At 55.0% G+C, this 55029-nt stretch carries 58 protein-coding genes, 1 pseudogene and 1 other annotated feature (1 of these 60 only partly in view); of the genes and pseudogenes, 36 read left to right on the top strand and 23 right to left on the bottom strand.

Features of this window, described 5'->3' with window-relative positions; translation table 11 throughout:
• Positions 1-429 precede the first annotated feature (429 nt).
• Positions 430-1611 (top strand): site-specific integrase, encoded by a 1182-nt coding sequence (locus SERAS12_RS13590; protein WP_013813198.1) that lies wholly within the window; start codon positions 430-432, stop codon positions 1609-1611.
• Between the two features lie 204 nt (positions 1612-1815).
• Here the strand turns inward: SERAS12_RS13590 and SERAS12_RS13580 are convergent, their stop codons facing one another.
• Entirely contained in the window at positions 1816-3210 is a 1395-nt protein-coding gene (locus tag SERAS12_RS13580) for a DEAD/DEAH box helicase (RefSeq protein WP_013813196.1), read from the bottom strand.
• Between the two features lie 30 nt (positions 3211-3240).
• Between SERAS12_RS13580 and SERAS12_RS13575 the strand changes: the two genes are divergently transcribed.
• Positions 3241-4041 carry a hypothetical protein gene (locus tag SERAS12_RS13575; RefSeq protein WP_013813195.1) on the top strand — a complete coding sequence of 267 codons (801 nt, stop codon included), beginning with the start codon at positions 3241-3243 and terminating at the stop codon, positions 4039-4041.
• Positions 4042-4168: 127 nt separating this feature from the next.
• On the opposite strand, the gene SERAS12_RS13570 is transcribed toward SERAS12_RS13575, so the two are convergent.
• Positions 4169-4438: a VRR-NUC domain-containing protein gene (locus SERAS12_RS13570; protein ID WP_013813194.1), complete on the bottom strand. Its 270-nt coding sequence runs from the start codon at positions 4436-4438 to the stop codon at positions 4169-4171.
• Between the two features lie 104 nt (positions 4439-4542).
• On the opposite strand from SERAS12_RS13570, the gene SERAS12_RS13565 reads away from it, so the two are divergent.
• A complete protein-coding gene (locus SERAS12_RS13565; RefSeq protein ID WP_013813193.1) occupies positions 4543-5367 on the top strand; it encodes a hypothetical protein in 825 nt (274 codons plus the stop codon).
• A 26-nt stretch (positions 5368-5393) separates the two neighbouring features.
• Here SERAS12_RS13565 and SERAS12_RS13560 read toward each other — a convergent pair whose 3' ends face one another.
• Positions 5394-7505, bottom strand: a complete 2112-nt coding sequence (locus SERAS12_RS13560; protein WP_013813192.1) for a DNA polymerase — start codon at positions 7503-7505, stop codon at positions 5394-5396.
• A 22-nt stretch (positions 7506-7527) separates the two neighbouring features.
• Here SERAS12_RS13560 and SERAS12_RS13555 point away from each other — a divergent pair, with 22 nt between their 5' ends.
• On the top strand, positions 7528-8292 hold the full coding sequence (locus tag SERAS12_RS13555; protein ID WP_013813191.1) for a hypothetical protein: 765 nt from the start codon (positions 7528-7530) through the stop codon (positions 8290-8292).
• Here the strand turns inward: SERAS12_RS13555 and SERAS12_RS13550 are convergent.
• The 4 genes from SERAS12_RS13550 to SERAS12_RS13535 are packed head-to-tail and all read right to left on the bottom strand — an operon-like array spanning position 8289 to position 11972.
• Positions 8289-8834, bottom strand: a complete 546-nt coding sequence (locus SERAS12_RS13550; protein WP_013813190.1) for a DUF2815 family protein — start codon at positions 8832-8834, stop codon at positions 8289-8291. The genes SERAS12_RS13555 and SERAS12_RS13550 overlap by 4 nt on opposite strands.
• 12 nt (positions 8835-8846) lie before the next feature.
• Positions 8847-10160: a DUF2800 domain-containing protein gene (locus SERAS12_RS13545; protein ID WP_013813189.1), complete on the bottom strand. Its 1314-nt coding sequence runs from the start codon at positions 10158-10160 to the stop codon at positions 8847-8849.
• A gap of 3 nt (positions 10161-10163) precedes the next feature.
• Positions 10164-11099, bottom strand: a complete 936-nt coding sequence (locus SERAS12_RS13540) for a hypothetical protein (protein WP_013813188.1) — start codon at positions 11097-11099, stop codon at positions 10164-10166.
• 3 nt (positions 11100-11102) lie between these two features.
• Positions 11103-11972, bottom strand: a complete 870-nt coding sequence (locus tag SERAS12_RS13535) for a hypothetical protein (RefSeq protein ID WP_239440931.1) — start codon at positions 11970-11972, stop codon at positions 11103-11105.
• On the opposite strand from SERAS12_RS13535, the gene SERAS12_RS26625 reads away from it, so the two are divergent.
• Positions 11967-12269 (top strand): hypothetical protein, encoded by a 303-nt coding sequence (locus tag SERAS12_RS26625; protein WP_239440930.1) that lies wholly within the window; start codon positions 11967-11969, stop codon positions 12267-12269. The genes SERAS12_RS13535 and SERAS12_RS26625 overlap by 6 nt on opposite strands.
• Before the next feature lie 268 nt (positions 12270-12537).
• On the opposite strand, the gene SERAS12_RS26460 is transcribed toward SERAS12_RS26625, so the two are convergent.
• Together SERAS12_RS26460 and SERAS12_RS13530 are read right to left on the bottom strand one after the other, a co-directional pair.
• The gene (locus SERAS12_RS26460; RefSeq protein ID WP_013813185.1) at positions 12538-12708 is read right to left on the bottom strand and encodes a hypothetical protein; all 171 of its coding nucleotides are present in this window, start codon (positions 12706-12708) and stop codon (positions 12538-12540) included.
• A gap of 13 nt (positions 12709-12721) precedes the next feature.
• Positions 12722-12904 (bottom strand): hypothetical protein, encoded by a 183-nt coding sequence (locus tag SERAS12_RS13530; RefSeq protein WP_013813184.1) that lies wholly within the window; start codon positions 12902-12904, stop codon positions 12722-12724.
• Between the two features lie 117 nt (positions 12905-13021).
• On the opposite strand from SERAS12_RS13530, the gene SERAS12_RS13525 reads away from it, so the two are divergent.
• Positions 13022-13951, top strand: coding sequence for a hypothetical protein (locus SERAS12_RS13525; RefSeq protein ID WP_013813183.1), 930 nt, complete (start codon positions 13022-13024; stop codon positions 13949-13951).
• Here SERAS12_RS13525 and SERAS12_RS25620 read toward each other — a convergent pair.
• Both SERAS12_RS25620 and SERAS12_RS13520 read right to left on the bottom strand, forming a co-directional pair.
• The gene (locus SERAS12_RS25620; protein WP_013813182.1) at positions 13932-14171 is read right to left on the bottom strand and encodes a hypothetical protein; all 240 of its coding nucleotides are present in this window, start codon (positions 14169-14171) and stop codon (positions 13932-13934) included. The genes SERAS12_RS13525 and SERAS12_RS25620 overlap by 20 nt on opposite strands.
• Before the next feature lie 265 nt (positions 14172-14436).
• Positions 14437-15102, bottom strand: coding sequence for a S24 family peptidase (locus SERAS12_RS13520; protein ID WP_013813181.1), 666 nt, complete (start codon positions 15100-15102; stop codon positions 14437-14439).
• Between the two features lie 129 nt (positions 15103-15231).
• On the opposite strand from SERAS12_RS13520, the gene SERAS12_RS13515 reads away from it, so the two are divergent.
• From SERAS12_RS13515 to SERAS12_RS13400, 24 genes are all read left to right on the top strand, one after another.
• Positions 15232-15441: a helix-turn-helix transcriptional regulator gene (locus SERAS12_RS13515; RefSeq protein WP_013813180.1), complete on the top strand. Its 210-nt coding sequence runs from the start codon at positions 15232-15234 to the stop codon at positions 15439-15441.
• A gap of 3 nt (positions 15442-15444) precedes the next feature.
• Entirely contained in the window at positions 15445-17622 is a 2178-nt protein-coding gene (locus SERAS12_RS13510; protein ID WP_013813179.1) for a VapE domain-containing protein, read from the top strand.
• A 299-nt stretch (positions 17623-17921) separates the two neighbouring features.
• On the top strand, positions 17922-18332 hold the full coding sequence (locus SERAS12_RS13505; RefSeq protein WP_239440929.1) for an antiterminator Q family protein: 411 nt from the start codon (positions 17922-17924) through the stop codon (positions 18330-18332).
• 476 nt (positions 18333-18808) lie between these two features.
• The gene (locus SERAS12_RS13500; protein ID WP_013813177.1) at positions 18809-19153 is read left to right on the top strand and encodes a phage holin, lambda family; all 345 of its coding nucleotides are present in this window, start codon (positions 18809-18811) and stop codon (positions 19151-19153) included.
• Between the two features lie 5 nt (positions 19154-19158).
• Complete coding sequence (locus tag SERAS12_RS13495; protein ID WP_013813176.1) at positions 19159-19770, top strand: glycoside hydrolase family 19 protein; 612 nt, start codon at positions 19159-19161, stop codon at positions 19768-19770.
• The gene (locus SERAS12_RS13490) at positions 19767-20213 is read left to right on the top strand and encodes a lysis protein (RefSeq protein ID WP_013813175.1); all 447 of its coding nucleotides are present in this window, start codon (positions 19767-19769) and stop codon (positions 20211-20213) included. The genes SERAS12_RS13495 and SERAS12_RS13490 overlap by 4 nt, the downstream gene beginning before the upstream one ends.
• A gap of 7 nt (positions 20214-20220) precedes the next feature.
• The gene (locus SERAS12_RS13485; protein WP_013813174.1) at positions 20221-20508 is read left to right on the top strand and encodes a hypothetical protein; all 288 of its coding nucleotides are present in this window, start codon (positions 20221-20223) and stop codon (positions 20506-20508) included.
• 30 nt (positions 20509-20538) lie between these two features.
• Positions 20539-20799: a hypothetical protein gene (locus SERAS12_RS13480; protein WP_013813173.1), complete on the top strand. Its 261-nt coding sequence runs from the start codon at positions 20539-20541 to the stop codon at positions 20797-20799.
• Between the two features lie 68 nt (positions 20800-20867).
• Positions 20868-21092 carry a DUF2560 family protein gene (locus SERAS12_RS13475; RefSeq protein WP_013813172.1) on the top strand — a complete coding sequence of 75 codons (225 nt, stop codon included), beginning with the start codon at positions 20868-20870 and terminating at the stop codon, positions 21090-21092.
• Between the two features lie 8 nt (positions 21093-21100).
• Positions 21101-21634, top strand: coding sequence for a hypothetical protein (locus SERAS12_RS13470; RefSeq protein WP_013813171.1), 534 nt, complete (start codon positions 21101-21103; stop codon positions 21632-21634).
• Positions 21635-21665: 31 nt separating this feature from the next.
• On the top strand, positions 21666-22226 hold the full coding sequence (locus SERAS12_RS13465; RefSeq protein WP_013813170.1) for a terminase small subunit: 561 nt from the start codon (positions 21666-21668) through the stop codon (positions 22224-22226).
• Entirely contained in the window at positions 22207-23712 is a 1506-nt protein-coding gene (locus SERAS12_RS13460) for a terminase large subunit domain-containing protein (RefSeq protein ID WP_013813169.1), read from the top strand. The genes SERAS12_RS13465 and SERAS12_RS13460 overlap by 20 nt, the downstream gene beginning before the upstream one ends.
• A 3-nt stretch (positions 23713-23715) precedes the next feature.
• The gene (locus SERAS12_RS13455; protein ID WP_013813168.1) at positions 23716-25893 is read left to right on the top strand and encodes a portal protein; all 2178 of its coding nucleotides are present in this window, start codon (positions 23716-23718) and stop codon (positions 25891-25893) included.
• 14 nt (positions 25894-25907) lie between these two features.
• Positions 25908-26819 (top strand): scaffold protein, encoded by a 912-nt coding sequence (locus tag SERAS12_RS13450; RefSeq protein ID WP_013813167.1) that lies wholly within the window; start codon positions 25908-25910, stop codon positions 26817-26819.
• A complete protein-coding gene (locus SERAS12_RS13445; RefSeq protein WP_013813166.1) occupies positions 26819-28108 on the top strand; it encodes a P22 phage major capsid protein family protein in 1290 nt (429 codons plus the stop codon). The genes SERAS12_RS13450 and SERAS12_RS13445 overlap by 1 nt, the downstream gene beginning before the upstream one ends.
• Positions 28109-28156: 48 nt before the next feature.
• The gene (locus SERAS12_RS26510; RefSeq protein WP_013813165.1) at positions 28157-28426 is read left to right on the top strand and encodes a hypothetical protein; all 270 of its coding nucleotides are present in this window, start codon (positions 28157-28159) and stop codon (positions 28424-28426) included.
• A gap of 19 nt (positions 28427-28445) precedes the next feature.
• A complete protein-coding gene (locus SERAS12_RS13435; RefSeq protein WP_013813164.1) occupies positions 28446-28949 on the top strand; it encodes a packaged DNA stabilization gp4 family protein in 504 nt (167 codons plus the stop codon).
• Positions 28921-30348: a packaged DNA stabilization protein gene (locus tag SERAS12_RS13430; RefSeq protein ID WP_041416147.1), complete on the top strand. Its 1428-nt coding sequence runs from the start codon at positions 28921-28923 to the stop codon at positions 30346-30348. Before SERAS12_RS13435 ends, SERAS12_RS13430 begins: the two co-directional genes overlap by 29 nt.
• Positions 30348-31175 (top strand): hypothetical protein, encoded by an 828-nt coding sequence (locus tag SERAS12_RS13425; RefSeq protein WP_041416145.1) that lies wholly within the window; start codon positions 30348-30350, stop codon positions 31173-31175. The genes SERAS12_RS13430 and SERAS12_RS13425 overlap by 1 nt, the downstream gene beginning before the upstream one ends.
• A complete protein-coding gene (locus tag SERAS12_RS13420; protein ID WP_013813161.1) occupies positions 31175-31636 on the top strand; it encodes a DUF2824 family protein in 462 nt (153 codons plus the stop codon). Before SERAS12_RS13425 ends, SERAS12_RS13420 begins: the two co-directional genes overlap by 1 nt.
• Positions 31630-32280: a hypothetical protein gene (locus SERAS12_RS13415; protein ID WP_013813160.1), complete on the top strand. Its 651-nt coding sequence runs from the start codon at positions 31630-31632 to the stop codon at positions 32278-32280. Before SERAS12_RS13420 ends, SERAS12_RS13415 begins: the two co-directional genes overlap by 7 nt.
• 9 nt (positions 32281-32289) lie before the next feature.
• Complete coding sequence (locus SERAS12_RS13410) at positions 32290-33672, top strand: phage DNA ejection protein (RefSeq protein ID WP_013813159.1); 1383 nt, start codon at positions 32290-32292, stop codon at positions 33670-33672.
• On the top strand, positions 33657-36359 hold the full coding sequence (locus tag SERAS12_RS13405; protein ID WP_239440928.1) for a lytic transglycosylase domain-containing protein: 2703 nt from the start codon (positions 33657-33659) through the stop codon (positions 36357-36359). Before SERAS12_RS13410 ends, SERAS12_RS13405 begins: the two co-directional genes overlap by 16 nt.
• Positions 36360-36431: 72 nt before the next feature.
• Complete coding sequence (locus tag SERAS12_RS13400) at positions 36432-36719, top strand: hypothetical protein (protein ID WP_013813157.1); 288 nt, start codon at positions 36432-36434, stop codon at positions 36717-36719.
• Positions 36720-36740: 21 nt separating this feature from the next.
• Here the strand turns inward: SERAS12_RS13400 and SERAS12_RS13395 are convergent, their stop codons facing one another.
• Positions 36741-36989 (bottom strand): Arc family DNA-binding protein, encoded by a 249-nt coding sequence (locus SERAS12_RS13395; protein WP_013813156.1) that lies wholly within the window; start codon positions 36987-36989, stop codon positions 36741-36743.
• Between the two features lie 141 nt (positions 36990-37130).
• Here SERAS12_RS13395 and SERAS12_RS13390 point away from each other — a divergent pair, with 141 nt between their 5' ends.
• Positions 37131-39092: a phage head-binding domain-containing protein gene (locus SERAS12_RS13390; RefSeq protein ID WP_013813155.1), complete on the top strand. Its 1962-nt coding sequence runs from the start codon at positions 37131-37133 to the stop codon at positions 39090-39092.
• Positions 39093-39500: 408 nt separating this feature from the next.
• Here SERAS12_RS13390 and SERAS12_RS13385 read toward each other — a convergent pair whose 3' ends face one another.
• Positions 39501-39797, bottom strand: coding sequence for a YciI family protein (locus SERAS12_RS13385; protein WP_004945285.1), 297 nt, complete (start codon positions 39795-39797; stop codon positions 39501-39503).
• Positions 39798-39977: 180 nt separating this feature from the next.
• Between SERAS12_RS13385 and SERAS12_RS13380 the strand changes: the two genes are divergently transcribed.
• Together SERAS12_RS13380 and tonB are read left to right on the top strand one after the other, a co-directional pair.
• Positions 39978-40631: an epoxyqueuosine reductase QueH gene (locus SERAS12_RS13380; protein WP_013813154.1), complete on the top strand. Its 654-nt coding sequence runs from the start codon at positions 39978-39980 to the stop codon at positions 40629-40631.
• 237 nt (positions 40632-40868) lie between these two features.
• Positions 40869-41603, top strand: a complete 735-nt coding sequence (tonB, locus tag SERAS12_RS13375; protein ID WP_013813153.1) for a TonB system transport protein TonB — start codon at positions 40869-40871, stop codon at positions 41601-41603.
• 63 nt (positions 41604-41666) lie between these two features.
• Here tonB and yciA read toward each other — a convergent pair whose 3' ends face one another.
• Positions 41667-42095 carry an acyl-CoA thioester hydrolase YciA gene (gene yciA, locus SERAS12_RS13370; protein ID WP_004945276.1) on the bottom strand — a complete coding sequence of 143 codons (429 nt, stop codon included), beginning with the start codon at positions 42093-42095 and terminating at the stop codon, positions 41667-41669.
• Between the two features lie 75 nt (positions 42096-42170).
• Complete coding sequence (locus tag SERAS12_RS13365) at positions 42171-42710, bottom strand: septation protein A (protein WP_013813152.1); 540 nt, start codon at positions 42708-42710, stop codon at positions 42171-42173.
• A 234-nt stretch (positions 42711-42944) separates the two neighbouring features.
• Here SERAS12_RS13365 and SERAS12_RS13360 point away from each other — a divergent pair, with 234 nt between their 5' ends.
• Positions 42945-44648 (top strand): SulP family inorganic anion transporter, encoded by a 1704-nt coding sequence (locus SERAS12_RS13360; protein WP_013813151.1) that lies wholly within the window; start codon positions 42945-42947, stop codon positions 44646-44648.
• A 47-nt stretch (positions 44649-44695) separates the two neighbouring features.
• On the opposite strand, the gene SERAS12_RS13355 is transcribed toward SERAS12_RS13360, so the two are convergent.
• Together SERAS12_RS13355 and SERAS12_RS13350 are read right to left on the bottom strand one after the other, a co-directional pair.
• Positions 44696-45448, bottom strand: a complete 753-nt coding sequence (locus SERAS12_RS13355) for a YciC family protein (protein WP_006321166.1) — start codon at positions 45446-45448, stop codon at positions 44696-44698.
• A gap of 99 nt (positions 45449-45547) precedes the next feature.
• Complete coding sequence (locus tag SERAS12_RS13350) at positions 45548-45988, bottom strand: YkgJ family cysteine cluster protein (protein WP_013813150.1); 441 nt, start codon at positions 45986-45988, stop codon at positions 45548-45550.
• Positions 45989-46270: 282 nt separating this feature from the next.
• Here SERAS12_RS13350 and ompW point away from each other — a divergent pair, with 282 nt between their 5' ends.
• Entirely contained in the window at positions 46271-46915 is a 645-nt protein-coding gene (gene ompW / locus SERAS12_RS13345) for an outer membrane protein OmpW (RefSeq protein ID WP_013813149.1), read from the top strand.
• Positions 46916-46956: 41 nt separating this feature from the next.
• Here ompW and SERAS12_RS13340 read toward each other — a convergent pair whose 3' ends face one another.
• The 6 genes and pseudogenes from SERAS12_RS13340 to SERAS12_RS13310 all read right to left on the bottom strand — a co-directional run bounded on the left by SERAS12_RS13340 (position 46957) and on the right by SERAS12_RS13310 (position 54048).
• Positions 46957-47271 (bottom strand): BON domain-containing protein, encoded by a 315-nt coding sequence (locus tag SERAS12_RS13340; protein WP_013813148.1) that lies wholly within the window; start codon positions 47269-47271, stop codon positions 46957-46959.
• A 220-nt stretch (positions 47272-47491) separates the two neighbouring features.
• Positions 47492-48298 carry a tryptophan synthase subunit alpha gene (gene trpA / locus SERAS12_RS13335; protein WP_013813147.1) on the bottom strand — a complete coding sequence of 269 codons (807 nt, stop codon included), beginning with the start codon at positions 48296-48298 and terminating at the stop codon, positions 47492-47494.
• Positions 48298-49488, bottom strand: coding sequence for a tryptophan synthase subunit beta (gene trpB, locus SERAS12_RS13330; protein ID WP_004945250.1), 1191 nt, complete (start codon positions 49486-49488; stop codon positions 48298-48300). The genes trpA and trpB overlap by 1 nt, the downstream gene beginning before the upstream one ends.
• A gap of 38 nt (positions 49489-49526) precedes the next feature.
• Entirely contained in the window at positions 49527-50888 is a 1362-nt protein-coding gene (gene trpCF / locus SERAS12_RS13325; protein WP_013813146.1) for a bifunctional indole-3-glycerol-phosphate synthase TrpC/phosphoribosylanthranilate isomerase TrpF, read from the bottom strand.
• Positions 50889-50891: 3 nt separating this feature from the next.
• Positions 50892-52486 (bottom strand): annotated as a pseudogene (gene trpD, locus SERAS12_RS26620) (bifunctional anthranilate synthase glutamate amidotransferase component TrpG/anthranilate phosphoribosyltransferase TrpD).
• Positions 52486-54048, bottom strand: coding sequence for an anthranilate synthase component 1 (locus SERAS12_RS13310; RefSeq protein ID WP_013813144.1), 1563 nt, complete (start codon positions 54046-54048; stop codon positions 52486-52488). The pseudogene trpD and the gene SERAS12_RS13310 overlap by 1 nt, the downstream one beginning before the upstream one ends.
• 25 nt (positions 54049-54073) lie before the next feature.
• Positions 54074-54177, bottom strand: a sequence feature (Trp leader region).
• A gap of 242 nt (positions 54178-54419) precedes the next feature.
• Here SERAS12_RS13310 and SERAS12_RS13305 point away from each other — a divergent pair.
• Positions 54420-55029, top strand: partial view of a PHP domain-containing protein gene (locus SERAS12_RS13305; protein ID WP_013813143.1) — the 5' portion only. Its footprint extends 278 nt past the window's final position; the window shows 610 of its 888 coding nt (coding positions 1-610); its start codon is at positions 54420-54422; its stop codon lies beyond the right edge, outside the window.

Raw genomic sequence — 55029 nt, 5'->3', positions numbered from 1 at the left:
AGCTATCGCACTGATAGTTGGCGAGGCAAAAGAGGAAGGCGTAGGGTTATCTGACAAGATATTCCCTCGAAGAACCCTTTAGCCAGCCACTCCGTGCTGGCTTTTTTTTTACGGTATCGTTCATTCTGAGGCGGGGGGAGAAATAAGTGACGGACCACCTGATGTGACCCGTGCTTGTAACGGTGCAACCCGTGATGATGGAAAGCAGCGGGTTTACTGGATAACTATCTAAAATACTTGTTTAAAAGGTTAAACATCGGTTTTACCTGCATTCCCTCCTGCCATCCTATCATTACCTTTTATTCCTTGTTGTATGAGGCATGATCGGGCTTTTAAACTCCTTAAGTATCCAATTCCTTACCCTTGTTTTATCCTCAAAGCTCGAATTTTGTGTACACTGATGTGTACATAATTTTGCGGTGAGCCCCTATGCTAACTGATACAAAACTTAAAAAAGCTTTAGGCAAGAAAAGAGATTCAATTGAGGTGATTGCCGATGCACACGGGCTGAATGCTCGGATCAGCCAGGCGGGCAAAGTTACTTTCTTTTACCGGTACCGATGGCTATCCAAGCCGGTGCAGATCACTGTGGGTGAATACCCACAGATGACGATAGCCCAGGCACGTGAGCGTCGTCAGGTGATGCGCGGTTGGCTAACTGAGGGATATGACCCTCGAGAAAAAGTTAAGCTGGAGCGGGTCTCCCGTAGCGATGCGCCAACGGTTGATAGTGCTTTTGCATATTGGATAGATAAATACTGCAAACCGAACAAATCCGTCAAAATTGACTACTACCAGTTGGTTTATGCAAAGCACATCCAGTCTAAGTTAGGCAATATACGGATCGAGGCCACAGGCCGCATGCACTGGCTTGAAGTGTTAGATAGTATCAAAAGTAGCGTAATGGCTAATTTCATGACTTCTCTATGTAAACGCGCCTTCAAGTTTTGTGTAAACCGTGGGTACATCGAAGCCAATCCGCTTGAAGGCCTGGAGCCTAAAGACGTGGGTATCGCGCCATCGCGTCGGAAACGCTACTTATCAGATCGAGAAATGAAACAAGTTTGGGATTGGCTGGACGACCGCATGACGGACGAGCCCCGGCTGATGATTAGATTTATGATGCTTACCGGGTGTAGAACGGCAGAGATCAGGTGTGCTAAATGGGAGTGGTTTGATTTTGAGGACAACACCTGGACAGTGCCAAAAGAGGAATACAAAACCGGGGTGGCTGTTAGGCGTGCGTTACCGGCGGCGGCAAAAGCGCTGTTGCTTGAGCACAAAGAGAAGGTAAACACGCGATACGTCGCAACCTCCCAACGTCCCGCCCCCGGCAAAGAGTTTGATAGACCTGTGGGTAACCAGGTTGCGGCGAACTATGCTAAGTCGGTTTTTGAAGGGGCGGGGATGGAACGGTGGAGCATGCATGATTTGCGCCGTACCCTTGCAACCAAACTATCGGAGCAGGGTTGCCCGCCGCACGTGATCGAGAAAATACTCGGCCACGCTATGGCGGGTGTCATGGCGCATTACAATCTGCATGATTATATGGACGATCAGCGGAAATGGCTGTCTGTGTGGGAGGATTACGTCAAGAAGGTGACAATGTAACTTACTTCTGGCTGCTGGCTTCTTCCCATGCAAGCACATCGGAGAGACGCCAGCGGTTTGGGACCCCAGGGATCGTTGGCGCGGGGAAGTGAAGTTTAAACCCTTTTGGCATTTTCTTCGGGTCTCGCCACTTCCATAACGTTTTCTCTGATATTTGATAGCGGGCCAGAACGTCCCGCGTAAAGATAATTGGATTCTCGCCCATCACATGCCTCTCTTCTTCATTGCTTCGAGCAGGATGTCCTGCACTTCACGTTTTGAATTGCGCCGCTCCATTACCATTTCGTCAGTGGTGTCGGCGGCGATAATGTGGTGTATCCACACCGGACGGTGATGGCCGGCTTGCGCCTGGCGCGTTGGCCCGATGCGTTCGATAATTTGTTGGTACTGCTCCAGATCCCACCAGTGCGAGAAAAACACCAGAATGTTGCCGCCGTCTTGCAGGTTAAGGCCGTGGCCGGCGCTGGCGGGATGTGCGAACAGCACCGGTATCTTTCCGGCGTTCCAGTCACGGATCGTCTGTGGGTCTGCATCGAGCTGGCGGCCTTTGGGGAAGGCTTTTTGCAATCGCTGCAGGTCGTGCTTCCAGTGGTAGGCGACCAACACAGACATGCCACCGGCTTCGGCCAGGATGCTGTCCAGCGCCTGCAGCTTCCCATCATGCACTTCTGCCCAGTTGCCTGCGTCGTCGGTGTAGATGGCGCCGCTGGCGATCTGCAAACATTTCACCGTTTTGGCCGCGGCGTTCAGCGCCTCGATATCAGCGCCGTTTAGCTCAAGGAACATTTCCTTTTCCATGCCTTGATATTGTTGGCGCGCGTTTGACGGCAGCTCTACGCGGATCACGTTGTGGATGGGTTCGTCGATGTCGAACCAGTCGGCGGCGTCCAGGGAGATCGTCACGTCGGCGAGCGCCGCCTGCATCTGCTCCTGCGCATGCGGCCACGGTTCCAGTTTTGACCACTGCTGACCAGGGAACTGAATGCTGTTGAACCAGCGCGAGGTGAACGCTCCGAATGTACGGCCCAACCGATCGCCGCGGTCAACGAACCACGCCTGGCCCCATAAGTCGATTAGGCCATTCGGCGCCGGCGTGCCGGTAAGGTTTACCCAGCGGTGCACGTGTTTGTGCGCCACCTTGGCCAGCGCCGCAGCGCGTTTCCCGCCTGCGCGCAACCTGAAGGACTTTAACCGGGTGCTCTCGTCCGCTATCACGGTGCCAAACGGCCAGCGGCCGCCGAGTTGCTCAACTAACCACACCAGGTTGTCATAGTTGGTGGTGAATACGCTGGCGTTGCTGTTCAGCAGTGCCGCGGCGCGTTCTTTAGCGGTGCCGACGATTGGTTGCATTTCTATGTTGCGCAGGTGGTCCCATTTAGCGACCTCATCCGGCCAAGTGCTGGCCGCCACGCGCAGAGGCGCCAGAACGAGCGTTGGCTGCGTCTCTTCACCGGAGCAATAGAGCGCCTCAAGGCTGCTGAGTGTGCCCACCGTTTTGCCCATACCCATACCAGCCCAGACGTTTGAGCGCGGTACCTGTAGGGCGTGGTCAATAATGAGATTCTGGTAAGGGCGGGGGTTAAATGTGTTTTTAGCCATCACGTATTCCGATATAGTAAAGTGAATTGAATGAACTCGGTGCGCGATAAAATGGAAAAATATGGGGAAAACAAACTGAAAATACTTAAGGATATTTCAATAATATCAATTATTCCTGTGGTGGCGTATTTCTCAACGTATTTATATTACCTGGGGTTTTCATTTTATTTTGGATACCCGTATGACCTCATAGAAATATCAATAAGTAATATGCTAAAGGTTGGTGCCGATTTCCTTCTACTGTTCATTCCGTCGTTAGCAATTACGGGTTTAGACTTTGGGCTTAAAGCAAAGGTACATCCTTTTTGGATTTCGTTAGCTGTAGGGTACTCCGCGTTAGGGCTGTATAACGTGGTCATAGGTTTCCAACTTGGCTATCAGTTGGGTTTTAAGGGGCTTGTTGGCTATAAAATCATTGCATTAATATCAATACTTACAGTGGCTTTTTTAGTGGCGGCTTGTTTTGCTATGGTTAACTATTTAACTGTGGTAAGCGAACCCGCAAGACAGTTATTCATATTTTTTATTTTTTTATCTTCTGTGTTTTGCTGTATATCAAGCGGTTTTTTGATTGCTTCAAAACATGATTCCGTTTTTTTGGTTGAAAAAAATGACAGTGCAAACCAAAAAGGTGATTATATATTTATAAACTCCTCAGGTTCAGGGGCTATTTTGGGTCGTTGTGATGGTAATATGAAGTATTTCAAGAGGGTTCCATCAAGTGAAGCTTTAACTCTTAAGGAGATAAAATCCTCTGGAGGTGCGGATAAATATAGGGAGTGCTTTGACGTTCAGTATTACAATATTTTCCCTAAATTGATAGTTGAGTAATAATAATAATGATCAGCAATAGCGATCAGCAGCAGCAACCCAAAGGCGCCGAGCCAGAAGTTGGCGCATAATGCTAAAACGACGCACCATGTGGTGCGTCGTGTCCAGTTCAAAACGTTCAACCCTTTCACAATATTCCCTCCAGATTTTTACTGTCTAAAACCACCACCTCGAAGCCCAGTGCACGGAGCCGGTTGTGCTCGCGCACCTGATCTGGCCGCGGATGTTCGCCAGGTGCTTTGCACTCGACAAATATCGCCCGCCCGCCGGGGAGCAGTACCAGCCGATCTGGCACGCCGCGGCGCCCCGGTGACGTGAATTTGTAAGCGGTCCCTCCAGCGGCTTTAACCTTTGCCCCCAGGTGCCGCTCAACAGATGATTCACGGGTGTAGGCCATGTTATTTTCTCTTTAAATTGAAAGTGGTGCATGACTATGCTATTTATCTTTTGATAGCCCATGTAATTTTACTATATCGCTAAGGCCCGTCAGAGGAGGGAATAATGCTAAGTTTCTTTGGGGAATGGTTTTCTTCGTTTAAACAATCATCTGAAGATAGAGTTAAAAGCCCAGTTTTTGGCACTTTCATTTTCTGTTGGTTGTCTTTCAATATTTCGTCTGTACTGGTTTTACTTTTAAGTAAAAAACCTATAGAGGCTACTTTATTATCTCTATCAAGTAAGATGGATATAAGTGATTATTTGATTGGCCCCTTACTTACAACGGCGCTTCTACTGTTTATGTTGCCGCAGATACATCTTTTGGTTTTAAAACATCAAAGTGGACCGTTAGAAAGGGCCAAAGCACAGCAGGCCCTTTCAAAAGAAAAAAACGCATCATCTGAGTTCAAGATCGCCCAACATGAAGCTAAAAGAAAGTTAGCATATAGACAAGAAGAACAAAATATTGAACACAATATTAACAATGTAAAGAAAGAGATCGAAACTCTTAGTGCGGAGAATGAAAGAATCCGCCGAGACCTAGATGCAGCAAAGGAATTAAATAGTAAAGTGCAGCTTGCAGTTGATAACTTAAATAAACACAATGAAACTCTGCAAGAGAATTTCAAAGATGCGGCGGCTAGTAGCAGTAGTGCGCAACAGGTTATACATGACCTACAAAAAGAAATCGTTTTATTAAAAAACGAAAGTGATAAGCTTACAAATAATGCTAGATATGGGGCCAGTAACCATGAGTCTATGGTAGAGAAGAATAACGCTATTATAAAAGCCTACCCTAACCTTTTCCAGAGTGACGAGAACGGGTGGAATATAGTTATAAAACCCGAGGCTCATAGCTACTTACAAAGTTACTTGCCGCGATCCTAACCGGTTACTATGTCCTCCTAGGCATATCAATCCTTCCGGTAGTGGTAGGCCTCGAACCCGCTGGCGTTTAGCGGTAGATCAGGCGCCCATGCAGGGTTAGTGGCGAGCAGCCGACTTAGCTGATCGTGGAAGTAGAAGTCTTTGTCCGGTGCTTCGGTGATCACCTCATCGTGCACGGTAAGCACGATCTCGTAGCCTCGTGCCTCGACGGCTGGCATGTTACCGGCGAGCACATCACGAGCACCGGCCTGGGTAACGTTCTCCACCAGTTTCCCGCCGTAGGTTTTGAGTCGCTGCCATTTGCGCGAGTAGGGGTTCATCCCCATGTAAGTGATATCGCCTTTGACGATGGCCGCGCCGGGGTAGCAAACGACACGGCCAGACGGCAGGGCGATGCGCAGCCATGAGCCATCTTTGCGAACCTTCAGGCGCCGGCAGTTGAACTGCTTACCGGGTTGCGCGATTGCGCGGCGCACAGCGTTCTCCAGTTCGGACCACAGGCTGACTGTTTCCGGGTGTGCGTTGCGCCATAGGCGTTTCAGTGAGTCGCAGGTGATAAACACTCTTTCGGACAGGCCATAGGTTTTTTTCTGCTTAACCGATGCCTGCCACCAACTTCTCGCTTCTCGCTGAATAGCGATCGGGATGTTAGGTAGCGCAGCGTCGGCCAGGTCTTCCAGGTCGAGCCCGTAGACCAGGGCGAACGTCACGAACGCCGCCACACCACCGCCGAAACCCAGCCCCAACTCCATCACCTTGCCGATCTGGCGCATGGCCTTATCGACTTCTTCGGGCGTCATGTTGAAGGCACGGGCGTAAGCCAGTTTATACAGGTCGTGGCCTGCGCGAATCGGTTCGCCGTTCTCGTCGGTGCCGATGATATTGTCGTAATCGCGGAACGCCTGCAGCTTCCACTCTTCACCGGCAAGCCATGCCAGGAACCGGCCCTCGATATTTGACAGGTCGCTGACAACCAGCTTTTTGCCTGGTGGCGCCATGATGCAGCCGCGCAGCGCGGAACTGGTCAATTCCATGATGTTTTCGAATACCAGATCGGCAACGCCCAGTTTCAACGCCTCAATGCCCTGATCGATTTGTTCCTGCTTCATCGTTGGGCGAGGGAGGTTTTGCGGCTGGAATAACCGCCCGGCCCAACGCCCGGTGCGGCTGGCACCGCAGAATTGCAGTGTGCCGCGCAGTCGACCGTCGCTACTGACGCCTTTCATCAGCGCTTTATATTTGCTGGTGCTGGTTGTACAGGCCGCAAGGCGGATAGTCAGCAGTTCGCGCAACGGCGCGGGCAGGTCGGGGTCGTTAATGCGACGCTCGAGCGTGCTTTTCTGCATGTCTGGCAGTTCAACGCCGAAAGCCTCAAGGATATGTTTCAACATGGCGTCGCGCTGCGTCGCTGCCTGCACTTCGCCGTCGGTCATTTCCTGCGTGCGCTTGGCCAGCAGCAACTGTTCATCGCCAACAGCGGTAATGGCGGCTTCGGCCAGTTCTATGTCCATGCACACGCCACGGTCGTTGATCTGTTGATCTCGATGCCACAGAGCCAGCTCGGCGCCCTGATAGTTCCAGTTCGGCAGTTTGGCGTCGACGGCGCGCATGGCATGGATGTCGAGGCCGGCGTAATCAACGAAGCGCTGCCACTCTACAGGATGTGATTTGCTCGTTGCGCGGCGCAGTTTGCTGTTCTTAGGTCGCGGTTTGCAAAACAGCTGGATCAGCTGCTTACCAGCTTTGTCTTTCGCCTTGTCAGTGTCGACGTTGAGCACTTCGCACAGTGCGCCCAGCGCGCCGGGTAGGCCGTGCGCCAGCGCCTTCACCATTGTGTCGCGCCAGCGCTCAACGCCACCCGCCACGATACCAGGCCGCAATCGCTGAAGTGCGTGGCGCAGCATTGTGCGGTCGAAATGACTGTTGTGTGCGTAGATCAGCACGTTCTCATCGCCGAGCGCAGCGAGCAGTTTCGCCGGTAAATGCTGGTCTTCGGTGAAGTCGTGCACGTTCACTGGGCCGTCGTCGATTGCCCAGGCGAACAGCATGATCTCGACGCCTTCAGCGTAGGCGTGGGTGCCGCTCTTTATCGGGGTTTCGCAGTAGGTTTCTAGGTCGAGCCAGAGTATATTAGGCATTTCCTCACCTTAAAGGGTAGCTATGACTTGGAGTGCACTTCTTAGCAGTAAAGAGTTTTGGACTGCATTAACCGCTGGAATTCCTTTAATTACCATGCTGGTTACTACTTGTTATAAGTTTTTCACCGGGGAGGGTTCTATTGGTAAAAACAGGATAAAAGATATAAACGAAATAATTAAAGATAATGAATGCAACTTAAGTGAAGAGGATAAGAAGTATCTCAGTGCTAAACTTAATGAATTAGTAATGTATCCGCACGTAAAGATAAAAAATGCTGAATCTAGAAGTAAGTGGGTGTATTTGCAGAATAGGTCTGGCGATAATCTTGATGTTAATAATTACAAGTGGTTGCTCCCTTTTATACAAGCGGAGGGCGCTCACAGTGTATTGCGGTTAAATACATCAACTAAAGAGTACAAAACTAGAAGGTTTTATTTTGAGTTGGGTGGTTGTAGCCTTTTCTTTATGGGGTCGACATACATTGTTATGGCCACTGGTGCTTTTGGGTATTTTCCTTTTCCCGACATGCCAGAGTGGCCTCGTGTTACTATACTTGGCTTGAGTGTTTTTTATTTTTGGTTTGCTAAGATGATGTTTTTCCGTTTTCCACGAGAGGCGAAGGCTGACAGGATAAATAGTGAACTATTATCCATTCAACTATCTAATGGGCAACTAATTCAAATGAAAGACTCAGTTAATTCGTTGCCGAAAAATGAAGTATCAGATGCGAATGTTGGCGCTCCTGAGAGCCCCCCACGGAGTGAAGGGCTTAACCCCCAGGCTTAAACGAACTCGCCTGCGTCGGTGCCTTCTTCGATGCTGTCGAAGTCGTCGCCGCTGGCCACACCGCCGCCAGCGAAAGCGTCGCCGTCGCGATAGAATTGGATACCGCCCAGCGAGAAGCCGATACCTTTGCCTTTATTGTCGTAGGCGTAGATTGTTACGACTGCGTTCACATAACACCCGCTGTATGGGCGGCCGTCGGCGGCAACCAAAGGTGTTTTATCGCGGTCGATAACTAATGGCCGTGCTTTATTGGACGCGTTCAGGTACATACAGCCTGCATACTCTTCAGCACCTTTCACATCTCCATCGCGATAGCCGGCGCGGTTAGGAATATGTTTGATGCTTTCCAAAATGCTTTCGTACTTTGCACCCCAGGCATCTTTCGCAACTTGCTTGACGGCGGCCCAGATTTTTTTATCGTTTTCGCTGCCTTTCGGGATCAGCAGACCTGCGCGGTATTTGAAGTTGCCGTCGCCGTCAAAATCTGAGGCTTCAAACAGGGAAGGGAAGGTCAGTCGGGTGTTAGGTAAATTCAGTTTCATAGGGTGTTCTCCTCAGATAAATTCTGCGGCTGCCTCGACGGCGTCCACGTTTTCAAAATCGTTTTCGTGATTGATAACCAACGCAGGGCGCGGGTCAGATTCGGGGGCAATAACGGGCTTGCCGTCAGCGCGGGAGATCAGAGCTTCTACCTTCGGCCAGCGGCGAGGGGCGGCTTTCTTGATCAACTTCTCGGCCTTGGTCGGGCTGATTAGCTTAAAGTCGTAAACCTCCTCGTTCTTGTAGCGGAAGGTGTCTTTCAGCAGTGCACGGGCGGCCTCTTCGTCGCCCCAGGCGCGGTTGCCTTGTTTGCCTTCCACCAGTTTTAACCCCGGTACCGCGTGCCCTGCGGCCAGTTCGTTATTGACTCTGCCGCGTACGCCTTTGCAGAAGCCCTCGATCGCATCCACCTGCTGGTAGAGCGCGGCCAGTTCTTCCGGTGTCAGCACCGCGACGCGTTGCCCGGCGGTGGCCAGCTGCGGTGCCAGCGGCTGGGTCAAGTCGACGAAATCACCTGCCATTGAATCTAAGTGCTGCTGCGCCTCGGCTTTGCACAGGCCGCCGGCCGCTTTGCACCACCGGCATTGTTTTTCGCCCGGGTTAAAGACGTCAGCCGGCAGGGTGTCGATGCCTTCGCACTCGGCAATGTTCGCCGTGACGATGGCAGCGGCGGCAGCCTCGCGCGCCAGTTCGCCGAATGCACGCAGTTCATCGACGCTTACCGCCCATTCCGATTCGTTGCCAATCCTCGGTTGGTGAATGAACATGCGGACGGTTTCGAAGTCCTGCAGCATGCCGAACTGCTCCAGCGCACCGAGCGCATACAGCTGCAGCTGCTTGTTGTTCTCCGCGTCCACCTTTACTCCGCGCCCAAACTTCAGGTCGTGCACCTGCAACTCGGTGGGGGTGATGATGACGGCGTCGGCCGTGCCGAACTGACCCGGTACGCCGACCACGTTGGAGAAGTCGACGCGCTGCTCAACCAGCAGGCTGTTGCCGTCGGCCAAAGCCCAGACCGTGTCAATGTAACGCTGCACGAAATCGGCCATGTCGTCGGTAACCTGCGGCCCGGCGTCGCTTTCTCCTTTCGCCAGTGGATAGGTGCCGATGTAATCTGCCGCCTCTTGGCCGCCGTTGAGTTCGATGCCTGCGAGCGTTGGGTCCAGACGGTTGCGCAGGACACACTCGGCCAGCGCGTGCGCTGCTGTGCCTTCCAGCGCAAACTCTGACCCTTCATCAACCAGCCCGGCTTCCATCGCCAGGCTGCCAGGGCAGTTCATCCATTTTTCAGCCCCTGAGGGGCTGAGTCGTGCGTGAGTGTCAGGCATGGGTCACGCCTCCAGGGCTTCGGCCAACTGCTCCAGCGCCGCCACAACGTCTGGCAGTTTTTCTTCGGGGCAGTCGGTGAGTTTTTTAAGGCCAAACAGATCCAGCGTTTTGCGCAGGTCAGCCGGTGCTTTCGGTGCGATTTTCTGAATGATCAGTTGCTTGCCCTGTTCCAGCAGCGCTGCCGCGTCTGGCGCTTCGCCTTCGGCGGAGGTAGTGACTGTCTCTGCGGCTGTGGTTTTGCCTTTTGTGGTCGCCTTTGGCTTGGCCGGCTTCACGTCGGCGCGCTTCTCTTTCGGGGTATCCAGCAGCAGTTCGGCGTAAGCGCGACGCTCTGTGATGCCCGGGAGTGCGTCCCAGTGCTCAACCAGTTGCAGCGCGAGGTCGAACACACCGGTGCCGTGCATCTTCTTGGCACGGTCAACACCTTTCAGCGCCATCGTCAGCGCGTCGATCTGCGCGTCGCGTTCATCGCCGTCGGTGGTTTCCGTGATGTTGACGGCGTGCGTCATCATTTCAGGCGTTAGTGAAACGGCAGGTTTAGCGCCGTAGATCACCGCCAGCGCCACGGCAACCGGCAGGGGTTGTTCTTCCAGGGTGATGGGTTTGATTACTTTTTTATCGCTGTGCTCTTTCAACTGCAGGAATTCGACTTTGGTGATTTCCGTGATACCACCGTAAGGTGAATCAGCGTCCGCCTTCTCGAAGTCGTCCCAGGTGTCAGCCATAAAGGTGATTTCGGTGCCGTTGTGCTTGGCGTAGAACGGGCCTTTGCGTGCTTCTTTACCCTTGGTTCCCGTCTTACTTTCGGCTTTCGGCTGGTGCGGCGTGTCCGCGGTGAAGGTTTTCCCGCCGGCCAGCGCCGCCAGTAGTTGGGTTAGCAGGCCGTTTTGTTCAGCGACCAGCTTGTTGTTTAACTCGAGATTCGATTCCAGGCTCATTTATTACTCCTCAATTTCTACAAACTGGCCGTTTTCGTTCAGGGTGTACCAGGTGTTGGGTTTAATGCCGTTGTCGCCAACCTTGCTGGCGCGGATATGGATCAGTTCGCCTTCGTCGCTCCGGTAACAGAGGACGAGCGCGCTGTTTTCTGATGCACGGGCTTTGCTTTCAATGCCGAAAGCTGCGGCAACCGAATGAGATCCGCTCACTTCGGCCGCCGAGCGGTAGCCGGTGTTGCTGGCCGCCGAGTAGTCGCCGGTGTTGCTGGCCGCCGAGTAGTCGCCGGTGTTGCTGGCCGCCGAGCGGTTGCCGGTGTTGCTGGCCGCCGAGCGGTAGCCGGTGTTGCTGGCCGCCGAGTAGTCGCCGGTGTTGCTGGCCGCCGAGTAGTCGCCGGTGTTGCTGGCCGCCGAGCGGTTGCCGGTGTTGCTGGCCGCCGAGCGGTCGCCGGTGTTGCTGGCCGCCGAGTAGTCGCCGGTGTTGCTGGCCGCCGAGCGGTTGCCGGTGTTGCTGGCCGCCGAGCGGTAGCCGGTGTTGCTGGCCGCCGAGCGGTCGCCGGTGTTGCTGGCCGCCGAGTAGTCGCCGGTGTTGCTGGCCGCCGAGCGGTTGCCGGTGTTGCTGGCCGCCGAGCGGTAGCCGGTGTTGCTGGCCGCCGAGTAGTCGCCGGTGTTGCTGGCCGCCGAGTAGTCGCCGGTGTTGCTGGCCGCCGAGCGGTCGCCGGTGTTGCTGGCCGCCGAGCGGTTGCCGGTGTTGCTGGCCGCCGAGCGGTTGCCGGTGTTGCTGGCCGCCGAGCGGTTGCCGGTGTTGGTCTGTTCTAACGACCTGTCAACCTTGCTCCAGATCCACTCAATCGCGCGGGCCACCATTTGGTGCATGGAAATTTCCGCTTTGATCGTGATGGTGGCGCTTGCGATTTTGCTGTCGCCTCCATCCTCACGGCTGACCTTACCCGCGGCGATTGTCTCGGCGTAGCGGCTTTCCGCTGGCGGGTAGTAGCTGAAGCAGTCGAGCGGGTATTCGCAGGAGTGGAAGCCGCCCGAACAGGCTTCTACCTTGCCTTTGTGCTCAAACGTTTTGCCCATCTCAAACTGAAAGCCGCGACAGGTGAGGTCTTGCTTGAAACCTTTATAGGTAGTGGTCTGCATTCTGCTATCTCGCTAAGTAGAGGATGAAAAAGGCAACGCACAGCAGAACCAGCGGGTACAGCAGGCCGCGCGTTTTCGGGGTGTGAAAATCCGCACCAGTCACACGGTGACGGTGTTGCATACGTACTAAGGAATTCATGGGGTAGGCTCCTTTTGCTATCTGTGAGCGCGCTGGTTGCCCCGTCCGTTTCACCGACACTAAGTCCGGCAGGGCATGCGGCAGCGCGCTCACAGATAGAAAAAAGCCCCGACGAGCGGGGCAAAGACTACACACAGCAATGGATGATTCGGGGTGTTAATCGCGCAGGTATTCTTCGGTGGACACTACGACCTGGCCTTCCAGCAGTTCGGCGTGCGTACTGGTGACAACCACTGTGTGGTGTGGGTGAACGCTTTGGGCCAGCCACTTGATAAGCGGCCTTACAACTTCTTCAAACTCAGCTTGTTTCTGTTCTTGCGTTGGCATGGTGCTCTCCTTATCAGGACTTTATGGTTTTCGGCAGCAGACCGGCTTTCGCCAGCTCGGCCATGATCTTCTTGCGCAGGCCTTCTTTAGCGGCCGACAGGTGAAAACCTGAGCCGGCATAGCGCACGAACACAGTGGCGCCAGACACTTCAGCACAGCCGCTGACGCCTGAATGGATGAAATGTAGGGATTTCATGGGGTGTTGGTCCTATAGCCTGTGGATAACTTGCTGGGTATGCATACAGTAATTGGTTGCATACTGACCTAGTTAGTGTGGTATTATCCGATCTCCACAATCCAAGAAGGGGAAATCATGATCTATCTGTTAAGTAGCGCTGACAGTAATGACATTCTTGAAATTTCAGACTGGGATGAAATAATTCGCAGACCAAACTTTGCGGAGAATGTTGATCTTAGAGATAAAAACCTTCATAGAATTATCGGTAGTTATGAACTTAAAGATAAACGCTCTTGCGGTATAACTAGTTGCCATAAACCGCACAATAAAGGATTTATTGTTGTAACTGATGATGATGTTGAAACTAATATCGGGAACGATTGCGGATTCAAGTACTTTAATGTCAAATTTAACGACATGACACAGGAGTTTTTACGGAATCTTACTAACGAGCAAAGAAAATTAGCTCTTTTCAAAGCTTATGATCGCGTCGATGGGTGGAGACAGCAAGCTGATAAACTAAAGGTCGGGGAGAAAAACATAGATTGGGCCATTAGCTTAATAAACGACATTAAAAACCCGTTAGTAATTGGTCGCTATGCGAGTACTGAACTTAAACGAATGGCTGCGGTGCCTACAAATCTAGTGACCGTCCCGAGATTGGCAACATCTAAAGAGGCTGATATACAAGAATTATTTGATAAAAAATATTCCGAGAGGGAAGAGCAGACTGTCGATGAACCAATCGGAGTGATAGAGCATATTGATTCTTTAACATCTCAGCACGACCTAAAAAGCATTTTCTATATGTCAGTAACTAAGGTACTTAGAGAGTTAGCCGCATGTAACCCCACCAGGATGTCTAGCCCCGCAATGTCCGCTCTACTGAGAAAAGTGGATTTGGTCGACTTTAATTTAAAACTGGCGGAAGAACGATTACTGATTGCTCGGCAGTTTCTTACAACTAAAAACCTTCACGCTATGTATGAAAAAATGTTCCAAATGGACGTAGTTAGTCGTGCTGATTTAAAGAGATATGAAAGCTTTATAAATGGCCTGAAATAACATTAGCCGAACTTGGTAAAAGGGCCCACACACTATAGTCTTGGGGGGAGTAGGTTTGCGTATCTCCTCCTACCCAGCCTATAAAACATGTGAATTCGCCATCTTTATCAAAGACTGCTTTAACTAGACTGTACCCTTCGCATTCATTGATTATCACATAATCATTGGACATGGACTTAGAGGGGGTTGCACAGGCTGGTTGAAATACGATTTCTGTCATCTCATTTTGCTCCTTCAGTGGTCTTAATTAAGCGCCCCGCAGGACGCTTTATAAGTTCACTTTGCCCCGCATTGCCGGCTCCTTGCCCCGCCGCGGTTCCGACGCATGGTTTAAAGTCGCGCCGTTCGACTATCAGTTTTGAATTCACCTTCGAATTCAATAATGAATTTATAACCGAACATGGATATCTCGTCAATTCAAAAATGAATTTAAACATGCAAAAAATTACCGCCTCAAGCGGGCGGCATCGCTAGCCTTTTAAAATTCAATACGTTCCGTGTAATGAAGGCTTTGCTATCCCGGCAACGTACTGGATGCGTACGACGTCACTGATAGGGAATCTGAGGGGAGGGTGTTCTTCGTTGACGGACATAACCAGTACTGCGCCGTCGCGTTGGTAGAGGAAGGTTTTGATCATGACTTGTTCATCGCGGGTAACCAACAGCACTTCATCACCTGGCAAATAGCCGTGGTTAGGCTCAACAACGACGTACTCGCCATCTTTGATGCGAGGTTTCATTGAGTCGCCTTTGCAGCGCAGGGCGAAAGCCTCGGGATCTTGGGATGGCCAATTAACAAAACCGTCACCATTGTCCAGTCCGACCCAATGGCCCTCACTACCGAGCTGAGCACTTCCCATTACAGGCACCCGCGTAAAGGTCACTTCTTCTACATTGCCTGAAACATTGCCGTTACTGGTAGGCAGGTTGCGTAAATCTTTCTCCACCAAGTCTGACACGGTGATCTTGAAATAGTCGGCCACCCGCTTAAGTAGGGTGTATTTAGGGTCCTGGTTTTCGCCAGCCATAAGACGGTGGAATGTTGGCTGCGGAACGCGGATCAGCTTAGCCAGGTCTGCTACGGTGGCGACACTGTGCTTTTGCATCAGGTGATTGATGTTCGCAATGATCCGATCTGTTGTGTGGGGCATGCCTATACCTTTTCAGTTTTGAGAGTTAAGGCGCATTATTCTATAGTGAATATTCTACACTGGCATTGAATTCAAAACTGAATTAGGATTAAATCCATACCTGAATTCAAACGCAGTGAGGACATCACCATGCAATCCCTATCACCTAAAGAAATCGTGCAGTCCCTGATTGCTTCGGGGATGACGCAGATCGACATCCGCCGCGAGACAGGCATCAGCCAGGCTTCGATCAGCCGTATCCTGACAGGCAAACTGGCGGACCCTCGCGTTTCCGTTGCCCAGGCGCTCCGTGATTTACATGACAAAGTAAAAGCTCAGTCGCTCGCAGAAAAGGCGTAGCCCATGCCAAAACAACAAAATTGGGGCGCTGCGCCAGACGACTGGTTTCACTTTTCGTTTGTGCTGGGCCTGACCCCTGATCTGCTGCCGGTGGTATCGCGCCCTGATGCGCAGATCTCGCCGACCAGTAAGCTGAAGACCACCGGAAAAACGCCGAGCCATTACAACGGGCAGGGCATGGTCGCCGGCCTGAAAGACTGGACCGCGCGCATCAGCACCGACGACGACGTTAGCCGCTGGGCGAAACAGCCCGATTACGGCATCCTGCTGCAGACGCGCACCGTTCGCGCGCTGGATGTGGACGTGTCCGACCCGACTGTCGCTGAAGCTATCCTTAACGCGGTCACCACTATGATCGGTCCGCTGCCAAAGCGTATGCGCGACAACAGCCCGAAATTCCTGCTGGCGTTCCAGCTCGAAGGCCAGATGTCGAAACGCATCTTGCGCACCGAAGCCGGCAACATCGAGTTCCTGGCCACCGGGCAGCAGTTTGTGGCACTGGGCACGCACCCGAGCGGCTCCCGCTATGAGTGGGAAGGCGGGCTGCCGGATGATATCCCGGTGTTGAGCGCCGAGGATTTCGAGGCAGTGTGGGCCATGCTCGAAACCGTGTTCGGTGTCGGTGAGACCGTCATCGAGAAGGAAGGGCGGGCACGTGACCGCAGCGGGCGCGATGCTGGCGCCACCGACGAGACGGCTGACTACCTCGACGCCAACGACTGGACGCTGGAGTGGGGAACCGCTGGCGAGCGTTACATACGTTGCCCGTTCGAAGATGGCCACAGCAGCGTGAGCAACGACAACACCGCAACCGCGTATTTCCCTGCGGGCACCGGCGGTTTTGAGCAGGGGCATTTCCGCTGCCTGCACGCCAGCTGCGCGCACCGCAACGACGGCGACTACCTGAATGCGATCGGTATACGCGACAACGATTTCGACGTGGTGCCCGTCGCACCAACAGAGAAGCCACCGCTGCCGGCGTTCATCCGCAACGAAAAAACAGGGCAGATAAAGGCCACCATCGACAACGCCGCCAAGGCGGTGATGCGGCCAGACTTCTGCGGCCTGCAGATCCGCTTTGACCAGTTCCGCGACGAAATTATGTTTGCGCCCGAGAGCAGCGACCAGTGGCAGTCGTTCGCCGACGCCGACTATTCGCGCCTGCGTATCACTCTGGAGCGCCGCAGCTTCGAGGCGGTGGGCAAGGAGCTGATCCGCGATGTGGTGATGCTGGCCGCCGACGAGCAACCGTTCGACAGCGCCATGACCTGGCTCGAGTCGCTCAAATGGGACGGCGTGCCCCGCATCGATACCTTCTTCCAGCATTACTTCGGCGTTGAGCCTTCCGCCTACTGCCGCGCGGTGTCCCTCTACACCTGGACGGCGCTGGCCGGCAGGGTACTGTCGCCAGGCTGCAAGGCGGACATGGTGCCTATTCTCGTCGGGCCGCAGGGCTGCGGTAAATCCACCGGCGTGGCGGCGCTGTCGCCGGATCCGTCTTTCTTCACCGAGATATCGTTCGCGGAAAAAGACGACGACTTGGCCCGCAAGATGCGCGGGCGTCTCGTGGCCGAAATAGGGGAGCTGCGCGGTCTGCACTCCAAAGAGCTGGAATCCATCAAGGCATTTATCACCCGCACGCACGAGAACTGGATCCCCAAGTACCGCGAATTCGCCACACAGTTCCCGCGCCGCTTGGTGTTCATCGGTACCACCAACCAGGACGAGTTCCTCGCAGACGACACCGGTAACCGCCGGTGGCTGCCGCTGCGCGTCGGTAAAGTGGCGGTCGATCAGCTTAAAAAGGATGTCCTGCAGCTGTGGGCAGAGGCGCGGGAGACGTTTAAACGCCTTGGCGGCGTCCAATTCCACGATGCGGAGACACTGGCGGCAAGCGAACACGAGCAGCACACCATTAAGGATGCGTGGCTCGAAATCGTCGAAAACTGGCTCGATGCTCCCGACAGCCTGACCGACCAGGTTCCGCGAACACGCGATTTTTTACGTGCAGCTGACGTTTTGCGGGACGCCATCGGGCTGGATCCGCGAAGCATCGGAAAGCGCGAAGAAATGCGAATAAGTAATGTTTTGCAAAATTGCGGCTACAAACGTGCACAGAAAAGGATCGACGGCAAGAAATGCAAGGTATGGGAGCGTGCGGAACCACTAGGAACCACCTGAAATCGGAGGTGGTTCCACTAACTGCGTCAAGCTTGGCGCGGCTCGGAACCACTGGAACCACTGGAACCACCTTTCTACTAAAAACCCCATTTATATATATAAGGTCTTTCAGGGAAAAGGATCGAAAAGGGTGGTTCCAGGTGGGGGCGGGTGGTTCCGCCCATTAACTTGTAATTTTTCGCAAGTTACAACGAACAAATAGCAGTTCGCGGCGCGTTGCCACACCAACCGGCAAAGTGCGGCGGGCGAAATTGCAAAAAAGATTAAGTTTGATGAGGTCACGACGAATGCGCAGAAATATGCAACTTGTACTTGAACGGTGGGGCCGCTGGGCGGTCAGTGAAGAAAAATGCACGTCGGTGGACTGGCCGGCAATGTCCGTGACGCCAGCTCGCGTTCCTGTCGGTGGCGGCAAGACGTGCAGCGATGACGACGGGCTGATGATCGACGGCTGCATCGCCAGGCTGAAGAGTGTGCGCCAGGAGGAAGAGATCTTGATGCTCGGCCTGCGCTATATCGCGGGTTGCTCACAGAGGGACATAGCGGCTGCGGTGGGGATACCCCGGGCTGCCGTTGAGCGCCATTTGCAATCAGCAACCAATTTTGTCGAGGGCTGCTTGGCCGTGCTTGATATGCCGCTCGATATGGATCCGGAAGTGGCCGAGATAAAAATAGTTGTGGCTAGCCAGAAACCTATGCTATACCTGTAGCGTGCAAGAGTTGTATATGCACACCGGCCTCGTGAAACATGGCCCCGCTTCGGCGGGGCTTTGTCGTTTCTGGCGTCCAACCATGGAAAACTGCCAGAAATAGCCGCTTCAGCCATAAAATCGGCTATGCAAAATGCACCCTGTTTTATGCACGGTTTATGCAGTCCGTTTTCCGCCGTATCGCCCAGAAGATTGCACAAAATATGCAGCTCGTTCCGATCGCGGTGCGAGTGGTGTTGCGGCGGTGCGCGAAACGGTCATTATGTTAAAAAGTCCTCAAAATCGACAATTTTCAATGCGAAGCGCCACCCGAACAATCATCGTTCCCCAAACACCGTAGGGGGTGTCGTCGGTACCTTGGTGGGTGGCGCCCCGCATTGAAAATACCCATTCACAGCCCTGGCTAAACGCCGGGGCTTTTTCGTTTCTGGAACCCGCCGAGCTGGCCGCGCGCCGGCAGGGGGAGGGGCATGAAAATGAACAACCCTCACAGCTGGCCCGACTGGATCGAGCTGCTGCAATCCTGGTGGCGCGGAGAAACGCCTATCGGGGGTGTGCTTATGTCGATCACGATTACCATTCTGCGTGTTGCCTACACAGGGGGCGGCTGGCGCCAGATGCTGCTCGAAGGCGCGCTATGCGGCGCGCTGACCCTGACCGCAGCGTCATGCATGGGACTCATTGGCTTACCGCCGGCAGCGACTATCGCATTGGGTGGCGCCATTGGCTTCATCGGCGTTGAGAAGGTGCGCGGTGTTCTAATTCGCGTTCTGAACCAGCGCTTCGGTGTCAGCGACGACAACAGTAAACCGCAGGCGTAATAACCATGACACAAGACCAATTCCAACGGGCGGCTGGTATCAGCGCCGAGCTGGCCGCGCGCTGGTTCAAGCCAATCACTGCCGCTATGGCGGAGTTCGGCGTTACAACACCGGTGCAGCAGGCGATGTTCATCGCACAAACAGGCCACGAGTCGGTTGGCTTCAAACGACTGGCGGAGTCCTTCGACTACACGCCGGCGGCGCTGCTCGCAACCTTCGGCAGCCGCATAAGCCGTGACCAGGCCTCAATGCTCGGTCGCACCGCTGACCACCCGGCGCGGCAGGAGGCGATCGCCAACCTGGTCTATCAAGGGCGCTACGGCAACAAGCTGCCTGGCGATGGCTGGAAGTTCCGCGGCCACGGCCTGATCCAGATCACCTTCCTCGACAACCACAAAGCATGCGGTAAAGCGCTGGGCCTCGACCTGGTAGCCAACCCCGAACTGCTGATGGTAGACGTTAACGCCGCGCGCTCTGCGGGCTGGTACTGGCAAAGCCGCAGCATTGCACTTGTCGGTAGCGACGTGCGAGAAGCCACCAAGCGAATCAACCCGGCGATGCACGGACTGGACCAGCGCCGTGAACGCTTCGAACGCGCCAGAGCAGCGTTGCTATGACATGGCCGCTACCGCATTGGCAAGTTGCTGTTGTGGCGCTGGTGCTCGGCCTGTTGGCGTATTTCGCCATCAGCAATCAGGCGCTGCGCCACGAGCGGGACAAACTGCAAACGGCCAACAGCCAGTTGTCTGACCAACTCGACTGGCAGAACAGCACACAGCGTGCAGTGGCCGCCATCGACGAGCACCGCACCAAGGAACTGAACGATGCCAAAAATCAGATTGATGATCTGCAGCGCCTTGTTGCCGCTGGCACTCGCAAGTTGCAGCTCTCAGCCACATGCCCAACCTCCAGCGCCGCCGGCGTGGTTGATGCAACCGGCCCCCGACTTACTGACGCCGCTGAGCGGGATTATTTCCGTCTCCGAGAGCGAATCGAAACCGCCCGCAGCCAGATAGCCGGTTTGCAGGATTACATCCGCAACGTGTGCCTGGCTAAGTGAGGGCGCTATGGAAAACGTCACCAAGCTGAACCTGATTAAGCAGGGTGAGACCGACCCGGCTGTCGAGCATGACAAAGAGAAGATCCGCCGCATTCTGCTCGACGTTCTGGAGAAGGTCGACACTGAAAACCTGCGGACGCTGGTGTTGGTCGCCATCACCGACGACGGTTCAGTCGTGCAGGGGCGGCATGTGCTCGGCAATTACCATTCGCTGCTCGGCGGTTTAAGCCGATCAGCCTACATCGTTAACCAACTGCTGGACGGCGTTAACAACGCAAGCGAGCAGGAATATTAACCACCAACAGAAGACCCAGGAGAAGAGACCATGTTCACTTTGAAAATTATTACCGCCAACGGTAACGAAGTTATCCACGCGGCCCATGACCCGATCTTTCACCAGGCTAGCAACACGATCACCTTTCAGGGGTACGACAACCTCAGCAACTCGGTAACGCTGGGTGAAGGGCAAACGAGCGCGGGCGGCGATATCGCATACCTGATGGGTGACAGCGGTTCTACTCTGGCAACGTGGCGCTATCGCACACCGGTAAAGTGCGGCAGTTCGCTGCAACCGATGGACTGCTAAGCGCATTACAGAAGCTCTTCACTGAGGGGCTTCGATAATGACAACCCGCCAATCACGAGGACTCACCAATGGCAGAACTTACCGACCAGCAAAAGCTGCGCCTCAGCATCCTGTCGCTGGTGCAGAACGACACCGCTGCGGCGCAGGAGGCGATCGAATACATCGCCGATGAATCCTTAAAGCTGGAGCTGTTCACCCGCCAGTATGCGCTGGCACAGGCTGAGCAAACTCCGTTGACCCGTACGATTAAGGCGATCCAGGGCGTGAAAGACGCGTTGCCGCTTTTCCAGTGAGGTGATGCATGAGCAACAAATGGCCGATTTTTACAGGTAATAACACCCAGGTTAACGCTGTGAAAATCAGCGCTATCCGTCAGCAGGACAACGGCTACGGCGCTATCACGCCAGAGGGCGGCTACCCAGTGGTAACTGTGACCGACAGCTTTATGCGCGACTGGAAACCTGTTGTCGGCGGCTATTTGGTGCAGGACGCAACCGGCCAACTGGTATTCATGTCTGCAGCCACCTTCGAAGCGCAGTTCACTCCTGGTGGCGGTGGCGATGTCACCTCAGCGGATATCACCGACGCGACAACCGTAGGGAAACAGGTGCTGACCGCAGCCAACCAAGCGGCAGCGCGCACTGCTATCGGCGCCGGCACGTCGAGCCTGGCGCTGGGCACTACCGCCAGCACCGCTTTGGCTGGCAACGGTACGGCGGCCGCAGCTACCAAGCTGGCGACGGCACGCACGATCACCTTGACTGGCGCGGTCACCGGATCCGCGACTTTCGACGGCACGGGCAATATCTCCATCGCAACTACCGCGGGCGCGTAATTTTTCGCACCGAGCGAGACAGGAATAAATCATGGCAGGAAAACTCAAGGACAAAAAAGAGCTTTTTTGCCGCGAATACATCATCGATCTGAAGGCAGCACCGGCGGCTGAGCGGGCAGGGTATAGCGCTCGTTCAGCCTGCAATATCGGCCCGCGCCTGCTGAAAGAACCAGAGGTTCTCGCACGCATCGACGAGCTGAAGCGCGAACGACTCGCGCAGCTCGGCGTTGATGCCAATTACGTGCTGCTGCGTCTGGTTGAGATCGACCAGATGGACGCGGCGGACATCTTCAACACCGACATGAGCATCAAGCCAATCATTGACTGGCCACCAGTCTGGCGCCGCTATCTGAGCGGTTTCGACCTGGCCGAAATGTTCGAGGGCCGCGGCGAAGACCGCGAAATGGTCGGCTTGCTGAAAAAAATCAAATGGCCTGACAAGGTGCGAAACCTTGAGCTGATCGGTAAACACATCAGCGTGCAGGCTTTCAAAGACAAGATCGAGACTGAGGACGTCACCCCGCCTGCTAATCGCGAGGTGCGGCAGTCGCGCATTAAGGAGTTGCTCAACCGTGGTAAACGCAGCGATTGACCTTGACGACCTGACCGACGACGAGCAGGCCGAACTGCTCGCATTGTTGGAAGAGGAAGACGAATTTCGCCGCACGCACCTGCTCTATGAATACAGCCCGTATACCAAGCAGCGCGAGTTTCTGGACGCTGGCGGCGATTACACCGAGCGCTGTTTCATGGCCGGTAACCAGTTGGGCAAATCCTACACCGGCGGTGCCGAGGTTACTTTCCACCTCACTGGGCGCTATCCGGGCGGTGCAGGCTATCCCGATGACGGCGCCTACGATGGCGACTGGCAAGGCCGCCGGTTCAACGAGCCGGTAGTGTTTTGGGTCGGTGGCGAAACTAACGAAACTGTCACCAAAACCACACAGCGTATTCTCTGCGGGCGTATCGAAGAGAACGACGAGCCAGGCTATGGCCTGATCCCGAAAGAAGACATCATCAGCTGGAAGAAATCGCCGTTCTACCCGAATCTGGTCGATCACCTACTGGTGCGCCACCACGCACCGAACGGTGTCGAAGACGGTATGTCCATCTGTTACTTCAAACCGTACTCCCAAGGGCGCCAGCGCTGGCAGGGCGACACGGTGCACGGCGTTTGGTTCGACGAAGAACCGCCATATGCGATCTATTCGGAAGGTTTGACCCGTACCAACAAATATGGCCAGTTCTCACTGCTGACATTTACCCCGTTGATGGGGATGTCAGCAGTTGTCACCAAGTTTGTGAAAAACCCGAGCAAAGCGCAAAAGGTCATCACCATGACCATTCATGACGCCGAGCACTATTCGGATGAAGAGCGCGAAAGGATCATCGCGTCTTACCCAGAGCACGAGCGCGATGCCCGTTCGAAAGGCATCCCAACAATGGGCAGCGGTCGCATCTTCCAGATCCCTGAAGAAGTCATTAAATGCCAACCGTTCGAATGTCCTGATCACTTCTACGTTATCAACGGGCAGGACTTTGGCTGGAACCATCCACAGGCACATGTGCAGCTGTGGTGGGATAAGGACGAGGATGTGTTTTATCTGGCACGGGTCTGGAAGAAGAGTGAAAAGACTGCGATCGAAGCATGGAGCGCAGTTAAACCCTGGGCGAACAACATCCCTGTGGCATGGCCACACGACGGCCTGCAGCACGAGAAGGGCGGCGGTGAACAACTGAAAGTTCAATACAGTGATGCCGGCTTCAGAATGCTGAAGGATCACGCCACTTGGCCAGATGGCGGTAACGCGGTCGAGCCTGGGCTGGTTGAACTGCGCGATCTGATGCTTGAGGGCAAATTCCGCGTGTTCAATACCTGCGAACCGTTTTTCGACGAGTTCCGGCTCTATCACCGCGACGATAACGGCAAAATAGTGAAGCTGAACGATGACGTTATGTCGGCCGTTCGCTATGCCTACATGATGCGCCGCTTCTCGCGGATGATGCGCGACATCAGGAAGCCCAAAGAGAAAAAAATCCCAGCGCCAATACGGCCTATCCCACGTCCCACGAGGTAGATGATGGCTGACAACGACAAGCAGCAGGACAGGCTGCAGACCATCCTGACGATCTTTGATCGGGATTGGATGTCTAGCGACGAAGCCAGAACCGAAGCGACTAACGACCTATATTTTTCTCGGGTGTCGCAGTGGGATGACTGGCTCAACCAATACACAACGCTGCAGTACCGGGGGCAGTTCGATGTTGTTCGCCCGGTGGTGCGCAAGCTGGTCGCAGAAATGCGCCAGAACCCGATCGATGTGCTGTACCGCCCGAAAGACAATGCCGACCCTGACGCGGCCGATACGCTGATGGGCATGTATCGCACTGACATGCGCCACAACACGGCAAAAATCGCCGTCAACGTGGCAGTGCGCGAGCAGATCGAGGCGGGCGTCGGTGCCTGGCGTCTGGTCACCGATTATGAAGACCAGGACCCAACCAGCAACAACCAGATTATCCGCCGGCTGCCGATCCATGAGGCATCATCGCATGTTGTCTGGGACAGCAACGCCAAACAGATGGATAAATCAGACGCCAAGCACGTGACTGTAATCAATGCCATGAGCTTGGGCGGCTGGGAGGCATACGCCGAGGAGCAAGGTTTCGACCCTGACGATATTCCCGACTTTCAGAATCCAGACATGACCTGGCTATTCCCCTGGCTGACGAAGGATGTCGTCTACGTCGGTGAGTATTACGAAGTTGAAGAGAAGAAAGAGACTGTATTCATCTATCAGGACCCCCTGACTGGCGAACCGGTGAGCTACTTCAAACGTGATATCGCCGACGTGATCGACGAGTTAGCGGAGCGCGGCATGCAGAAAATTGCAGAGCGTAAGGTTAAGCGTCGCCGTGTCTATAAGTCGATCATCACCTCGTCGTGCATTCTGAAAAATCGTGAACTGATCGCCGGTGAGCACCTGCCAATCATCCCGGTTTACGGGGAGTGGGGTTTCGCTGGCGACAAAGAGGTCTACGAGGGCGTAGTCCGTCTGACCAAAGACGGTCAGCGCCTGCGGAACATGATCATGTCGTTCAATGCCGATATCGTCGCCCGGACGCCAAAGAAAAAGCCTTTCTTCTGGCCTGAGCAGATTTCAGGTTACGAATACATGTACAGCGGGCAGGACGACTTTCCGTATTACCTGCTGAACCGCACGGACGAGAACGGCAACGACATCCCCCCTCAACCGCTGGGGTACATGGACAACCCAGAGGTGCCGCAGGCCAACGCCTACATGCTCGAGGCTGCGACCAATGCAGTGAAAGAGGTCGCCACTCTCGGTGTGGACAGCGAGGCCGCCGGCAGCAATGTGGCATTCGACACCGTCAACCAGTTGAACATGCGCGCCGATCTGGAAACCTATGTGTTTCAGGACAACCTGGCCACTGCCATGCGCCGCGACGGTGAGGTTTACGCCTCTATGGTAAACGACATTTACGACGTGCCTCGAAGCGTCCTTGTGACGCTACCGGATGGTAGCGATAAGGATGTGCAGCTGATGACGCAGGTTGTCGATTACCAGACCGGGGAGGTGGTCACGCTGAACGATATCCGCGGCCGATATGAAACCTATACCGACGTAGGGCCATCTTTCCAGAGCATGAAAAACCAGAACCGTGCGGAGATCCAGGAGTTGCTCGGCAAAGTGCCGCAGGGCACCCCGGAATTCCAGATGCTGCTCCTGCAGTATTTCACCCTGCTGGATGGCAAGGGTGTGGAAATCATGCGCGAGTATGCCAACAAGCAGCTGGTTCTGATGGGCCTTAAGCAGCCTGAATCCGAAGAAGAGCAACAGGCGTTGATGCAGGCGCAACAGCAGCAAGGGCAGCCAAGCGCAGAGGATAAACTGGCGCAGGGGGCATTGCTGACTGGGCAGGCTGATCTGATGAAGGCGCAGAATGACCAGGCCAAGATTCAGGTTGAGGCGTTCAAAGCCCAAACGGACTACCAGGTGGCCGCTGCAAAAGTTGTGCAGCTTCTCGCTTCGGCGGATAGCACCAAGAAACAAGATGTTCTCGCTGCGCTTAAATTGCTCGGCGATTTCCAGAATAAGCAGGGCGATAGCGCCCGAGCTGACGCTGAGCTTGTCCTCAAAGGGCAAGGCCAGACCCATTCCCGCCGCATGGATTTAACCAGTCTCATGCAGCAAGCAAATCAACCCTCCGGCGGAGCAGCCGAGATTCCTCAATAGCGAGAGATTAAATCATGACCGACACCACCGAAATTCAGGCAACTGAAGAACAAACCCTGTCCGTCACCCAGCAGGCGGCACCTGCGAGTGATCAGCTGGTCGATAATGCCAACGCCAGCGAAGGCCAGGACAACGGCTTCGATATTGTCCTGAACGACGATGAGGAAAAACCAAAGCAGGACCCGGCTACCAACGCCAAATTTGCGGCTAAACGCCTCGAGCGCAAACGCCAGCGGGAGCTTGAACAGCAAGCCGAAGCGGTCCAGCGTGGCGAACTGCCGGACACCCTGCGAGTGGCTCCTGAGCTGCCAGCACAGCCGGATATCAACGCATATCTGTCTGATGATGGCCTTGCCAAGTACGACTACGACCAAACCCGCGCGCTCGCCGCTTTCAACGCCGCTAATACCGAGTGGCTGATGAAAGCGCAGGATGCCCGCAGCAACGCCGTGGCCGCCCAGGGCAAGAAAACCCAGGAGTTCACTCAGCAGTCAGCCGTTTATGTGGATGCTGCACGTAAACACTACGATGCCGCCGAAAAACTCAACCTGTCGGACTATCAGGCGAAAGAAGACGCCTTCCGCGCGATGCTCGCCCCAGGCATCGATACGGAGATCATGGCGCTGTTCCCCGAGAAATCCGCAGCGATTTTCTACCACCTGGGCGCAAACCCAGAGAAGGCGCGCAACATCCTGAGCCTGCCGCAAACGCAGGCCATCATCGAGCTGACTCGACTGTCAGACCGTTTAACTCTCAAACCACGCGGTAAGCAAATCTCCGGCGCGCCGGCGGTGGATGAGCCTGTGCAAGGCCAGGCTGCTGCAGCTAACCGTGACTCGCTCCAGAAACAGATGGAAGCTGCCGCCAACAAAGGCGACACCGCGACTTACCGCATGCTCAAACAAAAGCTTAAGGAACTCAAATAATGGCTCTTAACGAAGGTCAAATGATCACCTACGCGGTGGACGAAATTGTCGAAACCGTGGAAAACCTGACGCCAATGGCTCAGAAAACTAACAAATATTCCCCTGCGGCACCATCGATGCAGCGTTCTGGCAATACCTTCTGGCTGCCGGTTGAGCAGGAAGCACCGACCCAAAGCGGCTGGGATCTGACCGACAAAGCTACTGGCGTGTTGGAATTGTCCGTGAAGTGCAACATGGGCGACCCGGACAACGACTTCTTCCAGCTGCGTGCTGACGATCTGCGCGATGAGCGCTCTTATCGCCGCCGCATCCAGGCGTCCGCTAAAAAACTGGCGAACAACGTCGAAAAGGCGATTGCGCAGCAGGCGGTTGATATGGGTTCGCTGGTTGTCACAAACCCGCAGCCAATTGGCACCGCAACTGGCAGTGGCTGGGACTTCGTCGCAGATGCAGAAGAGATCATGTTTGCCCGCGAGCTGAACCGTGACGCAGGTTTGTCCTACTTCTTCAACCCAGGCGATTACAAGCGCGCAGGCCACGACTTGATCAATCGCGACATCTTCGGCCGCATCCCTGAAGAGGCCTATAAAAACGGCAGCATTCAGCGGCAGGTGGCCGGTTTTGATGACGTACTGCGTTCTCCTAAACTGCCAACTCTGGCGGCATCTACTGCCACCGGGCTGACCGTAGCCGGTGCGCAGAAGTTCAAGCCAGAAGCGTGGCGCCTTGATGCCGACGGCAACAAGGAAAACGTCGATAACCGCGTGGCTACCGTCACTTTGAGTGCGGGCACAGGCTTGAAGCGTGGCGATAAGATCAGCTTCGCTGGCGTGAAGTATCTGTCGCAGATGGCTAAAAACGTGCTGACTCACGACGCCACGTTCACCGTTGTTGCGGTGAACGGTGCCAATGTGACGATCGCACCTAAGCCGGTTGCGCTGGATGACACCGCTCTGACCGCTGAAGAGCGTGCGTATGCGAACGTCAACACCTCCTTGGCTAACACCATGGCGGTGAACATCCTGAACGTGAAAACCGCAGAAACGAACGTGTTCTGGGCTGATGACTCCATCCGTTTGGTATCGCAGCCGATCCCGGCTAACCACGAACTGTTCGCGGGTATGAAAACCCAGTCGTTCGCCATTCCTGGCGTCGGCCTGAACGGTATCTTCGCGACGCAGGGCGATATCTCTACCCTGACTGGTAAATGCCGTATTGCGCTGTGGTATGCCGCGTGCGCAGTACGTCCGGAAGCGATCGGCGTCGGCCTGGCTAACCAGACCACTTAACCAACTGAAAAGGGGCTTCGGCCCCTTTTTCATTGTTGAGGATTAACCATGTCCCAGATGATTTACAAACACGGTGGCGACACGCTGGTGTGGGGGCTTAAAGCCCACGTGAAAGTGGTCGAAGCCGAGGAGTTGGAAGTGCACCTCGCCGATGGCTGGCTTGACCACCCATCACAGCTTTTTGATGCTGCTGAGCCTGAGCCTGAGCCTGAGCCTGAGCCTGAGCCTGAGCCTGAGCCTGAGCCTGAGCCTGAGCCGGCGAAGAAGCAACGCAAAGGCAAATCCTCGGCTTCAGATAGCGCCGAAGAGTTCGTTTAACCACGGGTAGGCGGTGACCATGAATCTCACGACCAAAGGCGATCTGGTGCTCGCCGCGCTGCGCAAAATTGGCATCGCCTCCAACGCCACTCTGACCGATGTCGAACCGCAATCTGTAGAGGACGGTGTGAACGACCTCGAAATGATGATGGCGGAATGGCGAGAGGACCCGGTGGTCGGCATCGACATTGGGTATCAGTTTGCCGCTGAAGGCGAACCGGCGATGGAGGGCGACGACCACGGGTTGAAAACGGCACATCTCAGCGCGGTGTACCACAATCTGGCGCTGCGTATTGCGCCAGATTACCAGATTGAGCCATTGCAGAAGGTGGTGACCACCGCGCGCTACGGCAAGGAACTGCTGGTCAAGGCCTCAGCACTGAAGCGGGCGAAAAAAGTATATCGCGATGCGGGCTACCCGAACCGGATGCCAATCGGGTCTGGTAACCGAATTCCGACCTACAACGGCCACCACTATTTCCATCGTAAGGGTGATGACGATGCCGACTCTTCCACTGGCTAAAGGCCTCGGTAAAGACTACCGCAATGCGGATTATGTCGACCTCCTGCCTGTTAATATGCTGGCCACGCCGAAAGAAGTGCTTAACGCCGCCGGCTATCTGCGTTCTTTTCCTGGGCTGGCCAAAAAGGCAGATGTAGCCGGAACATCTCGCGGAGCCGAGTTCAACACCGTGCAGAACCTGGTTTACCGCGTTGCTGGCGGTAAGTTGTACAAGGGGGTTGAAGAGCGGGGAGACGTCTCTGGTTTATTGCGGGTCAGCATGGCCCATAGTGCTACCAGCCAGGCAGTTGCTGCCAATGGCGTGCTGACGATGTACCGCTACGACGGCACCGTTAAAACGCTGCAGAACTGGCCTGAAACGGTCGGAGACGTTACATATGCTCAATACGACATTGGCAATGTTCGCGACGCCTGCCGGGCGAGAGGGCGCTATGTATGGGTGAAAGATGGTACTCAAACATTCGGGGTTACCGATCTCGAAGATGAATCGCATCCCGACCGGTTCCGTCCTTTCTATAGCGCGGAGAGCCAGCCCGACGGCATTCTCGGCTGCGGTATCTGGCGCGATTTCGTGGTGATGTTCGGCAGCAGCACTATAGAGTATTTCTCCCTCACTGGTGCGACGGATAGCGCCTCCGCGATTTACGTCTCTCAGCCGTCGCTAATGGTGCAGAAGGGGATTGCTGGCACCTACTGTAAAACCGAATTTGCGGATGCCTTCGCGTTCATTAGCCATCAAGCTACTGGCGCGCCGTCTATTTATCTCATTAACAGCGGGCAGGCCACGACGATCGCCACGTCAACGGTGGAGAAGGTGCTGCGCGGATATACCGCGGATGAGTTGGCTACTGGTGTGTTGGAAACCGTGAGGTTCGACGGCCACGAGTTGCTCCTCGTCCATCTACCGAGGCACGTGCTGTGTTACGACGCGGCAGCCGGCCAGAACGGGCCACAGTGGTGCATCCTCAAAACAGGGCTGTTTGACGATGTGCACCGGGCGATTGATTACATGTTCGAAGGTAACCAGATCACCGCCGGCGACAAAGTGGAACCCGTTGTTGGTGCTCTGCAGTTCGATTCCTCGGCGCAGTACGACAAGCAAACCGAGCACCTGCTGTTTACCCCTATGTTCAAAGCCAACAACGCGCGCGTGTTCGATTTCGAACTGGAGGCGGCAACAGGCGTCTCGCAGTATGCGGAACGCTTATTTATCTCTGCGACAGCGGACGGCTCAAATTATGGCCACGAACAGATGATTGACGCCAATGCGCCATTTGCGTACGACAAGCGTGTGCTGTGGCGCCGTCTCGGCCGGGTGCGCAAAAACATCGGCTTTAAGGTGCGGGTGATCACCCGCTCGCCGGTTACGCTGAGCGATTGCTCGGTGAGGATTGAATGATGGCTGATGACAACTTAAATGTGCCTGTCGTCGTGCAGGCCACGCGCATTGATGCAACGCTCCTACCTAAAATCTTCTCGCAGCCTTACTTTCTCTACGTCGTCCAGCAAGGCACCGATTTAGGCAACGTAGCCGGCAAGGCAAACGAGGCGGGGCAAGGGGCCTGGGATGCTCAGGTAAAAAATGACGAGCAGGATTTGGTCCTGGCTAATCACGAAACGCGGATCACCGCAGCAGAAGCAACGCTCGTTAACCACGAGCAGCGAATTACTGCGGCTGAAGCGACGTTGATTAACCATGAAACGCGGATCGCCGTAGCAGAGGCCGAGCTCGTTAACCACGAACTGCGCATAACAGCCAACGAAACGGAGCTTGCCAATCATGAAACCCGCATCACGCAAAACACCACGGATATTGCTGCGTTAGATGGCAGGCTGGATACCGCAGAAGTCGACATCGACACCCTGCAAGTCAACTCGATATCGAAAGCCGTTTCTACCAGCCAATCCGTTCAGTCTACCGGTGGATCTTTCCTCGTCGGCAATGTTCCGGTGCCTACAGCTGACAAGCTGCAGGTCGGCGGCAACGTTAACGTCAGCGTTTCGTACAAAGTTGCAGGGCTGCAGGTGATCGGTGCTCGCCAGACTGGCTGGACGGCGGCGGCAGGTACCGCGAACAAATCGGCATTCAACGCTGATCTGGCGTTCACAGTCGGCGTCACTTATTCACAAGCTGAAATCCAGGCTTTAGCCACGGCACTGATAGCGGCGCGGCAGCGTATCAAAGCGCTGGAAGACATGGGGCGCACGCACGGGATGATTGACTGATGGAAATTAAATTAATCGACAACCCGGTGCGGTTACAGGCTTTTCTCGATGACCGAGCGACCACCGGTAAAATCGTTGATACGGGCGATCACTACTTCATCAAGCCGGACGCCGTTTATCTCGGGATTTATGAAGGAGTGTTACTCGCCGGAGTCCACGAGGTGCGCAATTTCTGGCATAGCGTCGTTGAATGTCACGCTATCTACGACCCGGGTTTTCGCGGTCAGTATGCGCTAGAGGGCCACCGGCTTTTCTGTCGCTGGTTGCTGGCTAACTCTCCATTCACCAACAGCATCACGATGGTGCCCGACACCACGAAATACGGACGAGTAATCATTCGGCTGCTGGGCGCGACCAGAGTCGGCCATCTTGATGACGCCTATATCAGTAACGGCCAGCCAATTGGCGTAACGCTGTATCAGCTAAAACGCTCGCAGTATGAGGACATGCAAAAATGCTAATTTTCCAGCTCATGAACAAAGTGCGCAATAGCGCAGTGCTCTGCAAAGGCGGCGATAACGGCGCCGGCGCACAGGCGGACGCTACTCGCCAGGCTACTGACTTGCAACGCGAGATGTGGCAAACCAACATGCAGAATCTCGCGCCGTTTACTCCGCTGGCACAGCAGTATGTTGGCCAGTTGCAAAACCTTTCGTCGCTCGGTGGCCAGCAGTCTGCGCTCAACGATTATTACAACTCAGGGCAATATCAAGACCTATCAAATCAGGCTCGCTATCAGCAACTGGCATCTGCGGAAGCCACAGGCGGACTGGGGTCCACTGCAACCAGTAACGGTCTGGCGACGATCGCCCCGATGCTGGGGCAGAACTGGCTCACGGGGCAGATGAACAACTATCAGAACCTTGCCAATATTGGCCTGGGTGCGTTACAGGGGCAGGCAAACGCAGGCCAATCCTACGCGAACAATACCGGGCAGCTGCTTCAGCAGCAGGCATCATTATCGGCGGCGAATGCTAATCAGCCCTCTAAGTTCGGCGGCGCACTCCAGGGCGCTGCAGCTGGTGCGGCGGCGGGTACGGCTATCATGCCGGGATGGGGAACCGCGATCGGTGCCGGTGTTGGCGCACTTGGTTCACTCTTTTAAGGGGGCGTTATGGCGACGTGGCAGCAAGGTAACGCCGGCAGCCTGTTGGCTGGCATCGGCACCAATAACGCGAATGCTCCGCAGGCCAGCGATGCAAACACTGCGCTGAGCTTCATACGCGACAATAACGACCGTACGCGCGCGGGCGAGAACAACCTCGGTATGCAATTGGCAGGCGCTGCAGGGTCTATCGCCAACAGTTGGCAAAAAGGTGAGCAGGTCCAGCGGCAGAAGACATTCCAGCAGGAATACGCAAACGCGTTTGATTCGGGGGATCGTGGTGCGATGCGCGGTCTGGTAGCAAAATACCCGGAGCAGTTCGAAGCTGTACGCAACGGCATGGGCTTCATCGACGAAGACCAGCGCAATACAGTCGGCAGCCTGGCTGCGTCGGCACGACTAGCAGCGCAAAGCCCTGAGGCAATGGGACAGTGGCTGCAATCCAACGCCGGTGACTTGACACGTGTTGGTGTTAACCCCTCCGACGTAGCGCAGATGTACCAGCAAAACCCCGCCGGATTTAGCCAGTTCGTTGACCATCTGGGGATCGCTTCGCTCGGCCCGGATAAATATTTCGACCTTCAGGCGAACAATGCCAAGCTGCAGCAGACCGGCCAGATCGCGCAGGCAAATCTCGGCCTTGGGCAACAGCGTTTGCAGCAACAGGCACAGTATCAGCAGGGCCAGTTGGCGCAGGGGCAACAGCAACTCAATCTTACCGCCCAAAAGAATCAGGCAGATAACGCCAATAAACAACTGGAACTGAGCATGAAAGCGGGCGAGAACAGCGCTAAGTCGCAGGCCACGCAGCAGGCGGCAGTGCAGAAAATGCAGGACTACGTCGGGGCTCATCAAAGTAACGTTAGTAACGTGTCCAACATGCTGGAAACGGTGAATCAAGTTAAAGGTACCGCCCCCGCCCCCGCGGAAGGGCAGCCCGACCCAAACATAAAACCGGAAGATTTTGATCGTGTGTTTGGTTTTGGTGGCAAAGCTAATTCACTAATCCCCGGCTCACCGTCCGCGGATGCGTGGGCGAAAATCGATCAGATGCAGGGGCAGGCGCGCCTTATGGGCGTTATCGGCATGAAAGGCACCGGACCGGTATCGGATTCAGAGGGGCAGGCTGCCGCGCGTGCATTCTTAGCGATTAACCAGAACATGTCGCCGAAAGCTGCACGTGCTGCCGTGGATAACTGGCAGAAGGTTCTGCAGCGCCAAGCTGACTATTTGCAAAAACAGCAGCCGACTGTCGAAACATATCAGCAGAAGATCAATGCGTTTAATGCTGGACAGGGCGGCATGGCCGCACCGCGAACGGGGCAAAATCAGGACGGTTATACGTTCCTTGGTGGCGACCCGAGCAACCCTAACAGATGGAGAAAGAACTAATGGCAGGCCCGTGGGAGAAATATCAAAGTACGCCAGCGGACACACCACCTTCCGAGGGGCCGTGGACCAAATACCAGCAGCCGCAAGCCGAACAATCGCCACCACAACAGGGTGGCGATATTGTTTCTGCCGCCGAGCAACGTTTCGGGCTGCCCGCGGGGTTGCTCGGCGCGCTGATCAATAAAGAGAGTAGCGGCAACTCGGGTGCTATCAGCCCGAAAGGTGCCATCGGCCTGGCGCAGGTGATGCCTGCTACGGCGCGCGGCATGGGCTACGACCCGGAAGAGTTGAAGCGCAACCCGGCGCTGCAGGTCGAGGCTGGTGCTCGTTACTTGAAACAGATGCTCGATGCGCACGGTAACGTGCCGGATGCATTGGCCGCGTATAACATGGGGCCTGGTAATCTTCAAAAGCTCAAAGACGGGAGAATGAAGAATATCCCGACAGAAACCGCCAATTACGTCACAGACCCCCATTTCGCGCAGTGGACGCAGCCGGCTGCTCAGCCAGGAGGTGAAGGGGAACTGGCGCAGCTTGCCCAACAGGCCGCGCAGCCGTGGGCGCAGGCCGTGCCTGAGCCAACTTTAGCTGAGAACCTCGGGCAAGCGGGTCGCGGTCTGGCGCAAAGCGCGGCTAACGTCGCCAACATCCCCGGCCAGGTGGTAAATACCGCCCTTGGCGCAGCCGGCGTGCCAGCAGAAGATCAGGTCATGCAATTACGCTTGCCTGAGAGCATGCGGCCAACTGACCCCTACGCGCAACTGGGGGCTGAGATCGGTCCTTACCTGATTCCTGGCCTCGGCGCTGAACGTACGGCGGCAGCCCTGGCCTCTACGGCTGGCGCTGGTCGCGCAGAACGTATCGCAACGCAGGGCGCCAACATGTTGGCGGAAAACCTCCCCGGCGCGATTGCGCAGTCCACGCAGAATAATGACCTATCGGGTAACCTTGCCACAGGCCTAGCCGGCAGCGTGATCGGTCGCGGACTGCTGGCTGCCGGTGGGCGCGCTGCTGGCGCTATTCGTGGCGCCGCACAACGTGAAGGGCAGGCAACCGCAGCAGTGGCTGAACAGGTTGCACCAGTATCGCCAACTGCACCAGGGGCACAAGCTGCCGCCGCAGTACCACCCGAACAAGGAGTGCAGGACGTGGCTGCGCGTGTTGGCGCTGCTGCTGACCGAGAAACTGCACCGCGTATGGCGGACGCCGCCCGTGATGTTGCACCGCGACAGGATGTTATCGATGCTGCCAAACAATTGGGGCTGAGCGAAGACGATTTGCTGCTGTCGCACGTATCCGGCAATCAGGCCTATCGTGATTTTGAACAAGCGTTGAAATCCGTCCCGGGGTCGCAGTTGGCGGCACAGGAGAATCAGGCGCTAACCAAGATCGCTAAACAGGCCACTGATCTGACGGACGCCGCTGGCGCACTACCGGACAAAGCTGCGATGAATGACAAGTTTTTGTCTTCGTTCCAGCGCGGTATTGCCACTGTGCAGAATAAATCGGATCAGCTTTATAGCCAAATCGCCGCAGCCATCCCCAAAGGCCAGACAGTTGAGGCGAACAGTATCATTCGCTATCTGGATGGCAAAGCGGACGAACTGGGCGGCGCGGAGCATCTATCAACGATGGAGAAGCGGGTTTATAACTCTGTTGCTCCTGTTGGCACTGAAGCTACTGCGCCAACGTATGCGCGGCTGGACAACATCCGCAAGCAGATCGGGCAGGCTATCGGTAAAAACTCGGGGCCGTTCCGCGATGAAGAGACTGGGGCGCTGAAACAGCTCTATGCGAATCTGACAGCTGACCAGGAGCAGGCGGTTGTCGCTGCTGGTATGGGCGATAAATGGCAGGCTGCCAAGAAGCTGATCGGAGTGCGAACAACGATGGAGGATGCGTTAACCGGCCTGCTGGGCAAAGACCTGCGCGGCGACATCGGCACAAAAGCCAGTCTGGCTATCCGCAACCTGGCCAAAGGTGATGCGAAAGGGTTTCGTGCGCTGCAGCAAGATATCCCCTCACCACGGATCCGGCGCGAAGTTGTGGCCACGTCGCTGCGCGATGCGTTCAGTCAGGGCAGTCGCAAAGAGAATGAGTTCCACCTGCCGGGGTTTGTGGACTGGTATCAGGGGCTGAAGTCATCCGGCATGTTGCCGATGGTTGAGCGAGAACTGGGTGACAGGACGGCCAACAACCTACGGAATCTGTTTACCGTGTCGCAGGCAGTACGCCACGCTCGCGAGAGCAGCATCCAAACCGGTAGGTTGAACGCGTTTATCAAGCAGTTCGATGCGGAAGGCGGGGTGCTAGACAAAGTGTATCGCCATGGTAAGGGCGCGTTGGCAACGACGGTTCTGGGGCACATCCCGGTTGTTGGGCCAACGCTAAGCTATGGCGCGGTGGCTGGTATGGCGGCCAAAGAAGCCGCCCGTCCGGCGCGCAGTGTTGCGGCAGATCGGCTGTTGGCATCGCCTGAGTTCAGGTCGGTTGTGAAGCAGGCAAAAGGCGCCAGGTTGTCGGAGAAGGGGCAGCAGGTAATCAATCGGAAAATGGAAACGCGGATCGCCAATTCCCCCGCGTGGAAATCGTTCTACCGAACTCTGACGCGTGACGAAAAACAGGCGATCGCACGAGTGGGGATTATTGGCTGGCTTTCAGGAGAGGCTGGCGGCAGGGAGTATTGACCAATGGCCAAGGATGGCGGAAACGGCTAACCAGATATATCATCTATGCCATAAATCAAAAGGGGTATATCAATGAAGAAATTAACTCTGGTTATTGCTGCAATAGGATTGCTTGCTGGATGCGCTAACTCGTCGAAGACCTTCGCTCCTGATGGGCGTGAAGCATATTCAATCGATTGCTCCGGTACGGCCAGAACGTGGGGTATGTGTTTAGAGAAAGCTGGCGATCTCTGTGGCGCTAAAGGCTATGACACCTTTATTTCTGCGGGAGATAAAGGCTGGATTGCTACAGCTCAACCTGACTTCGCCATGGCGGGAAGCACCATTTCACGGAATCTTCTCATCGCCTGCAAGAAATAGTGTTAAGGGGCCCTAGCCCCTTTATTTTTCTGAATAAATTGCCTTCAGCGTTTCGACCACAACCTTTTTGAACTGCTCGGCGTGTTCGTGCGCTAGGCGTTCGGCATCGTCACGAAAGCCGGCTATTTTTGGCGGCTGCGATAGCGCCTCTTCGATTATCAGCGTGATCTCGGCATTCAGCGAACGGCCATTCATTTTGGCGCGCTGCTTAATCTTACCGTGTATTTCTTTCGGTAGCCGTAAATGAAACTGCGTCTCTAACTCTTCCATAGTCGTGCCTCACCGGTGGGTGGATCGGCATGATATGGTGAACTGTATAAATCAACAATAGTACCATTTTGGTACATAAACCTACTTCAACACTACCGCAAGCCGCGCCTTGTGGGGATTTCGCACGCCTGGAGAAAATAAATGGTTGACACCATTATCCCGAACGTCGTTGTTTCAATGCCATCACAACTGTTTACGCTCGCCCGTGCGTTCAAGGCGGCGGCGAACGGCCGGATTTACATCGGTAAAATCGACACAGATCCGACAATCCCAGAGAACCAGATCCAGGTATACCTCGAGAACGAGGACGGCACGCACGTGCCGATCGCCCAGCCGATCATTATTAACTCCGGCGGCTACCCCGTGTATGGCGGTCAGATCGCCAAGTTTGTAACCGTTGAAGGCCATTCTATGGCTGTTTACGATGCTTACAACGTGCAGCAGTTCTACTTCCCTAACGTACTGAAATATGACCCTGACCAGTTCAAACAGTGGATTTTAGAGCAGCTATCAGGTCCTGGCGGCTCTTCGATGATTGGGTTTGATATCGACGTCGATTACCCTGCAGGAACGATTGGACACACGTTCAGCAATATCTTCAAAACAGAGCAGTATCTGCAGTTTTACTACGACAAGATCGGCAACTGGGATGATGCGATTTTTGCTGCTCAGCTTAACGTTTATTTGAAAGGGTACTCGCCAAAGCTAATTTTTCCGTGCGGCGTAATTCACCTAAAGCGTCCTATTCTAGGTGCTCAGGCGCTTGGCGATGCCATCCACGCAGCGCGACCTGACCTTAACTTCTACAATGTCAGCACAGGGGGCTACAAGGCCACATGGCCAACTATTATTGAGGGGACCTATCGAAAAAACTCAGAGGCGGGTATTAGTAACATAAACGGGACTCAGATATATTTAGATCTTACAAGCTCGACAGATACCAGATATCAAAACTTCGGAATTGTTCATGCGGGGCCGACAGAAGCCGACCAGTTTAGCCAGCGTGCGGCAGTTAAAAAGCGGTGGCCTGGCGTTTGCGTGATTAAAAATATAAATATTGCACCATTTAACATGAATGGCGACTCAGATACGTCATGGTGTCACGGTATAGTATCGTTTAATGGCGTTGAAAATCTAATTGAGAACGTGGTTCTCAGCGGATTCTGGGGCGGCGGTATTATTTTCGATTGGTGCTGGGATAGCAAAATCGTCGGATGCAATATTCTGCGCTCGGGTCGTATGATGAGTAGAATGGACTATGCAGATGTTTCCACGGATGTTGTAACTCGTCAGCTTTATTCCCCGGTTCAGGTAATGATGTCACCGCGCGGGAGCGGTACTGTTCCTGTTGCAGTGAGCGATAATAGTAACTTCATTCGAATTTATGATTGCAAATTTGAAAGAAATTATGGCGTAGCTGACATCATGGCACGCGGACAGTCATCTCCGTTATGGGTTCAAAACGGACACCATGAGTCGAATGGCGCAGCGCCAGGTAGTTCGCACAAAGTTGCACTGTGCTTAGGTGGCGGGATAACTCAATTCATGGGGGACCCATCACTTGGCTGGAATGAAAGCTCGTCAAACTATGGTGCATATGCGTATTGGTACGGCGGTTCTATGTATCAGGCAAACTATGTGGAAACAGCAAGGATTCTTAGGTTTTCTGCGCTTTCAGTGGAAAATTTTAGATTCCCAAATATTGCAAAAATAACCATATCCTCTGGAAATACCGCCAGCAAGCTTTCGGCAGTTAATTGTGCTCTTGGTGACATTGAACTTTCTGGTGGCAACGATGAAGATTACCCGTTAACACTGACTGATTGCTCGGCAGGGAATGTTACACTTAGCTTTTTGAAAGGGGTTAGATTGGTGTCCAGTAAAATAGCCTCTCTTAATGCGTCAAATATGACAGCGGGATTTCCCGCCGTTCCCAGCGTATTCCAGGGGCTTATTGCAGGCTCTATAACCGGCACGTTCCACTTCGCCTTCGGGGATGTATGGCTTTCGTCAACTACCGTGGCATCAAACTACGCCGTTTCTAATGGGGTGGTGCGTGAAAACTTCAACGCATACGCTCAATACACCGGCGGGTATAATTAAGGACTGTATATGCCAATCATTAGAGAGTTCGTCACGTTATCCAACCCAACAAGTTTCAATACACTCCTAACCCCAGGGACGTATGCTTACGGGTCTAACCTAACCGATGCGAACAGCCCAGGGCTTCCCGCTGCTATCTCCGCAAAGGCGGGGCGTTGTACGGTGGAAACTTTAGTTAGCGGATACACCGGCCAGACATTCGTTGGTATGAACACACGGCGCATGTTCTACAGAGTGTATAATAGTTCGACATCGACGTGGTCAGGGCCGACAGAGATAAACACCACCAACCCATAAGGAGTAGACGATAGGCACGCTTTAGTAAAGTGTACATAAAAGCGTGCCAAAACATAAAAAATTCTACTTTTAATTTGCTATCTTATTGTTTTTTAAGATGTAACATTAAATCTAAAATACTTGTTTAAAAGGTTTTACCGTCACGTCACCATAAACGCCGGCAGCGACGTAGGGATCCTGTTCAGCCCAGGCTTGGGCATCTGCCAGCGAGGCGAATTCCGCAATCACCGTAGAGCCGCTGAAGCCCGCACTGCCCGGATCGTTGCTGTCGATAGCCGGGTTTGGGCCGGCAACCACCAGACGGCCTTCATCCCGCAGCGCCTGCAGGCGTGCCAGATGCGCCGGCCGCACCGACAGACGGTTTTCCAATGAGTTGGGGACGTCCTGCGCGTAGATCAGATAAAGCATGTTTCACCTTTAAAATCATTAGTATAGAAGGGGTGATTCAAGGTAGCGCAAAAGGTGCGCCAAGGGAATGCCTGACCGGGGAATTTATCTGCAGCTGGCGCTTATGCCTTGAAGCAGCTAGTTTTTATTCGTATAGTGCGGCCGCGCGATGAATTGAACCCCTGTGTGAGAGGTGAGGAAATGACGGAACTGGTTAGGGATAAACTCGACTTGCCTGAGGGCAAAAGCAAGCTGTTGCTGCACTCCTGCTGTGCGCCTTGTTCCGGTGAGGTGATGGAAGCCATTCAGGCCTCCGGCATCGAATACGCCATCTTTTTCTATAACCCGAATATTCACCCGCAAAAAGAGTATCTGCTGCGCAAGGAAGAGAACATTCGCTTTGCCGAGCAACACGGGATACCCATTATTGACGCCGATTACGATACCGATAACTGGTTTGCCCGCGCCAAAGGCATGGAAAACGAACCAGAGCGTGGGATCCGTTGCACCATGTGTTTCGACATGCGTTTCGAGCGCACCGCGTTATACGCACATGAACACGGCTATGACACCATTTCCAGCTCGTTGGGTATTTCCCGCTGGAAGAATATGCAGCAAATCACCGATTGCGGCGTCCGCGCGGCAGAAAAATATCCTGACCTGCAGTATTGGGATTACAACTGGCGCAAAAAAGGCGGCGCATCGCGAATGATAGAAATCAGCAAGCGCGAACGCTTCTACCAGCAGGAATACTGTGGCTGCGTTTATTCGCTGCGTGATACCAACCTGCATCGCAAAGCGCAGGGGCGGCCGCTGATCAAATTGGGTGTGCTGTACTATGGTGATGAAGAATAACGCTGCATTGGTGAAGAATGACCCGCTACGGCGGGTTTTTTTGTTTTTGTCGCGATAAATCAGGTTAATAGAGCGTGTGAAATCCTCAGTGGAAATGCAAATGAAAGGTTAATATCCCCATGAGTTTACAGGTTTTAGCGATGAATAATGACGATTAAAGCGATAGTTTGCCATTCGTTATTGAATATGATTGCTATTTGCATTTAAACTTGGCGAACCAGAGGAAACAGAATCATTATGCCGCTAAAAAAGATGTTCCTTAATCGCCGTTTATCAGTGCCGATTGTCCTGTCCGTTGGCTTACATAGCGCCCTGGTGGCGAGCCTGCTCTATGCTTCCGTCAATGAAGTCATGGAGTTGCCGAAACCAGAGGATGCGCCGATCAGCGTCATGATGGTCAATACCGCCGCAATGGCCGAGCCGCCACCTCCTGCGCCTGCTGAGCCAGAACCGCAGGTGGAACCAGAACCAGAGCCGGAACCGCTGCCAGAGCCACCGCCAAAGGCGATATTGAAGCCTGAGCCGGTCAAACCCAAACCGAAGCCGAAACCGAAGCCGAAGGTCGAAAAAACGGTCAAACGCGAACCGCAGAAAACCGAGCCGCGCGAGCCATCACCGTTTGAAAATAACGAGCCGGCCAAGCCAGTCGACAAAGCGCCGGTGAAGCAAGCACCTTCAGCGCCGGTTCAGGGCAATTCGCGTGATGTGGGGCCGAAGCCAATCAGCCGTGCAGATCCGATCTACCCACCGCGCGCAAGGGCATTGCAGATCGAAGGCAGCGTGCGGGTTCAATTTGATATCGACAGCGACGGCCGCGTGACAAACGTGCGTATTCTGAGTGCGGAGCCACGTAACATGTTCGAGCGTGAAGTGAAACAAGCATTGCGCAAGTGGCGTTACGAAGCCAAAGAAGCGAAAGATCGCGTCGTTAATATCCGTTTTAAAATAAACGGCACTACGGAGATGGACTGATATCGACGTTGGCGCCAATAGAAAAGGGTCGCTTCCGCGACCCTTTTTGCTGCTGCATTTCAGCTATTCTTCAAAGCCGACGCGGAAGTTCATTTTGCCATCGGGCAGGGCGCGTGAGTTGCCCTCATCGTCCACCGCCACATAAGTAAATACCGCCTCGGTTGCACGGTAGCGCTGGCCGATAGGCGCGGAGGACACTTTCTTTACCCACACTTCGATATTGATGGTGATCGAACTGCGGCCGGTGCGGATACACTGCGCATAGCAGCAAACCACATCACCCACTGCGACCGGTTTCAGGAAGGTCATACCATCGACACGTACTGTCACTACGCGTCCTTCGGCAATTTCTTTCGCCTGAATGGCGCCGCCAATGTCCATTTGCGACATCAGCCAGCCGCCAAAAATATCACCGTTGGCATTGGTATCTGCCGGCATTGCCAGAGTACGCAGCACCATTTCGCCACTGGGTAAAGGTCGTTGTTGTGTCATAGCCGTCTGCTTATCAAAGAAAGGTTTTCATTATACTGCCCGCAGCAAGCGCTACGGGCATTAACAATTTTGTAACTATTTTTTCTGTTCTTCCGGCATATGCCGATAAATATAAATACCGCTGAGCAAGGTAAACACCAGCGTCAGCGCCGTCAGGCCGAACACTTTAAAGTTAACCCAAACGCTTTGCGGCAGCCAGAAGGCGACGTAGATATTTGCCAGGCCACAGATCAGGAAGAAAACTGCCCAGGCCAGGTTGAGGTTGCTCCACACCTTGTCCGGCAGCGTCAGCTCTTTACCCAGCATGCGCTGGACCAGCGGCTTCTTGAGCACCAGTTGGCTGATCAGCAACGCCAACGCAAACAGGGTATAGATGACCGTCACTTTCCATTTGATAAACAAATCGTTATGGAATACCAGCGTCAGGGTGCCGAACACCAGCACCATCAGGAAGGTGATCAGTGTCATCTTCTCGACCTTGCGGTATTTGATCCAGGTGAACACCAGTGCCAGGGCGGTAGCGACAATCAATGCGCCGGAGGCGACGTAGATATCGTAGAGCTTGTAAAAAGCAAAAAAGACAATTAACGGGAGGAAATCAAGAAACTGCTTCATAAATCAATCCATCATCTGTTCATCGCCCGACTATACCGGATTCGGCGGGCTCTGTGTACCGCTGGGAAGCGCTGATTATCGGCGTTTGAGAGCCGGATTTCTGCCATGAAAGCAGGAATTTGCATAAACTTACGATTGAGGTCGCGACTTCGTGGTGGACCGATTGCCAGCGCGGCCCTGGCATCTCATGATACGCGTAATAATAGTCGGATAATTTATAACGGAAAACAGTTTATGCAGTGGAAATCTCTCCAGGCGCTGACGCCTGGTTTGACGCATTTATTAGGGTATCAACGCAGTTGGCTTAAGCCGGATATACGCGCCGGGCTCTCCGTAGCTGCGGTGGCATTGCCGGTGGCGATCGCTTACGCCGAGCTGGCCGGGGTCAGCCCGGTGGTGGGGCTGTACTCCTGTATTTTGCCGATGGTCGCCTACGCGTTTTTCGGATCGTCGCGCCAGCTTATTGTCGGGCCGGACGCAGCCACCTGCGCAGTGATAGCCGCAGTAGTGACGCCGCTGGCGGCGGGTAATATGGAGCGGCACTGGCAACTCACCATTATGATGACGGCAATGATGGGCGCCTGGTGCCTGTTGGCTAGCCGTTTCAAACTGGGTGCACTGGCGGATCTGCTCTCCCGGCCGATACTCAGCGGGCTGCTGAACGGTGTGGCGATCACTATCATGGTCGATCAGATCGGCAAGGTCCTGGGTTTTGGCGTTCATCCTGCGCAGTTGATTGAGCGTATTTACGCGCTGCCGGGCAACCTGATGCACAGCGACTGGCTGACCATGGCGGTGTCGCTGCTGACGCTGGTAACGCTGCTGGGGTTTAAAAAATGGCGCCCTAATTGGCCGGCACCGCTGTTTGCCATCGTATTGGCGGCTTTCGTCACCTGGATAGGCGGGTTGCAGCAGCATGGCGTGGTGACGGTGGGCGGTTTTAGCGACGTACTGCCGATAGTCCAGTGGCCGGATTTCCAGCCAGGGTTGCTGCGAGACATGGTCATTCCGGCGCTCAACCTGGCGGTAGTGAGTTTTGTCAGCATGATGCTGACTGCGCGCAGTTTTGCGGCGAAGAACGGTTATGAGGTGAATGCCGACGCCGAGTTCCGCGCGCTTGGGCTGGTGAATATCGTTTCGGCGCTTTCGCAGGGGTTTGCCATCAGCGGGGCGGATTCCCGTACTGCGGTTAACGATGCCAACGGCGGCAAGAGTCAATTGGTGTCGATCATTGCAGCAGTGGTGATTGCCTTCGTGCTGTTGTTCCTGATGGCACCGCTGCAGTTTATTCCGGTGGCGGGCTTAGGCGTAGTGCTGATGTACGCCGCCTGGTCGCTGCTGGACTTTCGGGGCATCTGGATTATGCGCCGCCGCAATGCGCAGGCCTTCAGGTTGGCCATGTTCACTTTCCTGTGCGTGCTGCTGGTGGGGGTGATCAGCGGCATCGGTCTGGCTGTTTTACTGGGGCTGATGCAGTTTCTGCGCACGGTGTTTCGCCCAACGGAGCAACTGCTGGGTGTGAACGACGAGGGCATGATCCACTCGATGGGCAACAACAACGGCGTCAAGGCAGTACCCGGCGTGATGATGTACCGTTTCAACTCACCGTTAACCTATTTTAACGTGGCGTACTTCAAGCGCCGGATCCTGAATCTGGTGGATAGCACGCCGTTTCAACCGCGCTGGGTGGTGGTGGACGCCGTAGCCAGCTTTACCCACGCGGATATCAGCGTGCTGGCGGCCATCGACGAACTGAAACGTGATTTGTTACAGCGTAACGTAAAACTGGTATTGGCGGGGCGACGAACCGAGCTGACGCGCTGGTTCCGCATCAATCGGCTGGGACGCGATCGTGAATTGATTCTGGTTCCGGATTTGTATCTGGCGTTGAAGCTGATTCAGAGCAAGGAACAGGCTGAGACGGCAGCGGTTCCATAAGCAAAAAGAGCACGCCGAGGCGTGCTCTTTTAGTTACTGTGGGCAGATCAACTGCGCAGCAGCATATACAGACGGAACAGGTAAATCAGCAACAGGGCGGAAACCAGGTTGCTCAGCGCCGTAAGCACCACGCTGGCGACATTCGGGGTCAACACCGAAAGGTGACTTACCATAAACAGCACCAGCAGTTTGGCGGCGAGCCACAGCATCATGGCCGGCACAATCACGCGCGCATTGGCGAAGGCCAGTTTGCAACTCAACTTGATCGACGCGAACACGCCTTTTTTATCGGCGGTGGTGATCACCGGCGCCAGCGAGAAAGCGATCGCCATGATCACGCCCGGCACGACGAACAGCGTCAAACCCAGTTGAATCAGCAGGGTGCAGATAAACAGCAGCAGCAGCAGGCGCGGCAACTCCGGTGCAGAAGCGCCGATAGCGCGCAGCGCGCTGATGCGTTGCCCTTGGGAAACCAGGCGAATCAGCGTCAGCATCCCGCCAACCAGCAACACGTTACCCACCAAAGCGGAGAAAGTGGCGGCTGCCGATACCTTCAATAACACCATCTGCTGCTCGGGCGTCATTTGCTGAATGATTTCCTGGATCCCCATTCCGGCGGATGCCGTAAAATCACCTTCCGTTGCGGACAAGATCTTCAACTGCTCGACGTCAGGGCTAAAAACCTGATTGAGCAGCACAGAAATGAACGCGGTCAACAACGCCAGCATCAGGATGCTGGTCAGTTGATTACGGAAAAAGTTAAAACTGTCACGGTACAACGTGTTGGCCGTGATAGGCATGCAGACTCCTTGGCATCGAGAAACTAAAGATATATCCATCACCTTTCAAGCTGCAGCATGGTTGGCTGCAACTTGAAATTCATAGGGTATATAGCAAAATCAGTGGGCGATTGTACCCTGTTCCGCGTCGCTGTGGCACCCCGCGAATTGCACTGCGCTTATTTCTTCGGCAATCATCGTTATTGGCAACGACAAGCGTAAGGGAACCGGCAGCGGCGGCAGACCATAACGCTCACGGGCGCGATCGCAGGCTTCGTTGCGCAGGCCGTTTTCTCCAGACTGATCGAATTCGCGGCAAGGGCTGGGGCGATTGAGGTAAATGGAGCAGGACACGGCCTTACCGATTTCACCCTCGAGGGCGGTACAGCGCGGGGACTTGCTGTTGGTCCCCTGCATACAGCGCAGGAAGGGGGTTAAGGGTTCGGTAAGAGATAAAGGGACCGCGCCGCCGCCATCTTCCGCTTCGGCCCAATAGAATGACACTCGAAAATAGCCGCAGCATGCGCCGCAACTGACACAGGGATTATGAATTTCGCTCATCTTGATCGCGCCGACTCCTGACGGCACCCACCAAAACCAACACGGATAATGAAATTACTCAGTGGCTGTTTTTTTAGCAACTGAAGTTTGAACATGCAGATGTTTTGCAACAAAATGCATTATTTGATTCAGATCAATTCTCGATTTATTAGTCCCTTAGATAACCTTGTTTTTAGTAGGAATTAAAAAATTTACACATAAGATGTGATCCCGATGGGATCATAAATACCCGTAAGTAGGTATATTCCCTTCCGAATAGTAACCACACAAATGGAATGGATAATGAAAAAGACAACTCTGGTGGTATTGGCGGCTATGATGGCCCCTATGTTGGCAAACGCGCATCAGGCGGGTGATTTTCTTTTCCGCGCGGGTGCGGCGACGGTACGGCCTAATGCGGGATCGGACGACGTACTGGGGCAGGGATCCTTCAATGCCGATAATAATACCCAGCTCGGTCTGACCTTCGGCTATATGGTAACGGACAATATTGGCGTAGAGCTGCTGGCAGCGACGCCGTTCCGCCATAAGGTGTCGTTGAATGGTGCCGCAGTGAACGGCAATATCGCCACGGTGCGCGATCTGCCGCCGAGCCTGATGGCGCAATATTATTTTGGCGGCAAGCAAGACAAACTGCGCCCATATCTGGGGCTTGGCGTGAACTACACCACTTTCTTCGATGAAAAGTTCAATGACAATGGCAAAGGGGCGGGGTTGAGTAATCTGAGTCTGAAAGACTCCTGGGGTATCGCTGCGCAGGCGGGGCTGGATTACAACCTGGATGAGCACTGGATGTTGAATATGTCGGTGTGGTGGATGAATATCGAGACCAAAACCCGCTTTGACGATGCCAATGGCAATCATCACAGCATTGATACGCGGTTGGATCCTTGGGTGTTTATGTTCGGGGCAGGTTATCGCTTCTGAGGATGACCGTGACAGGGAGGCGCAATGCCTCCCTGCGATCGTTATTTGAGCTGCATGACGTTCTCAACGGATTTCACACCCGCCACGCCGCGCGTTACCTGCACCGCTCGATTGGCGTCGGCGCTTGAGCTGACAAAACCGCTCAGTTGCACGCGACCTTTGAAGGTTTCGACGCTGATTTCTCTGGATTTGATGGTTTTATCCGCCAGCAGCGCTGACTTCACCTTGGTAGTGACTACCGTATCGTCAATATAACCGCCAGTCCCCTCGGATTTCGCTGTCGGCGCGCAGGCGCTTACTGCGAATGCCACAACGGCTGCCATGCATAAGGCCGAAAGGGTTTTAAATAGCTTCATAAATTACTCTCCATGCAATGTTATTGTTGAAACTACATTCAGGTTATTGCCTGAAAACGCTCAGTATTTCCGCAAAATACAGAAATCTGCAACGGGCACCTTCAAGTGTGAGTCAATAAGCGGGTTTGTTCAAATTTTAGATGTAAAAAAATCGAACAACACTGAGAGGAAACAAGATGTTATCGGCGGGCGCAATCGATCACGCCCGCCGCAGGGAGGATCAGATGCGGGTCGCGGCTTTCATTTCGCTGACAAAGTTCGCCAGCCGAGTCAGCATTTCTGCCGGCTGCGCCTGATTTTGCTCGATAATTTTGACGATCGCCGAACCGGAGATCGCACCGGCGGCACCGGCCTGCAGCGCATCATGCACCTGCGCAGGCTCGGAAATGCCGAACCCCTGCAGCGGTGGCGCGGCATGGTATTCGCGCAGTTTGTTCACCAGATGATGCAGTGGCAGTTGGGCACGGCTTTCGGTACCGGTAACACCGGCGCGGGACAGCAGGTAAGTATAACCTCGCCCGTGTGAGGAGATTTCACGCAGCAAATCGTCGTCTGCGTTCGGCGGGCAGATAAAGATAGGCGCAACGCCGTGGCGGGTGGCGGCGGCACGGAAGGGCGCAGACTCTTCAAATGGCACGTCGGCAATCAGCACCGAATCCACGCCGACTTCGGCGCAACGCTGGTAAAAGGCATCGATGCCTTTATGAAACACCAGGTTGGCGTACATCAGCAGGCCGATAGGAATGGTCGGGTGCTTCTGACGAATGGCGGCCAGCATTTCAAAACACTGGGTCGGCGTCACGCCGGAGGCGAAGGCACGCAACGCAGCGCTCTGTATAGTCGGGCCGTCGGCCAGCGGATCGGAGAATGGGATGCCCAGCTCCAGCGCATCGGCCCCGGCTTCAACCAGAGTATCGATAATTTGCAGCGACAGTGCCGGATTCGGATCGCCCAGGGTGACAAACGGGACGAAGGCGCCTTCCTTGTTGCTTTCCAGGCGTTTGAACAGTTGCTGATAACGTTCCATCAGATTTCTCCCCGAGCTTTCAGTATGTCGTGAACGGTAAATATGTCTTTGTCGCCGCGGCCGGACAGGTTAACCACCAGGATCTGTTCTTTCTGCGGCGTTTCACGGATCATTTTAAGCGCGTGCGCCAGGGCATGGGAGGATTCCAGCGCCGGGATAATGCCTTCGCTGCGCGATAAAGCCTTGAAGGCATCCAGCGCTTCGTCGTCGGTAATCGATACATATTCGGCACGGCCAATGCTGTTCAGATAGGCGTGCTGCGGCCCGACGGATGGGAAGTCCAGCCCGGCGGAAATGGAATAGGATTCTTCGATTTGGCCTTCGGAGGTCTGCATCATCGGCGCTTTCATACCGAAATAGATACCGACGTGGCCGTGCTTCAGTGGCGCACCGTGTTGGCCGGTTTCGATACCGAGACCGGCAGGTTCCACGCCGATCAGGCCAACGCTGACGTCATCGATAAAGTCGGCAAACATGCCGATGGCGTTAGAACCACCGCCGACGCACGCCAGAACGGCGTCCGGCAGGCGGCCTTCGCGCTCCAGCATCTGCGCCTTGGTTTCTTCGCCGATCATGCGCTGGAACTCACGCACGATGGTCGGATACGGGTGCGGGCCGGCTGCGGTACCCAGCATATAGTGAGCGGTTTCATAGCTGCCGGACCAGTCGCGCAGCGCTTCGTTGCAGGCATCTTTCAGCGTGGAGGAACCGCTGTGCACCGGGATCACTTCGGCACCCATCAGGCGCATGCGGAACACGTTCGGCGACTGGCGTTCAATATCTTTGGCGCCCATATAGATGCGGCATTTCAGGCCGAGCAATGCACAGGCCAGAGCAGAGGCCACGCCATGCTGGCCAGCACCGGTTTCGGCGATGATTTCGGTTTTGCCCATGCGCTTGGCCAGCAACGCTTGCCCCAGCACCTGGTTGGTTTTGTGCGCGCCGCCGTGCAGCAAATCTTCACGCTTCAGGTACAGCTTGGTTTTGGTGCCGGCGGTGAGGTTTTTGCACAGCGTCAGCGCCGTAGGGCGGCCCGCGTAGTTTTTCAGCAGATCGATAAACTCAGCCTGGAATTCAGGGTCGCGCTGTGCGCTGACGAAGGCCTCTTCCAGTTGTTTTAATGCCGGCATCAGAATCTGCGGCACATATTGGCCACCAAATTCGCCGAAGTAGGGGTTAAGCAGCGTCATTATAGTTCCCGTTATTATCCGTTAAATTGTGTTCGCATTCAGTAGGCGCGCAGCGTTTGAAATACCGCCGCCAGGCGGGCAGGATCTTTAATTCCGGGCTGGCTCTCGACGCCGGAGTTAAAGTCCAACCCGGCACAGCCGAGTTTGGCTGCGTCAACGCAGTTGTCTGCGCTCAGACCGCCCGCCAGCATCACGTTACCCAGGTTTTGGCCGTGCAATACCGACCAGTCGAAACGCTGGCCGGTGCCGCCGGCGCCGTTATCCAGCAGATAGCGGTCAACGTGCTGCAGATCACGTGCCGGCAAGCTGTCTTTCACGCTCAGCGCTTTCCAGATCTGGCAGGAATCAGGCAGTTTTGCGCGCAGGGCGTCGATATAGGCTTGATCTTCCGCGCCGTGTAGCTGTACCGCCTTCAGACCGAGGCGTTCAACGGTTTGCACCAGGGTTTCCACCTGCGCATCGCAGAACACGCCGACATATTTCAATGGCGCACCGGCAATCACTTCGCGGGCGCGGTTGATGTCGACATAACGCGGTGAACGCCCGACAAAAATCAGCCCACCGTAGATCGCGCCTGCCTGATAGGCGGCTGCGGCATCTTGTGGGCGGGTCAGCCCGCAGACTTTATTGTCGCCCAGCGTCACCCGACGCACTGCGGCGCGCAGGTCAGTTTCCGACATCAATGCGCTGCCGATCAGGAACCCGTTGGCGAAGTGGCTCAGTTCGCGGATTTGGCCGTAATTGTTGATGCCGGATTCGCTGATCACCGTCACCCCGTGCGGCACGCGTGGCGCAAGTTGGCGGGTACGGTCCAGATCAATGCTAAGGTCGCGCAGGTCACGGTTGTTAATGCCGACCACGCGTGCCTCAAGCGCGATTGCCCGCTGCAGTTCTTCTTCGCTGATCACTTCGGTCAGCACGCCCATGTTCAGGCTGTGCGCCACGGCTGCCAACTGGCGATATTGATCGTCGTCCAGCACCGACAACATCAGCAGGATGGCATCAGCCTGATAGAACCGCGCCAGGTAGATTTGGTACGGGTCGATAATAAAATCTTTGCACAGCACCGGCTGCGTGACCGCCTTGCTGACCAGCGGCAGGAAATCGAAACTGCCCTGGAAGTACTTTTCATCGGTCAGTACCGAGATGGCCGAAGCGAAATCCTTGTAGACCGAAGCGATTTCGACCGGATCAAAGTTTTCACGGATCAACCCTTTGGAAGGGGACGCTTTTTTGCATTCAAGAATAAATGCCGTTCTGGCTCCTTGCAGTGCATGATAAAAGCCGCGTTCGCTTGGGACGATTTCATTGTGAAAGCTGGCCAGTGGTTGTTGTTGCTGTCGTGCTGCGACCCATTGCGCTTTATCACGAACAATCTTGTTGAGCACGGTTTCCTGCATCATTTATCCTCTTGCTGCCAGTGCGGTGACGCGCTCGTAAGCTTGCCCGCTGTGAATCATGTCCAGTGCCTGCTGCGCGTTTTGGCGCAGGTCTTCATGCCCGAATAACTTCAGTAACAGCGCCACGTTAGCCGCTACCGCTGCGGCGTGCGCCGGGTCGCCTTTACCTTGTAACAACCGTGCCAGAATGTCACGGTTTTCTTCCGGCGATCCGCCCTGCAGGGCTTCCAGCGGGTAGCGTTGCAGTCCAAAGGACTCTGGCGTTAATTGGTAGCTTTCAATCTCACCGTTGTTCAGTTCCGCCACGTGGGTCGCGGTGTGAATTGCTACTTCGTCCATGCCACCGCCGTGCACCACGGCTGCACGCTGATAACCCAGCACACGCAGGGTTTGGGCTATCGGCAGTACCAGCTCCGGGCTGTAAACGCCGATCAGCGCCAGCGGTGGACGTGCCGGGTTGATCAACGGGCCGAGCACGTTAAATACCGTACGGGTTTTCAACTGTTGGCGTACCGGCATCGCATGGCGGAAACCGGTGTGATATTGCGGTGCGAACAGGAAACACACGCCCAGTTCATCCAGCGCCTGGCGGGACTCTTCCGCCGGCAGATCCAGGCGGATACCGAATGCCGCCAGCAGGTCCGAAGAACCGGAACGGCTGGAGACGCTGCGGTTACCGTGTTTTGCCACTTTGGCACCGCATGCCGCCGCCACAAAGGCGCTGGCGGTAGAGATATTGATGCTGTTGGTGCCGTCGCCGCCGGTGCCGACAATATCGGCAAACGGATAGTCAGGGCGTGGGAACGGCAGGGCGTCGGCCAGCAGGGCCTTGGCGGCACCGGCAATCTCTTCCGGGCGTTCTCCGCGGATTTTCATGCTGATCAGTGCCGCTGCCAGTTGGCTGGGCTCCAGCTCACCACGCACGATGGCGCTGAACAACTGCTGGCTTTCCTCTTGGCTCATTGATTCTGAGCGGTACAGTTTTTCAAGAATAGGTTGCATCGTCGTTTCCCTTATTATTTCGCCAGCGCCCAGGCCAGAGTTTGCTCAAGCAAACGTGCGCCGTGGGTGGTGAGGATCGATTCCGGATGGAATTGGAAACCACATACGCGGTGCCGGTCATTACGCACTGCCATCACCATGTCGCCAAAACGAGCGTTAACGGTGAGTTCGGCCGGGATATTGCTGCCGACCAGTGAATGGTAGCGAGCTACCGGCAGCGGGTTCACCATACCGGCAAACATGCCTTCGCCATCGTGGCTAATGGCCGAGGCTTTACCGTGCAGGATCTCGCCCGCCTGGCCAACGTGCCCACCGTAGGCCTCTACAATCGCCTGGTGCCCCAGGCAGATGCCGATAATCGGCAACTGGCCGCGCAGGCGTTGCAGCAACTCTGGCATGCAGCCGGCTTCGGATGGCGTACCGGGGCCCGGTGACAACATCAGCACCGGTTGCTCCAACTGTTGCAGGCGCTCGATAATCGCGTCTGCAGAAATCTGGTTGCGGTAAATTACCACCTGGTGGCCGCTGGCACGCAGTTGATCGACCAGGTTATAGGTAAAGGAATCAACGTTGTCGAGCAGTAAGATATCGGCCATCAGAACACCTCCTTGGCTTGGTGCGCGCTGGCAATGGCACGCAGCACGGCACGTGCCTTATTACGGGTTTCATCGGCTTCCGCCTGAGGAACAGAATCCAGCACCACGCCGGCGCCGGCTTGCACGGTGGCGATACCGTCTTCAACATACGCGGAGCGGATGACAATACAGGTATCCAGATCGCCGGTGGCGGTGAAATACCCCACCGCACCGCCGTAGCTGCCGCGACGGGAGCCTTCAGAGGCAGCGATCAACTGCATGGCGCGGACCTTGGGGGCACCGCTCAGGGTCCCCATGTTCATACAAGCCTGGTAGGCGTGCAGCACGTCAAGGTCGGCGCGCAAGGTGCCGATCACCCGGGAAACCAGGTGCATCACGAAAGAGTAGCGGTCCACTTTGGTCAGGTCTGCCACGTAGCGGCTACCGGCCTGGCAGATGCGCGCCAGATCGTTACGCGCCAGATCGACCAGCATCAGATGCTCGGCCAGTTCTTTGTGATCGGTGCGCATTTCCAATTCGATGCGGCTGTCGAGATCCAGATCCAGCGAGCCATCAGCGCGGCGGCCACGTGGGCGGGTACCGGCAATCGGGTAAATTTCGATCTGACGGTTGCTTGCGTCGTATTTCAACGCGCTTTCCGGAGAGGCGCCGAACAGGGTGAACTCGTCGTCCTGCATAAAGAACATGTAAGGGCTTGGGTTACTGTCTTTCAATGTTTGGTAGGCCGCCAGCGGGGCTGGGCATGGCAGCGAGAAGCGGCGTGATGGCACTACCTGGAAAATCTCGCCCTGGCGAATGGCCTGCTGCAGTCCGCTGACCACGGCGCTGTATTCCTCATCGGTCTGGTTGCAGCTTAACTGCATGTTTTCCAGCTTCTGATGCGGAATGGGGTGCGGAGTCTGTTTCAACTGGGTTTGCAACTGCTCAAGACGCTGCTGCAGGCGCTGCTCTTCCGCCGCATCGGCTGTAAACACGCTGGCCTGCAGGCGAGCCACGCCGCGCTGATGGTCCAGCACCAGCAGGGTTTCCGCCAGGTAGAAGCAAAAGTCCGGGCAACGTTGATCCTGGCGCAGCGCCGGCAGATCTTCGAAACCGGCAACCAGGTCATAGGCAAACAGGCCGCCGAGCATGACCGCTTCACGCTCGTCAGCCGGGGCGTCAACCAGTGTCAGCAGAGTACGCAGCGCGTCAAACACTGACAGTGAGCGCAGACGCGCATCCTCATCCTGCACTGCATCAATGACCGGGAAGGTCAGTTCGCGGCCGTTTGGGCGTACCTGAATCTGCACTTCTGCCGGCAACGCCTCATCGAGGAGCGGCAGCATCGCCGCACCGTTGGCGGTCAGCGCTTGCAGCGTGACGCTGCGGCCCAGCGCGGTGATGCGCAGGGCGCTGTCGATCACCAGCAGGCTCTGCAGGTTTTGCTTGCTGTTTATCTCGGCAGACTCCAGCAGCAGGGTGGCCGGGCGTGCGCCGCACAATTGGTGGAAAATGGTCGTCGGATCGCCCCGGTAGTGGGTTTCCGCCTTCAGCAGTGTGAGTTGTGGTTTGATGTTCATCATGGGGAGTTCCAGTTAGATTTTGTCCATAAAAAAGCCCGCATTACCAGCGGGCTTAGGGAATCTGCAGTGTCAGATGACAGGTATGCGTGATTACACCGCCCGCGAAAGGGAAGTACGCCACCAACGAAGAAGAGAAGTTTGCTTATTCATATCTTTGCTCTCTCGATTATCATCCAACCAGGGGATGCCCCTGAACTTGTGTACTAGTTAACTGGTTCGCAGGAATAAAGTCAACCCTCTTTTTACACAATGTTTTAGCGGCAAACGTGAGTTATTTTCATCAAGGCGAATGTGAGCGGGCCAGAATAGATTTCCGTCCGGCCGACGATCGCGGGTATGATAGAAGGCCAAGCCATTGCCGGATATTACTTTTGACAGACAGCAACCCCCAGCCTTCCGCGTTTACCCTTTACGACCTCCACAGCCATACTACCGCCTCTGACGGCTATCTGACACCGGCGCAACTGGTGCAGCGGGCGGTTGAAATGCGGGTTGGCGTTTTGGCGATCACCGATCACGACACCACCGATGGACTGGCCGCGGCGGCGGCCGCGATTGCCGAGTTGTCGTTGCCGTTGCAACTGGTGAACGGGGTAGAAATCTCCACGCTGTGGGAAAACCACGAAATTCATATCGTCGGCCTGGGGATTGATATCGCCCATCCGGCGATGGTGCAGCTATTGGCCGAACAGACTGAACGTCGCAACCTGCGTGCGCAGGAGATTGGCTTACGGTTGGCAAAAGCACGCATCGATGGCGCCTTCGAAGGCGCGCAAAAATTGGCGGACGGCGGGGCGGTGACGCGTGGGCACTTTGCGCGCTATCTGGTGCAGATAGGCATTGCCGACAACATGGCGCAGGTGTTCAAGAAATATCTGGCCAAGGGCAAAACCGGTTACGTTCCGCCACAGTGGTGTACAATAGAACAAGCCATTGATGTGATTCATCAATCTGGCGGGCAGGCGGTGATAGCACATCCGG

Origin of the sequence: Serratia sp. AS12 (genome assembly GCF_000214195.1) — a bacterium.
In the GTDB taxonomy this organism is placed as follows: Bacteria; Pseudomonadota; Gammaproteobacteria; order Enterobacterales; family Enterobacteriaceae; genus Serratia; species Serratia plymuthica.
This window is presented reverse-complemented; position numbering and strand designations above follow the sequence as displayed.

What these genes read in the sequence shown, in the direction of transcription:
- SERAS12_RS13590 (WP_013813198.1), top strand. Translation starts at nt 430, where the DNA reads ATGCTAACTGATACAAAACTTAAAAAAGCTTTAGGCAAGAAAAGAGAT.
- SERAS12_RS13580 (WP_013813196.1), bottom strand. Translation starts at nt 3,210, where the DNA reads ATGGCTAAAAACACATTTAACCCCCGCCCTTACCAGAATCTCATTATT.
- SERAS12_RS13575 (WP_013813195.1), top strand. Translation starts at nt 3,241, where the DNA reads ATGAACTCGGTGCGCGATAAAATGGAAAAATATGGGGAAAACAAACTG.
- SERAS12_RS13570 (WP_013813194.1), bottom strand. Translation starts at nt 4,438, where the DNA reads ATGGCCTACACCCGTGAATCATCTGTTGAGCGGCACCTGGGGGCAAAG.
- SERAS12_RS13565 (WP_013813193.1), top strand. Translation starts at nt 4,543, where the DNA reads ATGCTAAGTTTCTTTGGGGAATGGTTTTCTTCGTTTAAACAATCATCT.
- SERAS12_RS13560 (WP_013813192.1), bottom strand. Translation starts at nt 7,505, where the DNA reads ATGCCTAATATACTCTGGCTCGACCTAGAAACCTACTGCGAAACCCCG.
- SERAS12_RS13555 (WP_013813191.1), top strand. Translation starts at nt 7,528, where the DNA reads ATGACTTGGAGTGCACTTCTTAGCAGTAAAGAGTTTTGGACTGCATTA.
- SERAS12_RS13550 (WP_013813190.1), bottom strand. Translation starts at nt 8,834, where the DNA reads ATGAAACTGAATTTACCTAACACCCGACTGACCTTCCCTTCCCTGTTT.
- SERAS12_RS13545 (WP_013813189.1), bottom strand. Translation starts at nt 10,160, where the DNA reads ATGCCTGACACTCACGCACGACTCAGCCCCTCAGGGGCTGAAAAATGG.
- SERAS12_RS13540 (WP_013813188.1), bottom strand. Translation starts at nt 11,099, where the DNA reads ATGAGCCTGGAATCGAATCTCGAGTTAAACAACAAGCTGGTCGCTGAA.
- SERAS12_RS13535 (WP_239440931.1), bottom strand. Translation starts at nt 11,972, where the DNA reads ATGCACCAAATGGTGGCCCGCGCGATTGAGTGGATCTGGAGCAAGGTT.
- SERAS12_RS26460 (WP_013813185.1), bottom strand. Translation starts at nt 12,708, where the DNA reads ATGCCAACGCAAGAACAGAAACAAGCTGAGTTTGAAGAAGTTGTAAGG.
- SERAS12_RS13530 (WP_013813184.1), bottom strand. Translation starts at nt 12,904, where the DNA reads ATGAAATCCCTACATTTCATCCATTCAGGCGTCAGCGGCTGTGCTGAA.
- SERAS12_RS13525 (WP_013813183.1), top strand. Translation starts at nt 13,022, where the DNA reads ATGATCTATCTGTTAAGTAGCGCTGACAGTAATGACATTCTTGAAATT.
- SERAS12_RS25620 (WP_013813182.1), bottom strand. Translation starts at nt 14,171, where the DNA reads ATGACAGAAATCGTATTTCAACCAGCCTGTGCAACCCCCTCTAAGTCC.
- SERAS12_RS13520 (WP_013813181.1), bottom strand. Translation starts at nt 15,102, where the DNA reads ATGCCCCACACAACAGATCGGATCATTGCGAACATCAATCACCTGATG.
- SERAS12_RS13515 (WP_013813180.1), top strand. Translation starts at nt 15,232, where the DNA reads ATGCAATCCCTATCACCTAAAGAAATCGTGCAGTCCCTGATTGCTTCG.
- SERAS12_RS13510 (WP_013813179.1), top strand. Translation starts at nt 15,445, where the DNA reads ATGCCAAAACAACAAAATTGGGGCGCTGCGCCAGACGACTGGTTTCAC.
- SERAS12_RS13505 (WP_239440929.1), top strand. Translation starts at nt 17,922, where the DNA reads ATGCAACTTGTACTTGAACGGTGGGGCCGCTGGGCGGTCAGTGAAGAA.
- SERAS12_RS13500 (WP_013813177.1), top strand. Translation starts at nt 18,809, where the DNA reads ATGAACAACCCTCACAGCTGGCCCGACTGGATCGAGCTGCTGCAATCC.
- SERAS12_RS13495 (WP_013813176.1), top strand. Translation starts at nt 19,159, where the DNA reads ATGACACAAGACCAATTCCAACGGGCGGCTGGTATCAGCGCCGAGCTG.
- SERAS12_RS13490 (WP_013813175.1), top strand. Translation starts at nt 19,767, where the DNA reads ATGACATGGCCGCTACCGCATTGGCAAGTTGCTGTTGTGGCGCTGGTG.
- SERAS12_RS13485 (WP_013813174.1), top strand. Translation starts at nt 20,221, where the DNA reads ATGGAAAACGTCACCAAGCTGAACCTGATTAAGCAGGGTGAGACCGAC.
- SERAS12_RS13480 (WP_013813173.1), top strand. Translation starts at nt 20,539, where the DNA reads ATGTTCACTTTGAAAATTATTACCGCCAACGGTAACGAAGTTATCCAC.
- SERAS12_RS13475 (WP_013813172.1), top strand. Translation starts at nt 20,868, where the DNA reads ATGGCAGAACTTACCGACCAGCAAAAGCTGCGCCTCAGCATCCTGTCG.
- SERAS12_RS13470 (WP_013813171.1), top strand. Translation starts at nt 21,101, where the DNA reads ATGAGCAACAAATGGCCGATTTTTACAGGTAATAACACCCAGGTTAAC.
- SERAS12_RS13465 (WP_013813170.1), top strand. Translation starts at nt 21,666, where the DNA reads ATGGCAGGAAAACTCAAGGACAAAAAAGAGCTTTTTTGCCGCGAATAC.
- SERAS12_RS13455 (WP_013813168.1), top strand. Translation starts at nt 23,716, where the DNA reads ATGGCTGACAACGACAAGCAGCAGGACAGGCTGCAGACCATCCTGACG.
- SERAS12_RS13450 (WP_013813167.1), top strand. Translation starts at nt 25,908, where the DNA reads ATGACCGACACCACCGAAATTCAGGCAACTGAAGAACAAACCCTGTCC.
- SERAS12_RS13445 (WP_013813166.1), top strand. Translation starts at nt 26,819, where the DNA reads ATGGCTCTTAACGAAGGTCAAATGATCACCTACGCGGTGGACGAAATT.
- SERAS12_RS26510 (WP_013813165.1), top strand. Translation starts at nt 28,157, where the DNA reads ATGTCCCAGATGATTTACAAACACGGTGGCGACACGCTGGTGTGGGGG.
- SERAS12_RS13435 (WP_013813164.1), top strand. Translation starts at nt 28,446, where the DNA reads ATGAATCTCACGACCAAAGGCGATCTGGTGCTCGCCGCGCTGCGCAAA.
- SERAS12_RS13430 (WP_041416147.1), top strand. Translation starts at nt 28,921, where the DNA reads ATGACGATGCCGACTCTTCCACTGGCTAAAGGCCTCGGTAAAGACTAC.
- SERAS12_RS13425 (WP_041416145.1), top strand. Translation starts at nt 30,348, where the DNA reads ATGGCTGATGACAACTTAAATGTGCCTGTCGTCGTGCAGGCCACGCGC.
- SERAS12_RS13420 (WP_013813161.1), top strand. Translation starts at nt 31,175, where the DNA reads ATGGAAATTAAATTAATCGACAACCCGGTGCGGTTACAGGCTTTTCTC.
- SERAS12_RS13415 (WP_013813160.1), top strand. Translation starts at nt 31,630, where the DNA reads ATGCTAATTTTCCAGCTCATGAACAAAGTGCGCAATAGCGCAGTGCTC.
- SERAS12_RS13410 (WP_013813159.1), top strand. Translation starts at nt 32,290, where the DNA reads ATGGCGACGTGGCAGCAAGGTAACGCCGGCAGCCTGTTGGCTGGCATC.
- SERAS12_RS13405 (WP_239440928.1), top strand. Translation starts at nt 33,657, where the DNA reads ATGGAGAAAGAACTAATGGCAGGCCCGTGGGAGAAATATCAAAGTACG.
- SERAS12_RS13400 (WP_013813157.1), top strand. Translation starts at nt 36,432, where the DNA reads ATGAAGAAATTAACTCTGGTTATTGCTGCAATAGGATTGCTTGCTGGA.
- SERAS12_RS13395 (WP_013813156.1), bottom strand. Translation starts at nt 36,989, where the DNA reads ATGGAAGAGTTAGAGACGCAGTTTCATTTACGGCTACCGAAAGAAATA.
- SERAS12_RS13390 (WP_013813155.1), top strand. Translation starts at nt 37,131, where the DNA reads ATGGTTGACACCATTATCCCGAACGTCGTTGTTTCAATGCCATCACAA.
- SERAS12_RS13385 (WP_004945285.1), bottom strand. Translation starts at nt 39,797, where the DNA reads ATGCTTTATCTGATCTACGCGCAGGACGTCCCCAACTCATTGGAAAAC.
- SERAS12_RS13380 (WP_013813154.1), top strand. Translation starts at nt 39,978, where the DNA reads ATGACGGAACTGGTTAGGGATAAACTCGACTTGCCTGAGGGCAAAAGC.
- tonB (WP_013813153.1), top strand. Translation starts at nt 40,869, where the DNA reads ATGCCGCTAAAAAAGATGTTCCTTAATCGCCGTTTATCAGTGCCGATT.
- yciA (WP_004945276.1), bottom strand. Translation starts at nt 42,095, where the DNA reads ATGACACAACAACGACCTTTACCCAGTGGCGAAATGGTGCTGCGTACT.
- SERAS12_RS13365 (WP_013813152.1), bottom strand. Translation starts at nt 42,710, where the DNA reads ATGAAGCAGTTTCTTGATTTCCTCCCGTTAATTGTCTTTTTTGCTTTT.
- SERAS12_RS13360 (WP_013813151.1), top strand. Translation starts at nt 42,945, where the DNA reads ATGCAGTGGAAATCTCTCCAGGCGCTGACGCCTGGTTTGACGCATTTA.
- SERAS12_RS13355 (WP_006321166.1), bottom strand. Translation starts at nt 45,448, where the DNA reads ATGCCTATCACGGCCAACACGTTGTACCGTGACAGTTTTAACTTTTTC.
- SERAS12_RS13350 (WP_013813150.1), bottom strand. Translation starts at nt 45,988, where the DNA reads ATGAGCGAAATTCATAATCCCTGTGTCAGTTGCGGCGCATGCTGCGGC.
- ompW (WP_013813149.1), top strand. Translation starts at nt 46,271, where the DNA reads ATGAAAAAGACAACTCTGGTGGTATTGGCGGCTATGATGGCCCCTATG.
- SERAS12_RS13340 (WP_013813148.1), bottom strand. Translation starts at nt 47,271, where the DNA reads ATGAAGCTATTTAAAACCCTTTCGGCCTTATGCATGGCAGCCGTTGTG.
- trpA (WP_013813147.1), bottom strand. Translation starts at nt 48,298, where the DNA reads ATGGAACGTTATCAGCAACTGTTCAAACGCCTGGAAAGCAACAAGGAA.
- trpB (WP_004945250.1), bottom strand. Translation starts at nt 49,488, where the DNA reads ATGACGCTGCTTAACCCCTACTTCGGCGAATTTGGTGGCCAATATGTG.
- trpCF (WP_013813146.1), bottom strand. Translation starts at nt 50,888, where the DNA reads ATGCAGGAAACCGTGCTCAACAAGATTGTTCGTGATAAAGCGCAATGG.
- SERAS12_RS13310 (WP_013813144.1), bottom strand. Translation starts at nt 54,048, where the DNA reads ATGATGAACATCAAACCACAACTCACACTGCTGAAGGCGGAAACCCAC.